General features: G+C 33.9%; 59 protein-coding genes, 2 tRNA genes and 1 pseudogene (1 of these 62 running past the window's edge). 31 read left to right on the forward strand and 31 right to left on the reverse strand.

Annotated features, from left to right (window positions below):
• Positions 1-173: 173 nt before the first annotated feature.
• Together ACY2RT_RS02590 and ACY2RT_RS02595 are read right to left on the reverse strand one after the other, a co-directional pair.
• Positions 174-659 carry a hypothetical protein gene (locus ACY2RT_RS02590; RefSeq protein WP_490154310.1) on the reverse strand — a complete coding sequence of 162 codons (486 nt, stop codon included), beginning with the start codon at positions 657-659 and terminating at the stop codon, positions 174-176.
• A gap of 33 nt (positions 660-692) precedes the next feature.
• The gene (locus ACY2RT_RS02595; RefSeq protein ID WP_490154311.1) at positions 693-2,477 is read right to left on the reverse strand and encodes a hypothetical protein; all 1,785 of its coding nucleotides are present in this window, start codon (positions 2,475-2,477) and stop codon (positions 693-695) included.
• A gap of 112 nt (positions 2,478-2,589) precedes the next feature.
• Here ACY2RT_RS02595 and ACY2RT_RS02600 point away from each other — a divergent pair, with 112 nt between their 5' ends.
• From ACY2RT_RS02600 to ACY2RT_RS02620, 5 genes are all read left to right on the forward strand, one after another.
• Positions 2,590-3,114, forward strand: a complete 525-nt coding sequence (locus tag ACY2RT_RS02600; protein WP_490154312.1) for an RNA polymerase sigma factor — start codon at positions 2,590-2,592, stop codon at positions 3,112-3,114.
• Between the two features lie 46 nt (positions 3,115-3,160).
• Complete coding sequence (locus tag ACY2RT_RS02605) at positions 3,161-4,066, forward strand: FecR family protein (protein WP_490154313.1); 906 nt, start codon at positions 3,161-3,163, stop codon at positions 4,064-4,066.
• Positions 4,056-6,569 carry a TonB-dependent receptor gene (locus tag ACY2RT_RS02610; protein WP_490154314.1) on the forward strand — a complete coding sequence of 838 codons (2,514 nt, stop codon included), beginning with the start codon at positions 4,056-4,058 and terminating at the stop codon, positions 6,567-6,569. The genes ACY2RT_RS02605 and ACY2RT_RS02610 overlap by 11 nt, the downstream gene beginning before the upstream one ends.
• Before the next feature lie 490 nt (positions 6,570-7,059).
• A complete protein-coding gene (locus ACY2RT_RS02615) occupies positions 7,060-8,496 on the forward strand; it encodes a zinc metalloprotease (RefSeq protein ID WP_490154315.1) in 1,437 nt (478 codons plus the stop codon).
• Between the two features lie 64 nt (positions 8,497-8,560).
• Positions 8,561-9,829, forward strand: coding sequence for a T9SS type A sorting domain-containing protein (locus ACY2RT_RS02620; RefSeq protein WP_490154316.1), 1,269 nt, complete (start codon positions 8,561-8,563; stop codon positions 9,827-9,829).
• Positions 9,830-9,963: 134 nt separating this feature from the next.
• Here ACY2RT_RS02620 and ACY2RT_RS02625 read toward each other — a convergent pair whose 3' ends face one another.
• From ACY2RT_RS02625 to ACY2RT_RS02635, 3 genes are all read right to left on the reverse strand, one after another.
• Complete coding sequence (locus tag ACY2RT_RS02625) at positions 9,964-10,161, reverse strand: hypothetical protein (protein ID WP_490154317.1); 198 nt, start codon at positions 10,159-10,161, stop codon at positions 9,964-9,966.
• Between the two features lie 123 nt (positions 10,162-10,284).
• Positions 10,285-11,085: a TIGR00266 family protein gene (locus ACY2RT_RS02630; RefSeq protein WP_490154318.1), complete on the reverse strand. Its 801-nt coding sequence runs from the start codon at positions 11,083-11,085 to the stop codon at positions 10,285-10,287.
• A 74-nt stretch (positions 11,086-11,159) separates the two neighbouring features.
• Entirely contained in the window at positions 11,160-11,633 is a 474-nt protein-coding gene (locus ACY2RT_RS02635; protein ID WP_490154319.1) for a DUF4442 domain-containing protein, read from the reverse strand.
• A 132-nt stretch (positions 11,634-11,765) separates the two neighbouring features.
• On the opposite strand from ACY2RT_RS02635, the gene ACY2RT_RS02640 reads away from it, so the two are divergent.
• The 7 genes from ACY2RT_RS02640 (at position 11,766) to ACY2RT_RS02670 (ending at position 16,471) form a co-directional block, all read left to right on the forward strand.
• Positions 11,766-12,266: a DUF4870 domain-containing protein gene (locus ACY2RT_RS02640; RefSeq protein ID WP_490154320.1), complete on the forward strand. Its 501-nt coding sequence runs from the start codon at positions 11,766-11,768 to the stop codon at positions 12,264-12,266.
• Positions 12,250-12,429, forward strand: coding sequence for a hypothetical protein (locus ACY2RT_RS02645; protein WP_490154321.1), 180 nt, complete (start codon positions 12,250-12,252; stop codon positions 12,427-12,429). The genes ACY2RT_RS02640 and ACY2RT_RS02645 overlap by 17 nt, the downstream gene beginning before the upstream one ends.
• A gap of 10 nt (positions 12,430-12,439) precedes the next feature.
• Positions 12,440-12,778 (forward strand): PadR family transcriptional regulator, encoded by a 339-nt coding sequence (locus ACY2RT_RS02650; protein WP_490154322.1) that lies wholly within the window; start codon positions 12,440-12,442, stop codon positions 12,776-12,778.
• Positions 12,775-14,526, forward strand: a complete 1,752-nt coding sequence (locus tag ACY2RT_RS02655; RefSeq protein ID WP_490154323.1) for a PspC domain-containing protein — start codon at positions 12,775-12,777, stop codon at positions 14,524-14,526. Before ACY2RT_RS02650 ends, ACY2RT_RS02655 begins: the two co-directional genes overlap by 4 nt.
• Before the next feature lie 11 nt (positions 14,527-14,537).
• Entirely contained in the window at positions 14,538-15,266 is a 729-nt protein-coding gene (locus ACY2RT_RS02660; RefSeq protein WP_490154324.1) for a head GIN domain-containing protein, read from the forward strand.
• A gap of 89 nt (positions 15,267-15,355) precedes the next feature.
• A complete protein-coding gene (locus ACY2RT_RS02665; RefSeq protein ID WP_490154325.1) occupies positions 15,356-15,847 on the forward strand; it encodes a nuclear transport factor 2 family protein in 492 nt (163 codons plus the stop codon).
• Positions 15,848-16,015: 168 nt separating this feature from the next.
• Complete coding sequence (locus ACY2RT_RS02670) at positions 16,016-16,471, forward strand: hypothetical protein (protein ID WP_490154326.1); 456 nt, start codon at positions 16,016-16,018, stop codon at positions 16,469-16,471.
• A 52-nt stretch (positions 16,472-16,523) separates the two neighbouring features.
• Here ACY2RT_RS02670 and trxB read toward each other — a convergent pair whose 3' ends face one another.
• Positions 16,524-17,486 carry a thioredoxin-disulfide reductase gene (gene trxB, locus ACY2RT_RS02675; protein WP_490154927.1) on the reverse strand — a complete coding sequence of 321 codons (963 nt, stop codon included), beginning with the start codon at positions 17,484-17,486 and terminating at the stop codon, positions 16,524-16,526.
• A 92-nt stretch (positions 17,487-17,578) separates the two neighbouring features.
• Positions 17,579-18,040: a methyltransferase family protein gene (locus tag ACY2RT_RS02680; protein WP_490154327.1), complete on the reverse strand. Its 462-nt coding sequence runs from the start codon at positions 18,038-18,040 to the stop codon at positions 17,579-17,581.
• A 396-nt stretch (positions 18,041-18,436) separates the two neighbouring features.
• On the opposite strand from ACY2RT_RS02680, the pseudogene ACY2RT_RS02685 reads away from it, so the two are divergent.
• The 3 genes and pseudogenes from ACY2RT_RS02685 to ACY2RT_RS02695 all read left to right on the forward strand — a co-directional run.
• A pseudogene (locus ACY2RT_RS02685) lies at positions 18,437-18,589 on the forward strand (tyrosine-type recombinase/integrase); the annotation flags it as partial.
• Between the two features lie 125 nt (positions 18,590-18,714).
• Positions 18,715-20,040 carry an AAA family ATPase gene (locus ACY2RT_RS02690; protein ID WP_490154328.1) on the forward strand — a complete coding sequence of 442 codons (1,326 nt, stop codon included), beginning with the start codon at positions 18,715-18,717 and terminating at the stop codon, positions 20,038-20,040.
• Positions 20,040-20,924, forward strand: coding sequence for a hypothetical protein (locus ACY2RT_RS02695; protein WP_490154329.1), 885 nt, complete (start codon positions 20,040-20,042; stop codon positions 20,922-20,924). The genes ACY2RT_RS02690 and ACY2RT_RS02695 overlap by 1 nt, the downstream gene beginning before the upstream one ends.
• A gap of 95 nt (positions 20,925-21,019) precedes the next feature.
• Here ACY2RT_RS02695 and ACY2RT_RS02700 read toward each other — a convergent pair whose 3' ends face one another.
• From ACY2RT_RS02700 to ACY2RT_RS02730, 7 genes are all read right to left on the reverse strand, one after another.
• The gene (locus ACY2RT_RS02700) at positions 21,020-21,244 is read right to left on the reverse strand and encodes a hypothetical protein (RefSeq protein ID WP_490154330.1); all 225 of its coding nucleotides are present in this window, start codon (positions 21,242-21,244) and stop codon (positions 21,020-21,022) included.
• Positions 21,245-21,246: 2 nt separating this feature from the next.
• On the reverse strand, positions 21,247-21,450 hold the full coding sequence (locus ACY2RT_RS02705; protein ID WP_490154331.1) for a hypothetical protein: 204 nt from the start codon (positions 21,448-21,450) through the stop codon (positions 21,247-21,249).
• Between the two features lie 18 nt (positions 21,451-21,468).
• The gene (locus tag ACY2RT_RS02710; RefSeq protein ID WP_490154332.1) at positions 21,469-21,726 is read right to left on the reverse strand and encodes a hypothetical protein; all 258 of its coding nucleotides are present in this window, start codon (positions 21,724-21,726) and stop codon (positions 21,469-21,471) included.
• An 882-nt stretch (positions 21,727-22,608) separates the two neighbouring features.
• Positions 22,609-23,238 carry a BfmA/BtgA family mobilization protein gene (locus tag ACY2RT_RS02715; RefSeq protein ID WP_490154333.1) on the reverse strand — a complete coding sequence of 210 codons (630 nt, stop codon included), beginning with the start codon at positions 23,236-23,238 and terminating at the stop codon, positions 22,609-22,611.
• Positions 23,239-23,482: 244 nt separating this feature from the next.
• Positions 23,483-24,757: a site-specific integrase gene (locus tag ACY2RT_RS02720; protein ID WP_490154334.1), complete on the reverse strand. Its 1,275-nt coding sequence runs from the start codon at positions 24,755-24,757 to the stop codon at positions 23,483-23,485.
• Between the two features lie 218 nt (positions 24,758-24,975).
• Positions 24,976-25,050 (reverse strand) — tRNA-Pro (locus tag ACY2RT_RS02725).
• A 203-nt stretch (positions 25,051-25,253) separates the two neighbouring features.
• Positions 25,254-25,700 carry a nuclear transport factor 2 family protein gene (locus ACY2RT_RS02730; RefSeq protein ID WP_490154335.1) on the reverse strand — a complete coding sequence of 149 codons (447 nt, stop codon included), beginning with the start codon at positions 25,698-25,700 and terminating at the stop codon, positions 25,254-25,256.
• 172 nt (positions 25,701-25,872) lie between these two features.
• Between ACY2RT_RS02730 and ACY2RT_RS02735 the strand changes: the two genes are divergently transcribed.
• The 4 genes from ACY2RT_RS02735 to ACY2RT_RS02750 all read left to right on the forward strand — a co-directional run bounded on the left by ACY2RT_RS02735 (position 25,873) and on the right by ACY2RT_RS02750 (position 29,323).
• Positions 25,873-26,415, forward strand: a complete 543-nt coding sequence (locus ACY2RT_RS02735; protein WP_490154336.1) for an RNA polymerase sigma factor — start codon at positions 25,873-25,875, stop codon at positions 26,413-26,415.
• A 2-nt stretch (positions 26,416-26,417) separates the two neighbouring features.
• Complete coding sequence (locus tag ACY2RT_RS02740) at positions 26,418-27,059, forward strand: HEAT repeat domain-containing protein (protein WP_490154337.1); 642 nt, start codon at positions 26,418-26,420, stop codon at positions 27,057-27,059.
• A gap of 6 nt (positions 27,060-27,065) precedes the next feature.
• A complete protein-coding gene (locus tag ACY2RT_RS02745) occupies positions 27,066-27,809 on the forward strand; it encodes a DUF4097 family beta strand repeat-containing protein (RefSeq protein ID WP_490154338.1) in 744 nt (247 codons plus the stop codon).
• Positions 27,810-27,880: 71 nt separating this feature from the next.
• Entirely contained in the window at positions 27,881-29,323 is a 1,443-nt protein-coding gene (locus ACY2RT_RS02750; RefSeq protein WP_490154339.1) for a serine hydrolase domain-containing protein, read from the forward strand.
• Between the two features lie 93 nt (positions 29,324-29,416).
• Here ACY2RT_RS02750 and ACY2RT_RS02755 read toward each other — a convergent pair whose 3' ends face one another.
• The 14 genes from ACY2RT_RS02755 to ACY2RT_RS02820 form a co-directional block, all read right to left on the reverse strand.
• Complete coding sequence (locus ACY2RT_RS02755) at positions 29,417-30,169, reverse strand: hypothetical protein (protein WP_490154340.1); 753 nt, start codon at positions 30,167-30,169, stop codon at positions 29,417-29,419.
• Between the two features lie 37 nt (positions 30,170-30,206).
• Positions 30,207-31,499: a retropepsin-like aspartic protease gene (locus ACY2RT_RS02760; protein ID WP_490154341.1), complete on the reverse strand. Its 1,293-nt coding sequence runs from the start codon at positions 31,497-31,499 to the stop codon at positions 30,207-30,209.
• 75 nt (positions 31,500-31,574) lie between these two features.
• Complete coding sequence (locus tag ACY2RT_RS02765) at positions 31,575-32,033, reverse strand: helix-turn-helix domain-containing protein (RefSeq protein WP_490154342.1); 459 nt, start codon at positions 32,031-32,033, stop codon at positions 31,575-31,577.
• A 976-nt stretch (positions 32,034-33,009) separates the two neighbouring features.
• The gene (locus ACY2RT_RS02770) at positions 33,010-33,450 is read right to left on the reverse strand and encodes a YybH family protein (RefSeq protein ID WP_490154343.1); all 441 of its coding nucleotides are present in this window, start codon (positions 33,448-33,450) and stop codon (positions 33,010-33,012) included.
• Between the two features lie 8 nt (positions 33,451-33,458).
• A complete protein-coding gene (locus tag ACY2RT_RS02775; RefSeq protein WP_490154344.1) occupies positions 33,459-35,447 on the reverse strand; it encodes a M13 family metallopeptidase in 1,989 nt (662 codons plus the stop codon).
• An 11-nt stretch (positions 35,448-35,458) separates the two neighbouring features.
• A complete protein-coding gene (locus ACY2RT_RS02780) occupies positions 35,459-36,964 on the reverse strand; it encodes a S8 family serine peptidase (RefSeq protein WP_490154345.1) in 1,506 nt (501 codons plus the stop codon).
• A 283-nt stretch (positions 36,965-37,247) separates the two neighbouring features.
• Positions 37,248-37,685, reverse strand: a complete 438-nt coding sequence (locus tag ACY2RT_RS02785) for a YybH family protein (protein WP_490154346.1) — start codon at positions 37,683-37,685, stop codon at positions 37,248-37,250.
• Positions 37,686-37,697: 12 nt separating this feature from the next.
• A complete protein-coding gene (locus ACY2RT_RS02790; protein ID WP_490154347.1) occupies positions 37,698-39,053 on the reverse strand; it encodes a hypothetical protein in 1,356 nt (451 codons plus the stop codon).
• Positions 39,054-39,374: 321 nt separating this feature from the next.
• Complete coding sequence (locus ACY2RT_RS02795) at positions 39,375-40,199, reverse strand: helix-turn-helix domain-containing protein (RefSeq protein ID WP_490154348.1); 825 nt, start codon at positions 40,197-40,199, stop codon at positions 39,375-39,377.
• A gap of 292 nt (positions 40,200-40,491) precedes the next feature.
• Positions 40,492-40,566 (reverse strand) — tRNA-Pro (locus tag ACY2RT_RS02800).
• Positions 40,557-40,793, reverse strand: a complete 237-nt coding sequence (locus ACY2RT_RS02805) for a GIY-YIG nuclease family protein (RefSeq protein ID WP_490154349.1) — start codon at positions 40,791-40,793, stop codon at positions 40,557-40,559. The genes ACY2RT_RS02800 and ACY2RT_RS02805 overlap by 10 nt, the downstream gene beginning before the upstream one ends.
• Positions 40,794-40,873: 80 nt before the next feature.
• Positions 40,874-41,128, reverse strand: coding sequence for a GIY-YIG nuclease family protein (locus ACY2RT_RS02810; RefSeq protein ID WP_490154350.1), 255 nt, complete (start codon positions 41,126-41,128; stop codon positions 40,874-40,876).
• Between the two features lie 161 nt (positions 41,129-41,289).
• Positions 41,290-42,477, reverse strand: coding sequence for a T9SS type A sorting domain-containing protein (locus ACY2RT_RS02815; protein WP_490154351.1), 1,188 nt, complete (start codon positions 42,475-42,477; stop codon positions 41,290-41,292).
• A gap of 116 nt (positions 42,478-42,593) precedes the next feature.
• Complete coding sequence (locus ACY2RT_RS02820; RefSeq protein WP_490154352.1) at positions 42,594-43,694, reverse strand: helix-turn-helix domain-containing protein; 1,101 nt, start codon at positions 43,692-43,694, stop codon at positions 42,594-42,596.
• 133 nt (positions 43,695-43,827) lie between these two features.
• On the opposite strand from ACY2RT_RS02820, the gene ACY2RT_RS02825 reads away from it, so the two are divergent.
• Positions 43,828-44,943, forward strand: a complete 1,116-nt coding sequence (locus ACY2RT_RS02825) for a PQQ-dependent sugar dehydrogenase (protein WP_490154353.1) — start codon at positions 43,828-43,830, stop codon at positions 44,941-44,943.
• A gap of 57 nt (positions 44,944-45,000) precedes the next feature.
• On the opposite strand, the gene ACY2RT_RS02830 is transcribed toward ACY2RT_RS02825, so the two are convergent.
• Positions 45,001-46,296: a hypothetical protein gene (locus ACY2RT_RS02830; RefSeq protein ID WP_490154354.1), complete on the reverse strand. Its 1,296-nt coding sequence runs from the start codon at positions 46,294-46,296 to the stop codon at positions 45,001-45,003.
• Complete coding sequence (locus tag ACY2RT_RS02835) at positions 46,293-46,922, reverse strand: YceI family protein (protein ID WP_490154355.1); 630 nt, start codon at positions 46,920-46,922, stop codon at positions 46,293-46,295. The genes ACY2RT_RS02830 and ACY2RT_RS02835 overlap by 4 nt, the downstream gene beginning before the upstream one ends.
• A gap of 390 nt (positions 46,923-47,312) precedes the next feature.
• On the opposite strand from ACY2RT_RS02835, the gene udk reads away from it, so the two are divergent.
• From udk to ACY2RT_RS02870, 7 genes are all read left to right on the forward strand, one after another.
• On the forward strand, positions 47,313-47,921 hold the full coding sequence (gene udk / locus ACY2RT_RS02840; protein ID WP_490154356.1) for a uridine kinase: 609 nt from the start codon (positions 47,313-47,315) through the stop codon (positions 47,919-47,921).
• A 7-nt stretch (positions 47,922-47,928) separates the two neighbouring features.
• Positions 47,929-48,264, forward strand: a complete 336-nt coding sequence (locus tag ACY2RT_RS02845; protein WP_490154357.1) for an FtsB family cell division protein — start codon at positions 47,929-47,931, stop codon at positions 48,262-48,264.
• Entirely contained in the window at positions 48,257-49,621 is a 1,365-nt protein-coding gene (locus ACY2RT_RS02850; RefSeq protein ID WP_490154358.1) for a methylmalonyl-CoA mutase subunit beta, read from the forward strand. Before ACY2RT_RS02845 ends, ACY2RT_RS02850 begins: the two co-directional genes overlap by 8 nt.
• Positions 49,614-50,219, forward strand: a complete 606-nt coding sequence (locus tag ACY2RT_RS02855) for a hypothetical protein (protein WP_490154359.1) — start codon at positions 49,614-49,616, stop codon at positions 50,217-50,219. The genes ACY2RT_RS02850 and ACY2RT_RS02855 overlap by 8 nt, the downstream gene beginning before the upstream one ends.
• The gene (scpA, locus tag ACY2RT_RS02860) at positions 50,212-52,353 is read left to right on the forward strand and encodes a methylmalonyl-CoA mutase (RefSeq protein ID WP_490154360.1); all 2,142 of its coding nucleotides are present in this window, start codon (positions 50,212-50,214) and stop codon (positions 52,351-52,353) included. The genes ACY2RT_RS02855 and scpA overlap by 8 nt, the downstream gene beginning before the upstream one ends.
• Positions 52,350-52,886, forward strand: a complete 537-nt coding sequence (locus ACY2RT_RS02865) for a GNAT family N-acetyltransferase (RefSeq protein ID WP_490154361.1) — start codon at positions 52,350-52,352, stop codon at positions 52,884-52,886. The genes scpA and ACY2RT_RS02865 overlap by 4 nt, the downstream gene beginning before the upstream one ends.
• Positions 52,887-52,959: 73 nt before the next feature.
• Complete coding sequence (locus tag ACY2RT_RS02870) at positions 52,960-53,844, forward strand: SDR family oxidoreductase (RefSeq protein ID WP_490154362.1); 885 nt, start codon at positions 52,960-52,962, stop codon at positions 53,842-53,844.
• Between the two features lie 8 nt (positions 53,845-53,852).
• On the opposite strand, the gene ACY2RT_RS02875 is transcribed toward ACY2RT_RS02870, so the two are convergent.
• Positions 53,853-55,013: a hypothetical protein gene (locus tag ACY2RT_RS02875; RefSeq protein ID WP_490154363.1), complete on the reverse strand. Its 1,161-nt coding sequence runs from the start codon at positions 55,011-55,013 to the stop codon at positions 53,853-53,855.
• 211 nt (positions 55,014-55,224) lie between these two features.
• Here ACY2RT_RS02875 and ACY2RT_RS02880 point away from each other — a divergent pair, with 211 nt between their 5' ends.
• The 4 genes in view from ACY2RT_RS02880 to dapB are tightly spaced (at most 5 nt apart) and all read left to right on the forward strand, a layout consistent with a single transcriptional unit that may run on beyond the window.
• A complete protein-coding gene (locus ACY2RT_RS02880; protein ID WP_490154364.1) occupies positions 55,225-55,989 on the forward strand; it encodes a ParA family protein in 765 nt (254 codons plus the stop codon).
• A gap of 5 nt (positions 55,990-55,994) precedes the next feature.
• Positions 55,995-56,894, forward strand: coding sequence for a ParB/RepB/Spo0J family partition protein (locus ACY2RT_RS02885; protein WP_490154365.1), 900 nt, complete (start codon positions 55,995-55,997; stop codon positions 56,892-56,894).
• Positions 56,884-57,462: a DUF5683 domain-containing protein gene (locus ACY2RT_RS02890; protein ID WP_490154366.1), complete on the forward strand. Its 579-nt coding sequence runs from the start codon at positions 56,884-56,886 to the stop codon at positions 57,460-57,462. The genes ACY2RT_RS02885 and ACY2RT_RS02890 overlap by 11 nt, the downstream gene beginning before the upstream one ends.
• Positions 57,459-57,671: the start of a 4-hydroxy-tetrahydrodipicolinate reductase gene (dapB, locus tag ACY2RT_RS02895; protein WP_490154367.1), read on the forward strand. Its footprint extends 489 nt past the window's final position; only the first 213 of its 702 coding nucleotides appear in the window; it begins with the start codon at positions 57,459-57,461; its stop codon lies off the right edge, out of view. Before ACY2RT_RS02890 ends, dapB begins: the two co-directional genes overlap by 4 nt.

Raw genomic sequence — 57,671 nt, forward strand, 5'->3', positions numbered from 1 at the left:
AAGAAAACTGCTTCAGTTTGGGCAATACTGAAGCAGTTAACATGTACACCAAAACATGCTGTCTGGCACGTAGAAAAACCAGTGGTTAAGTTCGAAATGGGAAAATGTTTCTTTTTAGTGACATCAATTATTCGATGATGTTTACTTTATGTTTCATTTTATAAATACTTATACTAATTCTTCTCGAATGTCAAAAAATCGGTTCCTCCATTTCCTCCGCTAACATCAATAAGTTCGATCTTGTTGGCTGTCACCGATATAATGTCCCAATCATCATTCAAGTCTTCAAAATCACTTGTATTCGGAACAGAAAAGAAAATATTAAAATCGTCGTCATCAGTTGAATTACCATCATCATCGGATGAATTTGAAGAGTCGTCTGTGACTGACCATGTACCTGTTACTGTAGTACTACCCTTTGTGGCCAAAAGGCTTCCGTCCGAGTTAAATGTGAAATCATATCCATTAAAATCACTTGTTTCGTCCTGATCCGTATCAAAAAAGTAAGTGATTTTCCAGGTCCCTGTTTGGGCAATACTCGTTACCTGATCTGCACTTGTCTGATTTACGTTGTTATTATTGGAATCATCTTCCGAACAAGAAACTAATAGTAATGTGCAAAAAGCGATCCCTGTTATTTTCTTAACTATATTTTTCATAATCATTTAATTTTTTAAAGAGGTTATTTATTTTTAAAGTTTTTGTAATACAAGAGTATCGGTTCCACCGCCACCGCCACTTACATCCTGTAAAGTTACCTGAGTCGCACTCGCTGATAATACATCCCAATCATCATTGAATTCATCAAATGGGAAATCAATTCCAAAATCCAACAACAGTTTATTGCCTGCACTCAACACTTCCCATGTACCATTATTGGTAGTACTACCATTAATTGCGGTGACAGTTCCGTTAGCTGCATCAAAATCTATATTATATCCGGCATAATCTCCTGTTTCATCATCACCATCGTCTAAATAAGAGGCAACTATCCACGTTCCATCATCTAAGAAGTCCTCAAGGTCTGTTCCGCCACCGCCAGAAAACGGATCACGACCAAAGGTGAGAAAGTCTGTAGAACCATTACCTCCGCTAACATCCTTAAGGCGGATGATCTCATTGGTTACTTCAAGAACATCCCAGTCTTCGGCTAATTCATCCAGAGGAATTGTTGTTCCAAAGTTTAGGTTCAACTCCAAATCAGTTTCATCTCCTGTAGATGTTGACCATATACCATCGACAGTACCATTATCATCTGTTGCTGTTGCAGTATTATCACTTGCAAAATTAAATAAGTAGTCTGCAAAATCAGCTGTTTCGTCTGTGTCATCAAAGTAATAATTTATGTACCAATTTCCATCTGTGAGAGCTGCAACAAGTACTGAATCATCGATTACATCACCGTCAGAAATACAGTCACTTTCAAATCTCAAGCGATCATCACCAATCCTCAGGTCCACTTTACTCTCCCCTGGTTGTTGCTCAATTTCATGAAGCATCCAGTCATCATTAAAATCAGGCAATCCCGGTATATCAATAGTAACTGTAATCTCATTTCCTCCACCGGTACTGGACCAGGTACCGTCTATGGTGTTTCCTGAGAAATCAACTGTAAGTGTACCAGCAGCATCAAAATTGAATAAGTATCCTACATAAATATCTTCAAGATCATTGTCATTTCGTTCCAGCTTATCCACCATCCAATCATCACACCCAGTTAGCAGGTCTTCCAGTTGTTGTGTGGTACATCCATCACAATCATCATCATTAGGATCATTATCATCATCTTCATCACAGGCATCGATTGCACTTAAAATTACACTCTCAAGCTCAGTAAAGTTGTCTATTTGCACAGTAGTTCCATCCCAAAGGATAACTGTTATCGGGAAATTAAAGGTTACAATTGTATTCTCATCAATATCTTCCAGAAACTCAAATAACTCTTCATCATTATTAATAACAACGGTTTCTATCAACTCGTTACTCTCGTTGAAAATAGAAGCTGTAATTGGGTACTGAATATCGATACATTCTATATCATCATCACCATCACTCTGGTCCGGGCATTGGAACGCAGCAGCATTCAACTCGGACTGATTATTAATTACTACTTCCGAATAGTCATCCAAAATAATAGTAATTGGAAAATTAATTTCCAAAGTATCTACATCATCGGTAAATTCGTCAAAGATATCTTCAACTAAATTAATATCATCTTCATTTTCAATAACTACTTCAATACCATTTGCAATTACGGTAACCGGTAGTTTAATATCAAAACAACTGGCTCCATCTAAAATATTGTCATAAGAACCATCATTGGCAGACGTTCGTATTAGTAAATTAGCAATTGTGGAGTTTACTCCTAATATCTCATTGTCCGGTGCTTCAATAATCTCCATATTTTCCTGTCTACAGGAAAGAAGAGATATGGAAAGCAACATAAGTAAGCCAAGTTTTTTAATAATAGATTTCATAGGGTGTTTTTTAAATTAATCTTGTTTACTACTAAAACACCTAACATTGATAAATCCCTGAAAATTTTATTTTTTTATTCCTTACTTTAGTAGAGAAAAATAGATATACTTATTGGAAAAACTTCATTCTAATATTTGTGATAAAAAGATATTCTCTAATGTGTATGAGAAGTATTCTCAGGATGTCCATGATTTTTTATATTATAAATATGGAGAAGCTTTGGGACCAAATGATAAGATGCAGGAAGCTTTCATTAAACTTTGGGAAAACTGTAAAAAGGTAAGCTCATTACAATCTGCTAAATCGTTCTTGTTCACGGTAGCCAATAATATGATGTTGAACGAAATTAAACACCAAAAGGTTGTGCTTAGGCACCGTAAAATTAAACCTAAGGATTATACCAATGAAGACCCGGAGTTTCTTCTTGAAAAAGAACAGTTTCTGGAACAATATCAAAAAGCGCTGGCTAGTTTAACCGAAGAACAGCGGATTGTGTTCACTTTAAGTAAAATTGAAGGAAAAAAGTATAAAGAAATAGCCGAAATGCTTAATATTTCTGTTAAAGCTGTGGAATATAGGGTTCTATCGGCTTTTAAAGCGCTAAAAAGCAAGTTAAAAGGATTTAAGATAAAATGATCAGGGGATTTACTTTCTGAATTGTTATATACATAAGAAGATACTTATGGACAAAGATTACTTGATACAAAAATGGCTGGCCAATGATTTAACTGAAAATGAACAAAAAGCATTTGAGTCATTGGAAGACCATGATTTACATATAAGGATTATTGAAGATGCACATTATTTTAAGGCATCTCATTTTTCTAAGGCAGATGATTTTAAAGCATTGGAAGAACGTTTGGATGACAAGACTCCAGTTAAAAGATTAAACTGGGTATACCCCTTAATGCGCATTGCAGGTGTCTTTATTATTGGTATAGGAATTTACTTTTTGTTCTTTTTCAACTCACTTACCCATATAGAGACTCTTGTCTCTGAGAAAACCACCATAGAACTTCCTGACGCTTCAAGTGTTACCTTAAATGCACTTTCTAAAATTAGTTATAGTGAAGGTGAATGGAATGAAAACCGTGAAGTACATTTAGAGGGAGAGGCTTTCTTTAAAGTAGCTAAAGGCCAAATTTTTGATGTTATTACTTCTCAAGGAACAGTTTCTGTGCTTGGCACACAATTCAACGTTCAGCAACGAAAAAATTATTTCGAAGTAATGTGTTATGAAGGAATTGTTCGGGTTAGCACTAATGATACCATTAAGGAATTGTTGGCCGGAGATACCTTTAGACTATACGATGGTATCCTCTCTTTCAGTAACACTTCCTATACTACACCTCAATGGACTTTAAATATGAGCACCTTTAAATCGGTTCCTTTTGTAGCGGTATTGAAGGAACTAGAGCGTCAATATAATATCAAAGTCCTGTACGATGGTGAGAAAACAAATCGTTTGTTTACCGGAGGATTTGTTCAGGACAATCTCGAAAACGCCCTGAATTCGATTTCAGAACCCTTAGAATTGACTTATGAAATAGAATCGAATCAAGTGCGTTTAGAGGACCGTGGGGATTAAGGCAAGCCACATACTATTTATACTATTATTCTCATGGAGCTTTGGCACCCTTTGGGCGCAGGATTTAAATGAAGAAAAATCACTGTATGAGATATTATCTACTCTGGAACAAAAACACAACTACAAATTCAACTATTTAGAAGAAACAATCTCTAATATAGATATAGTTCCACCAGATGATTCTTTGTCTATTGAGGAAGTAATTGATTATTTGCAGGATAAAACGAAATTGATTTTTAATTTTTTGGATAACAATTTTATTTCCATCAAAAAGAAAAATGAACTATTACTTTGTGGGTACCTCAAAGACAAGGACACACAACAGCCTCTTATATCTGCTACTATTCAAGGAGCAGGAAAATCAACAATAAGTGATGAGAACGGTTATTTTGAAATTCCGGCAACAACTGAGGACGAAATTATAGTCATCCGGTTTTTGGGATACAGAACCCTTACCAGACCCTTTAAATTCTTTAATACAAGCACTTGCATTCCAATTTATATGATCATCCAAGAAGAGACGTTGTCTCAGGTTATCCTTTCCAATTATTTAGTAGAAGGAATTAATAAACTCAATACCGGAGAACTTGAAGTTGATTTTGAGAAATTCAATATTCTCCCCGGGCTTATTGATACAGATGTATTGCATACCGTGCAGGCATTTCCAGGTATTCAAAGCGTTAATGAAACAGTGTCCAATATTAATATTCGTGGTGGAACCCATGATCAAAACCTAATCCTTTGGGACGATATTAAAATGTATCAATCCGGACATTTCTTTGGACTTATTTCAGTTTTTAATCCACAGATCACCAATAAGGTCTCTCTAAAGAAAAATGGCACCAGTGCCGATTATTCAGATGGTGTTTCCGGAACAATCGCTATGCATACGGACGAAAGTATAAGCTCCATGTTTAATGGGAATGTAAGTGTTAATCTTATAGATGCAGGTGCCTTTCTGGATACTCCAATAGGAAAAAAATCTTCTGTTGAAGTTGCTGCCCGTAAATCGCTTAATGGCCTGTTTGTGACACCTACATATGATGCATACTTTAGTAGAATTGCCCAGGATACCGAACTGGTGAACAATGAAATGGCTATTGCCAACACAGATCAGGAATTTGATTTCTATGATACTTCACTGCGATGGTTATATCGTCCCAGTGAAAAAGATTTTATCCGGCTTAATTTCATTAATATTAATAACAAACTGGTCTTCAATGAAAATGCCTTTGTTAATAATGAAGAAACATCTCGGGAAAGCAGTGTAAGTCAGAATAGTATTGCGGGGGGTATCTTTTATCAAAGAAACTGGACTGAAAAATTCCAAACAACGCTTCAGCTATATGAAACCGATTATAAGCTCAAGGCTATCAATGCTAACTTACTTCAATCACAGCGATTTTTACAAGAAAATATTGTTTCTGAAACCGGGGCCAAAGTAAAGTCAAGTTACAAGATAAATAACTTGTTTCTTTATCATCTTGGATATCAATTTCTTGAAACTGAAGTAACAAACCTGGATGATATTGATGTTCCGCTTATCCGAACTTTGATCTCTGAAGTGGTGAGATCTCATAGTGGTTTTACTCAAATTGATTATCGGTCAGTAGATAAAAATACATCGCTAAATGCCGGATTTCGATACAATTATCTGGATAAATTCAAGAAAAGTGTATTTGAACCACGTCTGAGCCTGCATCATCGATTTTTTGAACATTTTAGTATAGAACTTTCCGGAGAATTCAAACATCAGATCACCTCACAGGTGATTAACTTTCAGAATGACTTTTTGGGAGTGGAAAAAAGGCGGTGGCAGCTTTCCAATGATGAAGATATTCCTGTTATAACTAGCAAACAAGCCTCTATTGCTTTCAACTACAATCAAAAGGGGTTGTTACTAAGTGCAGAAGGATATTATAAAAATGTGGATGGAATTACAACACAAAGTCAGGGTTTTCAAAACCAGTATGAATTTATTAAAACAGATGGTGAATATCGGGTATTTGGTGCAGACTTTCTCCTTAGAAAAAGGTTTACGAACTTCAATGTATGGTTAAGTTACTCTTTTATGGATAATCAATATACTTTTGAAGATCTACCCGAACAGAATTTTCCAAGTAATTTGGACATTACTCAAACCGTTACCTTTGGTGCCACCTATCGTTACAAAGGATTTAAGTTTTCTTCGGGTTTTAACTGGCGTACCGGCAAACCCACGACAATGCCTGTTGAGAACAATGAAATTGTAAATAACGAGATAAACTATAACTCTGCAAACTCTTCTGTATTAGAGGATTATTTTAGAATAGATGCTTCTACACTATATGAATTTGAATTGGGAGGACTAGATGCCAATGTTGGTATTTCTGTCTTGAATATTACCGATCAGGAAAATGAAATAAGTAATTATTACAGAATTAACGAAGGAGGAGCTTCCGAAGAATTTGTCCAAAACGCTCTGGGGATAACTCTAAATGCATTAATGAGGCTATATTTTTAAGGTAAAAGCAACTTTGTGTTTTAAAAAAAGGTAATAATTAAAAAACCCGCTTTCGCGGGTTTTTTGTTATGGATTTAAATAAATTAAACATTGATTTAATTGGGGGTTCTGTTTAATAAGAGCAAACGCTCTGTACAATGTAATTCCCGGAGTAATAAAAAGGGCCATTGCTTTTCAGGATGTAAAAAATGTAAGTCCTACCAAATAACAAAAACCAACTTCTCTAAATGTAAATGCTGTGATGAAAAATTCATAGCTAATTATGGTTAATTTGTTAAAAAAGCAAGCATTTCATCGAAAAAAATGTTGAAATGTACTACCCTACCATATTCTATAAAATCCTTAAGAATTATTTTAGTTTCGATTTCAATTATCTCATAATACTCCCCACAGATTATGTTAAAAATTGAATATGCAAATTATTAGTCTGAATCAGCAGAACAAAGACTTTAAACAAGAAGTATGTACTAACAAACCAATTTAGAAAATTATGAAACTAAACTATTCACTCATTTTTTTATTGTTTTTAGGTTTTACCTATTCTCAAGCTCAAACAGGACAACCCCTAACTCTGGAGGAGCAGGATTGTCAACCTGTCAGGAACCCAGCAATACCTCATTGTGACAATCTACATAGTGGTTCCATTGATCAAGCCTACCTTGATACGTTTGAGCCAGTAGTGTTCAATATATACTTCTGGGCTATTAACAGATCTGATGGCTCTACACATAACGTTATGGTTGAAGATGATTTCTTATGGGCGGTGGCACAGCTTAATATTGAATATAATAAGTTCAATGTGTTCTTTAAATACAGAGGCTTCAACAATGAAGATTTTAACTCTGATATTATGTACGAAGACCAATTAATTACAGGGATTTATAATTATGCTACTCAGAATGGATATGTAGAACCTAATTCTTATAATGTATACTTACCCAAAACTCTTGCGGGTGGCGGTGGGCAAGCTCCAGTAGGTTATAGCACGTATTTTGGTGTTAGAAATGGCCCAAATTTTTATCAAAGTTCTACTAAAACATTAATCCATGAAATGGGGCATACGTTCTATTTACGCCATACTTATCTAGATTACAATGATCCTGATGATTGTGAGCATGTTATTAGAAACCCAGGAGATCCTAATTTTAATGCCCTAACCAATGGAGATTGTACCTTGGATACTGCTGCACAACCAGGGTTTGTATTTTCTGGGAATGATCAAAATATTGATTTATCCAGTTGTACATTTTTGCCAGGTTTTTATGATTGCCAAGGTAATGAATATGAAATAGAAGAAAGCGACATTACGTGGATGGCATATGGTACGGGTGATTGTGGTAATAAATTTACCATAGGCCAAAAAATACGAATGCGAGAGACTATACAGATAGACCAAAATGGAGTCTATGCTCAGGCAGAAACAACAGTAGCCTCCCTTTATGAACCTTATAAAGGAGAATATTATTATGCAGGCCCTACTCAATCAAATCACATTCCATTATTTCAACCCGGTTTTGATTATGAATTTGTTGAGTGCGATTGTTATTGCCCAGCACCAAGTGATTATGGCGATACTAGTTTTAATTATACAACAAATATCCTTCTTGATATAGATAAAGAAGAGGAAGATTACTCCAGTATTGTCCATCCCAATCATGCGGCTATCCGAATAGTGCACGATGACCCAATTTTTCTACCCCAACCAAGAAAATGTTATAATAATTGGAACAGAGCCCCAAATGGAGGAACGATAACAAAATTTGAAGATGGGGTTTTTAACACCAATGTTACTATAACTCCTCAAGACTCTACTACGATTAATAATCAGAATTTAATTAATGATTTGCAGCAAGGTCTCTATAAAATAGAGAAAAATTATGATGATGGTTCTATACAAGAAACCATTATAATTAAAGAAAATGAATAGCCTATAAATTAACACAAGTCCTTTGAAAGAATACTCAGAGGACTTGTATGTATAATAAATATCAATGAAACAAATACTTAAAAATACGGTATCCCTTTTTTTTCTATTCTTTTTTACAACTATTACAGGTCAAATTACACTTATCCCTGACTCTGATTTTGAAGAAGCATTAATTGATTTTGGAATAGATAGTGATGGAATTATTAACGGACAAATACTTACCAGTGATGTAGAGAATGTAACACACCTAGAGATAAGCGCAACCTATAGTGTAAAAACCCTTATTGGGATAGAGGATTTTGCAAACCTCACGCATTTTACTTTTTATGCTCGCTATCACCAAGGTTTATTAGATTTAAGCAATAATACCAGTCTTATAGAGGTATATATAGTCTGGGGAGATCTGCTTAATGAAATAGACATCTCTAACAGTCCCAACCTGAGATATTTAAACTTACAACAAAATTCATTAACAAGTTTAGATGTTACTAATAGCCCTAATTTAGAAGAATTATATGTAGGCAATCCTTCTTTTGACACACCACCATTTAACAATTTAAGTGTTATAGATGTATCACAAAACCCTAACCTTAAAATTCTTGATGTTGGTCTTAATTTTAATTTGAGTAACTTAGATGTAAGCCACAACCCTTTGCTTGAAAAATTATATGTTCCAAGCTGTAATTTATCTACTCTAGACCTTAGTCACAACCCAAACTTAGAAATAGTTTATTTGGGAATTCAATTTGATGAACTTATAGAGGATCCCTCCAATCCTTTGCTTACAGAAATAGACCTGAGTAATAATGTGCAACTAAGAGCACTTTTTATGGATTTAACAACCATTACACAACTTGATCTTTCCCAAAATAGGCACTTAGAATGGTTACAATGCCAAACAACCAGTTTGGAGTCTGTTAATTTAAAAAATGAAAATAATGAGATTTTAGATATTCATGTATATAATAGTCCAACATTACAATGCATCCAGGTAGATGATGCTGTAGCTGCTAATAATAATGAATATCCATATTCAGAATGGTATACAGAACATCCTGTTACATTTACTGAAGATTGTTTTTTAGGCACTGAAGACTTAGTGATGGACAGCTTTGTGTTTTATCCCAACCCTGTAGAAAATTACATACATATTGTCGGGAATGATTATCCAATAGAAGCCATAGAAGTTTATACCATAAACGGGGAAAAGATAGAAGTTCATATTTTAATAGAAAACAATCTATTAAATCTCTCTAAATTGCAAAATGGGGTATATTTTATAAAGGTTAGGACAAATAAAGGTGCTTTAATTAAAAAAATAATCAAAATATGAGAAATTTAAAATAGTAAAGGTTTTGATCAGGAAAGTTATTTACTCCTGCGGTAGTAAACTAGAAAATCCTTTAGTTAATCAATTGTAAAATAATATAGGGAGCTAATTAAAAAACCCGCTTTTGCGGGTTTTTGTTATGGATTTAAATAAATTAAACATTGATTTAATTGTGGGTTCTGCTTAATAAGAGCATCGATCCAGATTTTGAGCTCCTCTATTTCATAGGGAAGCAATCGTTTCATTGCCTTTTTCAACTCTTTACAGAACAAATTTACATCAAAGCTAACCTTTGCAAGTACAGCTTTGGTGTAATCAAACATTGCTCTAGCCATAGTTCAACTGAATTAAATGTTAGTTAGGTAATTTTAAACAATAGGCAGAAAATTTTATATTAAACTGTTCTAAATATAACAAAAAAAACGATTGAAAATTTCTTTGTTAATAAAAATATTGTGTTAAAATCTGTTATCTCCGTCCAGTAAATCTCCCAAACCACCTAAAATACTGCCTTCTCCTTTATCTTTTCCTCCTCCTTTTGGTGCAGAAGCCCAAACCCGTTTTGCTAATCTGCTAAAGGGTAATGATTGAACATATACAGTTCCCGGCCCCGTAAGTGTTGCAAAAAACAGTCCTTCACCTCCAAATAGGGTATTTTTGATCCCTCCCACAAATTCTATATCATAATTCACGGTATGGTCAAAACCAATAATACAGCCTGTATCAATTTTCAATTTTTCTCCGGGGGCCAGTTCTTTAACTGCTGTGGTTCCTCCGGCATGTACAAATGCCATTCCGTAGCCTTCCAGCTTTTGCATGATAAAACCTTCGCCTCCAAATAAACCACGTCCCAATTTGCGTGAGAATTCAATGCCAATGGAAACCCCTTTAGCAGCACAAAGGAACGCATCTTTCTGGCAGATAAATTTTCCATTGAACTTTTCCAGGTCAACAGCAATTATCTTTCCGGGATAAGGAGAAGCAAAACTTACTCTTCTTTTTCCAGGTACTGTATTATAAAAGGCAGTCATAAATAAGCTCTCTCCTGTCAGCAAACGCTTTCCTGCGCCAAATATCTTACCCACTACTCCCGTATCCTTTGCAGAACCGTCGCCAAAAATAGTTTCCATTTTAATCCCATCGTCCATCATCATAAAGCTTCCGGCTTCGGCAACAACGCCTTCATCGGGGTCCAACTCTACTTCAACATATTGCATTTCTTCTCCGTAGATCGTATAGTCTATTTCATGTGCTTTCATATTAAATTTTTTAAGTTCAATTAATGAGTTAATGAATCGTAGATTTTGTTACAATGTATTTTTAAAAATTTTATTCATTTCTGTGAAGAGGCATTACTTTTTAACTTAACTGTCCATTCAAATTCAAATCTGGAAACAATATCACCATTAGTATCTTTCCCTTCTGCTTTCATCCAACAGGTATATCCTTCTCCTGTAGAAATTGTTTTACCAATAGCATTTTTGATTAGTTCTCCATCATTACAGGTAAATGTGATCCTCCCCTTTGCTTTCTTTAAAAAAGCCCCTTTATTGTTTGCAACCAGCATCGAAATGTTTTGATGACTTTCCTTGATATAGGACATTACAATGGCTCCCGTACTTAACTCTGCAGCCATCCCTTGTACTGCCCAAAACATAGATCTAAATGGGTTTTGATTGATCCACCGGTGCTTTACGGTTGTTACACAACTCTTTTCATTAATAGATTTTAACCGTACACCGCAAAAATATGCGGAAGGCAACTTAAAGAACAGAAACATATTGATTTGCCTTGGTTTTAATAGCATTTTAAAGATTTTAGGCTAAGATATTACAATTATTTTATAGATTTAAAATGTTAAAATATTGTTAAATTTTAGTACTATGCGTAACATAATACCTTCTTTTAGACATATATTTGCATAAGAAATTAATAAACAATGGACACTACCGTATCAGAAAATCAAAAAAACTTAGGTGCTTTCATTCACCTTTCTACATTTTTAAAGTATTTCTTTCCTTTTGCAAACTTTTTTGCTCCACTACTATTATGGACCCTTAATAAGGAAAAGGAATTTATTGATGACCATGGTAAGCAGGCGATTAATTTTCAGTTAAGTATACTATTATATACTTTAATTGTAGGGTTGATCTGTTTGCCCTTTTTTATCATATTCGCTGCAGACTTTGTATCTCTTGTAGATGCTATTGAACATACCACACATAATATTAGATATTCAGAAATTAAGAACCTTAGTGGGTATGTAGTACTATTTTGCTTAGCTGCACTCTTGCTATTCGGAATATTTGTATTAGAACTCTATGCTGTTGTATCAGCAACCGTAAGGGCGGCAAAAGGAGAATTATACAATTACCCTTTGAGTATCCCTTTTATAAAAACAACCATTCAAAATCAATCAGAAGATGAGCACACTAGTTAGTATCTTATTGGCGGTAGTAATGAATACACTATCCGGAGGAAATATCGAGAATAAATCAAAAGATATTTCAAAAATAGAGATCCACCACTGTAAGGAGGATAGTTTACAAACTTTTGACTCTTATTACATCATCAAAAACGAACAGTTATTTCACAAAAAGTAAAAAGAACCAAATGAAAATCGAAAACACAAAAGCGCAAATGCGAAAAGGGGTTCTGGAATATTGTATCCTTTCCATTCTAAAGGATGGTGAAGCATATACAAGTGATATTCTGGATACCTTAAAAGACGCAAAAATGCTTGTAGTGGAAGGAACAATCTATCCGTTGTTAACCAGGCTTAAGAATGCGGGGTTACTAACTTATCGCTGGGAAGAATCAACCAGTGGACCACCACGTAAGTATTATGATCTTACCGAAACCGGTAAAATATTTTTAAAAGAATTAAACACTACCTGGAGCGAACTGCAACGGGCCGTTAATAAAGTAACTAGCGAAAAAACTAAAAAATGAACAAGACAGTAAATATAAATTTAGCAGGCACATTTTTCCACATAGATGAAAATGCTTTTGGAAAATTACAACGCTATTTTGAAGCGATAAAAAAATCCCTATCTGATCCTCAAGGAAGTGATGAGATATTGCGAGATATTGAAGCTCGCGTTGCTGAACTTTTCACTGAAAAAATTGAAAGTAGTTCGCATGTGGTAACATTGAAGGAAGTAGATGAGGTCATTACAGTAATGGGACAACCTGAAGATTATATGGTAGATGAAGAGATCTTTGAAGATGCTCCTCTCAGGCCAAAAGCCAGAACATCTTCACACAAACAACTTTTTAGAGATATAGATAATAAATTCATTGCCGGTGTATCTTCGGGATTAGGACATTATCTGGGTCTTGACGCTATATGGGTTCGTTTGCTTTGGATTTTACTCACCGTATTTTCAAGTGGTATCTTTATAGTATTTTACATCATCTTTTGGATTTTGGTACCGGCAGCTGAAAGTACATCAGACAAACTAAAAATGTCCGGTGAAGCTGTCAATATATCTAATATCGAAAAAAAACTGAAAGAACAACTTGAAAATGCCACAGAGAAAGTAAAAAATGTTGACTATGACAAGTACGGAAAAAAGGTAAAAAAAGGAACTTCGGGTTTTTTTGACACTATTGGAAGTATTATTCTTACTATCCTTAAAATATTTGTGAAATTCTTTGGGATCATTTTAATTATTGTATCACTTTCAACCTTAATAGGACTGGTAGTAGGACTATTTACTTTTGGTTCGATAGACCTCTGGGGTACGGGAGAAGTAATGGATTATATCTCATTGGTAGATACAAGTAATGCTCCTCTTTGGCTTGTTTCATTACTAACTTTATTTGCAGTAGGAATTCCATTTTTTGTTCTTTTCATCTTAGGTTTAAAATTGTTAATAGATAACCTAAAATCTATTGGAACTCCCGCTAAGATAACTTTACTGGTCCTATGGTTCTTATCTATTGTAGGCTTGGGCATCTTGGGACTAAGACAAGCCACAGAACAGGCTTATAACGGTGAAGAGGTCCAGGAAACTGCTCTTCCAGTAAGAGTTGGAGATACTCTGCGTATCGCTATGGTTGCCAATGATCAATATGAATATAATGTAAGAAGAAATGGTGGCGTAGAGATTAAGTATGATGAAAATGACGAGAAAATTATCTATTCCAATGATATCCGTTTAATTGTACGTTCCACACGCGACTCTGTTGGGAAAATAGTTGTTGAAAAAACTGCCGAAGGGAAAAGCCTTTTGGAGGCAAAAAAACGCGCTGAGGCTATTGATTATAATTTTTCAATAGACAGGAACGCCCTCTTGCTTGATGGTTATTTTTTAACAGAAATGGAAAACAAATACAGAAACCAGGAAGTAGAAATTGTAGTGTATCTTCCAGTAGGGACTATTCTATATGCTGAAGAGAACACTTATTCATTTCACAGAAGCTATTCTCATTACAGAGACATATTGGATAATGGAGACGAGTCTCATTACCTTAGAATTCTTGAAAATAAAACCGAATGCCTGGATTGTCCGTATGAAAAAAGTGAATCGTGGGAGTCAAACTCCAATAGCGAAAGTGACAACTGGGAAGAGGAATTGAAAAAAGAATTCACAGACGAAATCAATGATGATGTCATTATTATTGATGAAAACGGTAATAAAATTGTCAATGAAGCGGAAAAAGAAGATACTTTAAAAATAAAAAATAATCTATAAAAACTATTAAAATGAAATCAATCAAAGTTTTAATTGCATTAGTCGTAGCTACTACAATCACATCCTGCCATTTTGATATTAACTTTGGTCAGGTTGATGGAAACGGAAATGTAGTAACTGAAGAAAGATATGTATCAAACGGTTTCGACCAGGTAAAAGGAAGCGCAGGTATCGATGTGTTTTTAACCCAGGGAACTGAAGAAAAGGTAGTTGTAGAAGCAGATGAAAACCTGATGGATATCATTGAAACCGAAATAGTCAATGGCAGACTAACTATTGGCACTTCAAATAACAAAAGCATAGGAAGATGCAAAGCCAGAAAAGTACATGTTACCTACGTAAGCTTGAACAGTATTGCTGCAAGCAGTGGCGCAGATGTTATAGCAAACTCTGTAGTAAAAAATGAAACAATTACACTGGACGCAAGTAGTGGTGCCGATTTAGAAGTAGAAGTTTTAGCCAAAGAAGTGTATGTAGAAACCAGTAGTGGTGCCGATATTAAAGTCTCCGGAAAAGCATCAAAATTAATAGCGGATGCTTCCAGCGGAAGTGATCTTAATGCAAAAAATCTTACGGTAATAACATGTAATGCTGAAGCTTCCAGCGGTGCCGATGTTACCGTAAATGTAAAAGAGAGTCTTAAAGCCAGCGCATCTAGTGGTGGCGATATAAACTACTATGGGGATCCTGCAGCGGTTACCAATAACGGAAGCCGATCAGGAAGTGTACGCAAAATGTAATCATCATTTATTTGCATAGCCAACCCTTAAAACTCCAAAGTTTTTCCATGGCTTTGGAGTTTTTTTATACTAACCAATCATTTAAGATTATGAAAAAGATAACACTGTTATTCCTATTCTTTTGCTGTGCATTATTTGCACAAGTAGCTGAAGATTCGGAATTATATAAAACTCTTAAAGCAAAAGACAGTTTGCTTTTTAAAGTAAGCTTTAATACTTGTGATCTGTCCCCACTTGAAGTGTTACTGGCAGATGATCTTGAGTTCTATCATGATATATCCGGTATAACAAATTCTAAAGACCAATTTATAGACGTTATGAAGAACGGTCTATGTAAATCTGATGAATTTGTTTCCAGAAGAGTATTGATAGATGGGAGCCTGAAAGTATTTCCTCTTTACAACAACGGAAAACTATACGGAGCTGTTCAAAACGGAGTGCATCAGTTTTTTGAAAAACCAAAAGGGAAACCTGAAAATACTGGAAGTATTGCAAAATTTACACATTTATGGCTTTTAATAGACGGCGAATGGAAAATTTCAAAGGTACTAAGCTACGACCATAGGCTGCCAAGTCATTAAAAAGGGTTACTTTTTTTACAAATTTCTTGATACTGAATATCGTAGACTTTTCAATTTCTAAAAATAAACACTTACCGCCAATTGATTCTCTAAAATTTTAGTTATAAATCTGAATAAGTAAAAAATATAGTTTCTTTTAACACGTTACTAATAAACAAAAACTCCTCAATGAAAAATGCACTGATAGTACTTACTGTGCTATTTTTAATTGCCTGTAATTCTTTTGACACGAATACTAATTCAGCTAGCCCTAATGCAAATATTTTAACAGACCTACCAAAAGGAAGCTGGAAAACTTCTTACTTTTTTAAAGATAGTGCAGACAGAACCAATACCTATTCAGGTTTTACTTTCAATTTTGGTCATAATGGGACTATTACTGTTTCCGGCAATGGTATTAATGAATCCGGGACCTGGGCCTATAAAGACGGTATTGTAAATTCTTCGGGTAAGGATTCTATTGAACATAACGAAGAACTTGTATTGATTTTTTCGGAGGCAAGCTTTTTCCGTGAGCTTTCAGATAATTGGCAGATCACTTTGGTTAGTCCTACTAAAACTGAACTTTTCAACCAAAACAATGGAAATGATCACATGCAATTTTTAACTTTCAGTAAAGAATAATAAAAAATCCGAAGCTTCAAACTTCGGATTTTTATATTGGAATATCGTTGTATTAAGCTGTTATTTCAGACTCAACAGTAGCCAAGTATCTTTCAGCATCTAAAGCTGCCATACAACCTGTACCGGCGGCTGTTACTGCTTGGCGATATTCTTTATCCTGTACATCTCCACTCGCGAAAACTCCTGGTTTGTTAGTCTTTGTACTCTTGCCTTCGGTAATTAAATACCCCGTATCGTCCATTTCCAGTTGTCCTTTGAAGATATCTGTGTTTGGTTTGTGACCAATAGCTATAAACAATCCGGTAATGGCAATTTCTTCTTTTTCTCCTGTAATATTATTTTTCATCCTGAGCCCTTCAACCACCATATCACCTAAAACTTCATCGATCTCGGTATTATACCGAAGGTCTATGTTTTCAGTAGATGTAACCCTGTGTTGCATTGCTTTAGATGCTTTCATGTGGTCCTTTCTTACTAACATTGTTACTTTATTACAAATATTGGCAAGATAAGTAGCCTCCTCGGCTGCAGTATCACCACCTCCAACTATAGCGACATCCTGTCCTTTATAGAAAAAACCATCGCATACCGCGCAAGCAGATACACCACCACCTCGTAAGCGCTGCTCACTTGGCAAACCTAAATATTTAGCTGTAGCACCAGTAGAGATAATAACGGTTTCAGCTTCGATTTGGGTAGTGTTATCTACAGTAATTTTATGGATTCCTCCTCTTTCATTACTAAAATCTACGGCTGTCACCATCCCAATACGTACTTCCGTACCAAACCGTTCGGCTTGTTGTTGAAGTTGAACCATCATAGTTGGGCCGTCAACTCCCTCAGGATACCCAGGGAAATTATCGACTTCTGTTGTAGTTGTTAATTGTCCGCCAGGCTCCATTCCAGTATACATCACAGGTTTTAGATCTGCTCTTGCAGCATAAATAGCTGCTGTATACCCTGCTGGGCCCGAACCAATAATTAGGCATTTTATTCTTTCAATAGTATTAGACATAATAATTTTCTTCAAAATATTTTCAGAATGTAAAAGTAGTAACTTTAGTAAGAAACTTACACTAAAAGTTATTAAGAATATTTATTTGTTTATTAAGATTTGCGATTGTACTTTTTTGGAAAAAAGCGGCCTGTAGTTTCTTTGTAGTTTTTGTAGTCTGAAAAATTCTTTATCAAAAACTTTTCTTCATAATTGGTTTTAAAATACAATGCGACTACTAATACAATTGAAATTAAAAGTTTTATAATAGATAATATGTAAAAAGAGTACGAAAACATTGCTATAATAATCCCCAGATAAATAGGATGGCGCACATATCCATATATACCATTGGAAATTAAACCAGCTTTCTGTTTTGGGTTAGAAAAAGGAGCAATATTTTCATTAATATTTAAAATGCCTAAAAGAATTATAAGGAATCCTATTACTACCAAACCTAATAATATATAACGTATCCATTGAGAAAGTATAAGGTCAATCTTATCTTCCCAGGCTATAAAAAACATCGCAAAAAGCAGGAACTGTATAAGTAGGTATAGAATGTCTTTCTTCACGGCAAGCAAATCTAATATTCTGTAAAAAATTCTGGGGAGACCCCAAATTTAAATCAAATTATACTTATACAAAAAATAATTACGATTTTAACAATAGGAGTATTTATAGGGGTTATTTTATCTAAAATCAAAAAGTGATTTGCAATGCAAATCACTTTTTGGTTAAGTCGGGATGACAGGAAGAACCTTGTCACCGTAAGAAGTTATATATCAGTGTTTTACACTGTTATTTCAAATTTGCACACCTCTTTGCACTCAAAATGCAAGTAAGATGAAATAAATGATATTCTTTCAAAGTAAATATACGAATTTTGTCTCACTTTGAATTCAAATGATCGGTTAGATTGGATAATAAATGTTTCAATATAGCACCGATAAAGTAATTCAAGCCCTTATAATGAAAACGGAACCGATATTGGATATATACAGGAACTTTTGGGGCATAATAGCCCTAAAACGACCATGATATACACCCATGTTAGCAGTACAAGTTTAGATAGAATAAAACCTCATTTGATGATTTTTAACTTTAAAATAAAAAATGCCTGAAAAGATAATTCCAGCAAAATATCGTCAAGTTTAAAAAATTGAACGATATTTAAAGGTGAGCAGCCGAAAAACAGGCACTGTTTTATAGCCGAGAACCGTTAGCTGTCATTTAAACAAATGAACAAATGAAAATAAATAAAATTGGTGTCAACAACCTTTTCGGTGTATTTCAACACTCAATTAAAATAAATAATGACATTGGAATAACTATAATTATTGGAGAAAATGGATTAGGAAAAACCGTTATGCTTGAAATGATTGAAGCATTTTTTAAAGGTCATTATCTCTATTTCACGAATGTAACATTCGATGAAATGATATTTGAATTTGAAGATAAAATCACTTGGGTACTTACTAAAGAGGACAAAAATGAGGAGCTTCCAATGTTAAGCCTTACTCAAATAAATAAGAATGGTACAGAATTTAATCCGATTAAATTATTTGAATTCGGCAAAGACCATTTAGAGATGTTAGCCCGAAGGATAAGTAGAAATTCTCCTTATTTAAGAAGAGTACATCCAAAATATTGGGAAGACAGAAGAACAGGAGAAAGAGTTCATATTGAAGAGTTAATATATAAGTATGGAGATAGACACCAATTAGAATTAAACTATAATGATGAAGAAAAACCAAAATGGTTTCTTGATAAATACGAAAAAATTAATGTTAGTCTGATTGAGACTCAAAGATTAATTTCTACAGAAAAACGCGAAGAAAAAAATCAAGAAAAGACTGTAGAAAAATATGCTAAAGAATTAAGCAGAATCATTAAGAACTATCTTACTGAATCTACGGAACTATCTTCCAAGTTAGATAGAACTTATCCAAATAGATTAATTGATCGTCTTAAAAATTCAACAAATATTTCAAAGGAGTTTTTAAATGAAGAATTGAAGAGGTTGGAGGAAAAAAGAGAAACTCTTGATGTTGCAGGCTTAATTGAGATTGAAAAGGATTCAAACCTTTTAGATATAGAAAACCCTGGAAATGAAATTATTGACGTATTAATGTTGTACGTTGAGGATAGCTTTGAAAAAATAAAAATATTTGATACAGTTTCAAAAAAAATAGAAATTCTTTTAGATATTATTAATAAACGATTTAAGCATAAAAAATTAATAATAGACAAAGAAGAAGGGTTTCTATTCAAATCAACAATAATAATAGATAACGATAATAATTTCCAAACTATTAATGTAAATCAATTATCGTCTGGTGAACAAAATGAATTAGTTCTTTTCTACTCTTTATTATTTAAAACTAAAAAAGATTCGCTAATCTTAATAGATGAACCTGAAGTTTCTCTTCATATATCTTGGCAAAATTCTTTCATTCAAGATTTAAAGGAAATTACTAAATTAAATAATCTTGACGTCCTTATTGCTACACATTCCCCTGATATTATTTCAAATAACTGGGATTTAAAAGTGGAATTAAAAGGTTTAGAATAATGGAAGAGCACATTACACCTGAAAGAACTGCTAATGCCATTATGCAAGACAAAAATTTCAAAGGACACTATTTGTTAGTAGAAGGCAATAAAGATGTGAAATTGTATGGGAAGTTTGTCAATAATCAGAATTTTAGAATCAAACCAGCTTTTGGAAATGAAAAAGTTAAGTCTATTTTATCAATTTTAGAAGAAAGGGGTTTTGATAGAAGAATCGGAATTATTGATTCTGATTTTAATAAAATATTAGACACTCAAATAGAAATTGACGGCTTATTTATAACTGATGATCACGATATTGAAGTTATGATTATCAAAACAAGGGCTTTAGAAAATGTAATAAGAATTTTTTGTAGTAATTCGAAAATCAAAAAATTCGAAAAAGATAATAATACTACAATTCGAGATTCCCTAATGAATATCGGAAAGGAAATAGGTTATTTGAAATTAGCAAATAAAATTCACGACTTGGGATTAGTATTCAAACCAAAAAGCGTCGAAGGAAATACTATAAAATATGCAAATTTCACTTGTGATAAAACATTAAAATTTTTAGGAGACGATAAATTGATAGATACAATCATGAATTATTCTAGACAAAAAAGCTCTTCAATGAAGAATAAAAATAACATTGTGATGACATACAATGAAATTAAAGGTGATGATTTTGATTTAAATCAGCTTGTAAACGGTCACGATTTATCTAATTTATTGTATTTATTAATGAAAAAAGCGTTGAAAAGCAGAAATAAAATGTTGGTTAATAATAATAGTGTTGAGGATAGTTTAATCTTGTCATATGAATATGATTATTTCAAAGAGACTGAGATATACTCTAGCTTGAAAGAATGGGCTGATGAAAAAAATATAGAATTATTTAACTAATCAAAAACGCCAGCTAATCGAGTGGACGGGTCTCCCATAAATGAGGGACACTGTCCCGCAAAGTGTATAAGTTAAAAATAGTAGAGGTTTGAATTTTATTTCCCTTTCCTTAAGGTATCGGTAATTACCCTTATGGAAAAAACAACGTCCTGTATATCCTTTCTGGAGAAAGTATGTTCCTCTATATAGAACAACATCTCGATGCCCAGATCCAAATGTCGTGCCAGTTCCTCCGGGGAACCATAGGTATCGGTGATCGATTCGGACAGATATTCCGTTTGCTCCTTGTTCAACATCCGGTCATGGATAAGTACTATCAAATCTATTTAACGGGATCCTTGGCGTGTCCATGGTTTTCCGTTACGTTGTTGGTAAGTACGGCCAGCATAAGCAATAGTATATCGCGCCTTTCCGAACAGGGTAGTTTTTGTACCGTTTTGTAGATCAATTCTATATCATTAAGTGTTTTGGCTAACATGGTATCTGTTTTTTTCTTGGTTTCCCCGCTAAAATTTGTTTCTTTCATGTCTCTTTTTTTTAATCGTTATTTGGCCGATCTGCCTATATTGGACAGGAGCAAAAGAAAATCGGCGGCACCGATATCGAACGGAAATTCCCCGATTCCCCAGATTTTTTTGAACAGCTTTTTTGTTTTTTCCTCCCCGTGTTCCTTAAGGAATAGTTCAAGACGGTTCAGACAGATGTCCGATGGCCTTTCTATTTTTTCCATGATGCCGGAAAGCACGTTTATTTGCAGCATTACCGCCTCCGGCGTTACAGGATGTTCGTTTTGACCTTGCATAGCTATTAAAGTTTGGGTTCGTCCGGTATTTATATGGCATGCCCTTCCGTCCCCTCAAAGTGGGGCGGTATTGTAAGCAGAGTATACCTAATGTACGGATACAGGTAGGCGTGTAACTCAACTTACCGCATTAGAGGTACTGGTATACCCACCACGAATAAGAGAGCCCACGCCTAGGTCGTGAGCCAATCTACTTATCCTCTCGTGGTTTTGAAAATTACCAGTTTTCTAATGCGAGATTCAAAGCAATTGCTTCAATACTTTCTATACGAAGAATTGCAAATATATATTATCGGTTACAAATATATGAAAAATTTCAAAGTGCGAGCTACAAACCGCACTTTTTTCCATTTCATTGCGGTTTTTTGTTCGGTGATGAATTACAACAAAGCCATATATGACTACATAACTTATCTTTGGGAAGAATCCAGTCTCTCAAAAAGAAAATTTGCCATTAACCACAATATAGAAGAGAGTACTTTGAGAGATATAATTAATGGTAAAGATTACCAAATTTCTCTGCCTACTATTTATAAGATATGTGAATCAAGGTCAATTTCCCTTTTTAATTTTTTTGAAGAAATTGAAACGTGGAATAAGTCCAATAAAAGATAAAAAGCTTTACTTAATAGTATTGACTTTGACATCTTTTAAGGAATAATCTGCCTGTTTATTAGGTTCCGCTAGCAGATAATTCAAGATGTGTCTTTGTTGCCACAAAGACATCTTGTTTTGCTCCCGATGGTTGCAAGGAAAAAAATTCCTTTGTCCGTTATCCGAACCAACACGGATATGAAAAAGCGAGCGAAACGAAAGTTTCGTGCTGCAAGCCCAAATCCTTACCAGTTCTTTATCCTTTCTTTTTGCGAGGCGGACATTTTATTATCGATCATCAAGTTTCCTTTTAAGCGAAGCCAGTCCGGTTGCGTTTATTTCAATTTTATAGTAGGGCTTTCCAAACCTCGGTTCCACTCTTTCGATCCTCTCCAAGGTTTCCCGAAATTTTTTAAGATTACTAAGATGCCTCTGCCTCAATTTATTGTATTCGCCCTTGGGAACGGTATTCTCCTTCTCGTTCCATTCTTCTTTGGTAAGCTTTACAAACTTCTTTTCGATCCGTAGGGGTTCTTGCTCTTCTTCCAACTTCTCCCCAAAAAGGGATAGCAACATTGCGGTGGTAGGTTTTGTCTGGTTCTTCTCTATGTCCTTGATAATGGCAATTACGGCATCGATACGCTTACGGGTCTTTTCTTCCTCTTTTCCTATTTGGGACGCAAACCGGCTAAAGGGGGAAATGCCGTGCCATTCAAAAAAATCCATGATGGTTTCCATAGTCTCGGAATAGGATCCGGTGATTTTCCTTGAAAACCTCCTATACCTTTTTATGGTTCTTCGGTGTAGCCGTATGGTTCCAAATCCGTCCATTTTGTCCTCTTTTGTTGCCTGATTGTTACAATTTAAGTCCCTGTTTACAGGGGTTGTGAGATCGATTGTTACAATTTGGGCGATCATCGTTATTCTTGATATGTTCGTAACATATTGATTATCAATATTTTAATCCGATAATTTAATACGTAGCGTCGCCTTGGCGCGCTACCCTCTTGCTTTACAAATCTTATCCGCTACGCTACTAAAATTTGTAAACCTAAAAAAGGGATGCAAATTCACAAAACATAAGTATTGCACCCTATCCGATTTTTGCTTGACGTTTATCTACCGGAACACTACAAAAACCGGACAGGAACCATGTGCAAGGTCAGCTATGGTATGATTTGGGGAGCGAACTTTGCTCTGCTCCGCTCGACTCTTGTTCCCTTTGCTGGTAATGGTCTATTAAAAGGTTCATGTCCTCCCCTACTTTCTTTTGCAGTACCCTTGCATAGATCTGGGTGGTGGACAATTTGGTATGTCCCAATAGTTTGGATACCGTTTCTATAGGCACCCCATTGGATAGGGTTACTGTAGTGGCAAAGGTGTGCCTTGCGGAATGAAATGTAATATGTTTATGGATACCGCAAACCTTTATTATTTCCTTTAGGTATTTATTGGTCTTTTGGTTGCTGAGCACCGGAAGTAGTTTTTCGGAAACTTTACTTTCTTGTCCGTACTTCTCCACGATCTCTTTTGCTTTCGGAAGCAAAGGTATTTTTACCGTTTCATTGGTCTTTTCCCTTTTGGTATGGAGCCAATGGTTGCCATCTATACCGATCAACAATTGGGTAGGCACCAATTCTTTTACATCGATATAGGATAGTCCTGTATAACAGCTAAAAAGAAATACGTCCTTTACCCGTTCGTAGGTTTCGCTTGTAAAGGTGGTATCGGTAATCAGATCCAATTCCCTTTGTGTTAGATAATTTCGTTCGTTTTTTACAAAATTGAGTTTATAGTTCCGAAAGGGGTCTTTGTCCAACCATTCCAATTTTACGGCTAGATTGGTCATTTTCATCAACCGTTCCAAATGTTTCATCGTCCCGTTGTTGGAACAGGTTCTTCTGGCCTTCTTGGGTCTGTAGGTTCTGATGTATTGTTCATAATCTACAATAAATCTATAGTTCAATTGCTTTAGGAAAATATCGTTCACTTTCTTTTTATCTTTTAAAAACTGTTTCAGGTAGTTTTCTGTGGAATAATAGTTTTTCATCGTTCCCTGCTTTAAGGTAGTATGCATATTGGTATTATGATAGGCTACCAGTTCCATAAGGGTCTTATGCTGTTCGTCCTCGCCCAGATAACGTAGTTTGATGGCGTTGGCGGTAATCATCTTACGTTCCAAGTGCAATTGCTTGTAGGAGTTGAATATCCCCCCGTAAACTTGTTCCAGATAACTATTGAGTCTTTCGATGCCGGGAGTGTTTCCTTTGGCCCTTCCCCTTAAAACATCCCAATTGCACACCGGAATATCCCGTTTTAGACTAATTTCCGCTCGTTGTTGGTCGGCCGTGATCCGGATATAGATATCCAGTTTTTTAGGATCGTTCCGTTTTTTTCGGGTAAAGAAGATTACCGCTAATGTACTGTCTGTCCGCATGTTGTACGTCTTTTTTGTTAAACAATGAATACTTGTAAAGACTACATTTAGATCGCCTCATTGCTACTTAAAAGTACAACAAACACCATACCGGATTGCACACCTGATTGCACACCTAAAAGATGGTATTATTTGATATCGTATGATTACAGAAAAAATGAAAAGCACTGATAATCATAAGATTAACAGTGCTTTGATATCCACTATATAGTGGTTCGTCGGGATGACAGGATTTGAACCTGCGACCACACGGCCCCCAGCCGTGTACGCTAACCGGACTGCGCCACATCCCGAAATTAGAATTGCAAAAATAATCAAATTTAAAAGGATACAAACAAGTTTTGATTTATTATTCTAATGCTAGAGAAGTAAAATCAATTAAAGGATGACATATTTCAATTAGTTTAGAAAAAGATATTGATTTAAACAGCTTGCCAAAAAAATAATAGCATTAATAGAAACCGTTTTTCCTAAAGCAAAATTGTATCTATTGACATTAATGTTTTTTGTCTTCTCTTTCTTTGAACTCCCAAAACACATTAATAATTTTCCAATTCCCTTCTTGTTTTAAAAGATGAATATATTCGGTCCATCTAACTTTTGGATATCCAGTCCTCAGGCTTGCACTGGCCATATTACCATAGACAGTAATATTTTCTACAACATTATATTGATGTTCTACTTCAAATTTTTGTTTCGTTAGCATAAGTTTTTTTAATTTCTCAGGAGGAAAATCATCACTTAACGTACCATCTGGATTTAATCCTCTTTTAGCAAGTCTTGGATGTAATGATTCATTCATTATATCAAAGTTGTTTTCAAAGAAATTTTCTATGTAGTTTAAAATAGTTTTTTCTATTGCAGCGTCTTCTATTGTTTTCAACTGAGCGTGAGAAGTAACTGCAGAAAATAATGCGATAATAATGATAAATACTTTTTTCATTGATGTTATATTTTGTAGTTATTTAATAATGCTTACACTATTATAACTTAGACTGAGAGTTATTGTCGCATTAATTAGTTACTTTATTTATATTTAATAAAAAAGATTTTTTTTGAGACAAATTAACATTCTCTAAGTTATAGTTATAGAGGTTAATACGAACATCATTTTTTTGCAAGAAATAGATTTAATTATAGGATGTCAACAAAACAGCTATATAGCTCAAATGCAAGTTTATGAGCAATATAAGGATATGTTATATAATACTAGTTGGAGAATTTTAAAGGATGATTATAATGCTCAAGATGCAGTTCATGATACATTTATAAAGGGCTTTAAAAATATTGACCAGCTAAAAGGAGATAAAAACTTAGGAGCTTGGTTAAAGCGTATTGTAATTAATCGATCCTTAGATATTATTAAAAGAGAGAATAGAATTATTAGAATAGATGACGTTGATAATAGTTTTAGAGAAGAGCAAGTTGAACCAGCTAGCATAGAAGTAAGTAAACCTATAACAGCAATAGAAATTATTAAGTATTTAGATAAGCTCAAAGAAAAATATCGAATAGTATTGACGTTATATTTAATTGAAAATTATACACATAAAGAAATTGCAGATTTTTTGAACATAAATGAAAGTACGGTTAGAAATCAATATGCAAGAGGGAAAGAACAATTGCAGAAAATAATTAAAGCAGACGTAACATTATGAAATTGGAAGATATTATAAATGAAAATAGAAATGATTTTGATTATAAAAAATTATCAGATACTAGTAGAAATGATTTTGAGAAAGTTTTGAAAAAGGAATTACATACTAAATCAAAGACAATTAAAAATATTCCAAATACCATAAAAATAGCTGCTAGTATAATATTGCTAGTTGGGGCTTATACTTTTGGAAGATATCACAATAGTATTAATTTTTCAAATGATATGGTTGAAATTGAAACAGAGAACCTTAAAACAAAAAAAATTGCAATGTTGTCTTTAATAAGCAGTAGTTCACCACATAATAGAATTGAAGGAATAAATTATGCAAATGAACTGTCAATCCCCGATAAAACCATATTAAATGCGCTTATAGAACGTTTATTTTATGATCAAAACACAAATGTTCGTTTTGCAGCATTACGTGGATTAGAAAATCATGTAACTATAGATTTAGTAAAAGAAGCATTAATAAAATCCTTAAGCATAGAGGAAGATTCTAGAATTCAAGTGACTATAATTAATCTTCTAGTAAATATTAATGAAAAAAGAATAATTAAACCAATTCAAAATATTTTAGAAAACGAAAATGTAGACCCAAGTGTAAAAGAGCATATTAAAGACATATTACAGCAATTAATATAATAGAAAATGAAATTTCACAAAATCACAATAATATTTATGCTCTTATCCCATTCCTTAGTAGCACAAACAGAGAAATCTATAGAAGACCTTGTTAAATCTATGGAAGGTTATGAATGGGTGATAATTGAATCTTATGAAACAATTATATTAGAGGCTAACAAATCGTATAATTTAATTATCCCTGGTTATAATGAATTGGAAGAAGACCTAAAGTTTACTGAAAATACAAGTATTAATAGCCAAGGTTATTATGTCTATAAAAAAGGAAATAATCTTATAGTTAAAGATTATAGAAAAAGAGGGAGAAATACAAAGATCTTTTTACCAAAAAATCAAAAGATTAAAGTAAAGAGTTTAGGGCTACAAAATATTAGCCTAACCAATTTCAATGGAAATATTGAAGCTGAAGCCTTAAATTCAGGGGATATAACCTTAATAGATTGTACTGGATCAAATATTATAAATGCAAACAAAGGAAATATTAGAATCTACTTTGAAAATGTTAAACAAAAATCCCCAATATCAGCTATATGTTATTCTGGAGATATTACCATTACGCTTCCCAAAGATGCGTTTGCAAATATTGACTTAGAAACTGGAACAAAAAAAATACAAACAGAATTTAAAATAACAGGGAAACATGTAAATATTATTGGGGAAAAAATAATAGGTATCATAAATAAAGGTGGCCCTAAAATTTCGCTTAACACAACTTTTGGGAATATTATACTAAAAGCATCAGAAAAATAAACATCTTTTTTAGTACATATGTTTCAAAGAGTTTAAGTTTTTGTAACAATGAATAATATTAAGAAAAGCTTATGAAAATCCGAATTCAAATTTTACTGGTATTTTGCCTCTGTTCTTTAAATATATATGCGCAATCTAAAGGAGAAAAGATAAGCTCTCTGTTAAAGATGTATCATACATACAACCAATTTAGCGGTACTGTAATTGTTGCAAATGATAAAGAGATAATATATGAAGATGCCATAGGCTTGGCAAATAGAGAATGGAATATCCCTCATAAATTAGAGAGTAAATTTGTTATTGGATCTTTATCAAAACAATTTATTGCTGCTTTAGCATTAGTCTATAATCAAGAAGGTAAGATAGATTTAAATATTCCCATAATTAAATATATTCCTGAATTACCAAATAGTGATATTTTAAAAAGTGTCACCATTCATCATTTGCTTTCAAGCACATCTGGTATACCTCATTACAATGCTTGGGATGATTTTTTAGGAAATAAAGATCGGTTAATTTACTCTAAAAAAGATCTTTTGGAAATGTTTAAAGATGTAGAGCTGGAATTTGAACCTGGGTCCAGGCATAGATATAGTAGTCTAGGATATTTGATTTTAGGTTATATTTTAGAAAATGTTGGAGGAAATGATTTAACTACTTTATTATCTAATAAAATTTTCACTCCTTGTAAAATGTCAAGCACGTTGTTGCCAAAAAGCAACGAAATTATACCTTTAAGAGTCAATTCATATAGATATAATTATAGTACAGCTCGTTATGATAATGCAAATTACAGAGATCCAAGTACTACATTTTCAGCAGGAGGCATTATATCAACAGCATCAGATTTATTAACCTGGGATAGGGTTTTAAATGGAAACACAATTCTTTCTGATGCTTCAAAACAACTATTGTTTAATCCAGTTGATAGAAACTATGCGTATGGGTGGAGAACACTACTAAGAGGAAGCAATCAAGATATGCAGGTTCAGTGGCATGCAGGAATGTCAACCGGCTATAAATCTATAATGGTTAGATTACCAGAAACGGGATATAGTATAATCCTTTTAAGCAATATTAGAGATATGCCACATATGGAGATTACTAATCAGATAATCAATATATTATTTGATAGAGAAGTTACATATCCTAAAAAATCATTACTAAAAAAATTACTTAAAGAAATTGTAAGCTCAGATATTTATAAAGCAATTGATTTGTATCACAATACAAAAGAAAATCATTTTAACGAATACTCTTTTTCTGAAACAGAATTATTAATCTTAGGAATGGAACTGAATTCTGAGAAAATGTTTAATGAAGCCATTGAAATTTTAAAATTAAACCTGAAAGAAAATACAGGTTATAGAATAAATAACTTTCTTCTTTTAGGACAAAACTATGAAGCTGTTGGTAAATCCAAAGAAGCTATTTTAAATTATGAAGAAGCATTAAAAATTGATGCAACAAATAGTCAAGCTAATGAGAGGCTGAAAGTTTTAAGACAGAATTAATTTTTAGTTAGAAAACAAAAAAACCTATAATAATTTAGCAGAAGAGATTATTGTTTAGATATTATATCTTTTTTCTAATGGGTTATATTAAAATCAACTCTTAGGCATTGTAAAAACTGAATCGTCTATAATAGGGTTCCATTCAACTGCTGTCGTTTCCAATATTTGAAATGTGTCTTTTCCGTATTTCATTGTTACGGTAAATGGATATGAATAACCATCAACAGTTTTATAATTTGTCATATAAGATGACATCGTTTTCCCTTTATCGGGTCCAGAAATAACTTCTGATTCAGTAAAAACAGGTAAATACTTTTCGACATCTATATAGAGATACAAGATGTTTTCGACCTCCTTACCTTCATTCCATTGAGGGCGTTTCGTTAGTTTTATTTTGTAAGTATCTATTTCATTGATCTTCTCTATACCTACATAATCTACATTAAACCCATTTTCTTTCCAATTATGTCCAGGATATGGAAAATCATACATTAGTAATTTTGTGTTTTTAGATGTATCCGGATCCTTTTCTTCAGGTTCCATTTGTTGATTTGAACCCCAAGCTATATTGCCGTCAAAGGCAATTGAGACGTAATTCATGCCACTAACTTGAAGTGAGGTAATCTGTTTTCCATCTTTTTTCATAATTCTTTCAAAAGGAAGTTCCATTCCGCCTTGAGATATCAATTTGGCAGTACCTGTTATTTTAAAGGATTCTATTTCATCCCATTCTTTTTGTCCTCCACTGAGTTCTGTGTATTTAGCCATTATGGTTTCAGCATTTTGAGCTATTATAAAATTTATACTTAAAAAAAGTAATGCGCTAAAAGCAATTGTTCTTTTCATACTATTATTTTTTTGTTTATTATTTATTTCCAATATTTTAATTTTCAAAATGAATAAACATTTTATCAAAATTTAGTATCATTTTATCAAATTTTGATATTAGATCCTGGCCAATATTTCCAAAAGAATATTGATCTGAATCCTTAATTAATTTTGGTATGAGGCTTACAGAATCTAGAACAACCCGATTGCCATTAATCATGGGTTCGAAAACAACACTATACCCTTCAACTTCTATATTTCCCCCGGCACCACCAAATCTTATTTTAGTTTTGGGATACGTACTTAAAATTTCATCCTTCTTTAAATCATAATATGATTTGTAAAGCATTGTATTATCTGCTCCGGTATCAAACGTAAAGTACATCTCATTATCATATTTGTCCTTCAAATTCACTATAGGTGTTAGGTATTCTATCGCTAGGTTTACTTCTTTTTCGAGTTTACTTTCCTTAGGAACATAAATACTATCCTCTTTTAAAAAGTGTACTTCTCTCATAGCGGAAATTACAGGATAACCTAATATGCCTTTTATTTGATAGTCAATTTGGGGTATATATAATGCTTCGTCTGGAAATATTAGAAAAACTACATTTTCAAAAAACATGTTTTCGATTGTAAGGTTTGCAGCTACTCCAATTTTAGATTTAACGCGCGCTCCTGTTATTGTATTTACACTAACTTCCACTTCTATAATATCCAAACTCATTTTTTTGGCCTGTGATTCAATAATTGTGGAAATATTTGCCCCGGTATCAAAAATAAAAGGGTACTCTTGATCGTTGGATTTTACATTAAGATTTTTTAGCCCAGCCTTGTCTTTTACTAATTTAATAAAGGAATCGTCCTTAAATTCTATAATTTGTTTTGGGTAATTAGCTATCGCTTTCCAAATTATTCCATTATTTTTTGTGCTTTGCAGTTCATCATGGGTAATAACATCTTTGTACTTAGTGATAAGTATATTGGTAACTTCATTAGCATTCTTATAATCGAATAATTTTACAGAATTAGACAGTTTTATATTTAGCAGATCTTTTTTCTCCGTTTGGGTCAAACTGTCTTCATATTTATTGAAAAGAATATCTATTGCTTCGTTAGAATCTTTTAGTTTATTAAAAAGATTATCTACTGTAGCTTTTATTCTTAAATACTGAAAGTCATTAAACTGTTCTTTATGAGTATTAAAAATGTGTTTAGATTTAAAGTAAGACTTAACAGTAATAAGAGAATCTATTCTTTTTATAATTTTATCTTGAGATCCAGATGATTGAGATTGACATCCTGTAAGAAACAGAGCAAAGATTACAATACATATTATTTTTTTCATCACTGAATGTTTTCAGCAATAATATCAAGTTTATGAATTGTAAATGTTATTCTGCTTGAAGTCGAACAAAATATTTTAATCTTTTGGGAAATTTCGCTCACGATATTGTTTTGCAGTAATTCCGGTATTCTTTTTAAAAGCTGTATTGAATGATGACCTTGAATTAAAACCGACCTCATACATAATCTCATAAATCTTATAGTCCTTATACTCTATATTTGCCAGCATTTTTTTGGCATCCTCAATCCTATAAGTATTAATAAATTCGAAAAAGTTTTTATCAAAGTTTTCATTTATGATCTGTGACAAGCTTTTTGGATGTGTTTTTAATTCTACCGAGAGAGAATTCAAAGTAATGGACTCCTCCAAATAAAGTTTTTTGACATACATTAGGTCTTTTAATTTATCTGCTAAAAGCCTGCTGTCACTTTTGCTTAAAACTGAATCTCTATATTTTTCAATCTTACGAATATCACTTTGCTTTTTATAAATGTAGTATGCTTTTAAAATTTTTAAAAAAAGGCTTCGTGTCATTAGAAATAGACAACCTAACAATATTGCAATAAATGAAAACCTAAATTGCATTTTAGGTGTTGTAAAAAACATTTCAATTAATACTGTAATAAAGACAAACAATATAACTAGTAGAAAACTAAATTTGTTCAACCATTTCTCTGATATATTGTTTTTAGTATTTCTATTCCTTAGAACTATTATTTTTTTTGAAGCCAAAACATTAATTGATTTAAATAAATAAATACCAAAATGCGCCAATACAAAACATATTAAATAATAGAAAAAAAAATTATTAAAAACATTTAATAAGATCAAGACCATTACTGCTAAACCAGGAGCTAAATGATAAAAGTGTTCTCTCAAAAAAAGACTCTTACTTTTGATAGTGCCGGTTATAAAAAAAAATAGAAAAGGTCCAAAAACGAGGCCGGTTGCAGGAATCAGATTAGGAAATGAAATACTTGAGAATATTAGTAAATAACTATTTAAGATCACAAAAATAGATAACGAAATTAGAACGAGAATATATTTATTTTTATAAGCTAGCCATCTAAAAAAAAACAAATAAAAAAAGCCTAAGAGAATTAACAAAAACATTGAAATTTTTACAAGATCAAATTCTCCATTAAATTCATAAGTTTCCATAAATCACTAAATACTTAATTAGTTGTGTACAATCCTAAGCCAAATAGGTAGATTACTGTAAATTTAAAATAGTCTTTTTTCCTCAATCTGTTAATTGTAAGTAAATATTTGTACATCAAAGCTAAATGTTTTGAATGTTGTAGTTGTAGTCTTTCAAGAAGTTAAACAAAGTCATTGAATTTAAATGTATAAAGCATTTAATGAGGTAAGCAGATCAGCATAAGGGATTTATCAAACCATGTTTTATGATGACCAAAAAATGCAAAACCTTGTAAATCATATAGTTTACAAGGTTTTAAACAACGATAATAAAAAAACTTACTGAATATTTATATCTTTTTTATCGATTTTAACTTGAATGATCAGTTATAATGTACCAGCCATTTTCATCTTTCTTCATAATGACTGAAAACCACCCACTATTAATACTCTCTCTATTTGAAAATTTTAAGTTAAATCTTCCTGTTACAAAGTATAATTTACCTGAAAGTTTTCTAAAATTGAAATTATCAAAAGTAAGAGTTCCCATTTTACCTTTAGGAAAATACTTTTTATAATTGGAAAGGATTTTATCATAACCAAATGTTACACCTCCTTTAGACACTGTTTGAATAGGCTCTGTTTTGGAATAAGCCTGCATATAACACTCTATATCATTATTATTCCAGCATTCTTCTTGCATCTTGAAATTTTCAAGTATACTTTTTTTATCTAATTTATCTAAATCACTTTGTGCGGTTATATTTACACCTAACAAACTCACAAATACTAATAATAGGCTTTTCTTCATTTTTTAATTTACCAGATTGTTATTATTTCTTCTCTGCGCATATTACTTCCTTTTGGAATATTAAACGCCTTAATAAATTCTTCAAAATTGGATAGTGCTCCATTTGCTCTATAAAACCCTGGTGAATGCGTATCAGTTTTTATTCGGTTTTCCAGTGTCTCGTCTCTAAATTTAATTCGCCACATTTTTGCATAGGCTATAAAAAAGCGTTGTTCATCTGAAAGTCCATTAATTACTTTTCTACCATTCTTTGCTTGGTTCATTTTCATAGCCTCAAAAGCAATAGCTAATCCTCCTAAATCTCCAATATTTTCGCCTAATGTTAGTTTTCCATTTATTGGAATTGAATCCAAAACTTTATATTCATTATACTGTTCTTCTATTTTTTTAGCTTTAGCTTCAAACTTTTTCCTATCCTCTTTGGTCCACCATGATTTTAAATTTCCGTCAGCATCGTAAAGACTTCCATTATCATCAAAGCCGTGAGAGATCTCATGCCCTATTACTACTCCTATAGAGCCATAGTTTGTAGCGTCATCTGTATTATAATCAAAGAAAGGCGGATTTAGTATTCCTGCAGGAAAGACAATTTCATTTCTAGTTGGAGAGTAGTAAGCATTAACTGTAGGTGGAGTCATACTCCAATCGTTAGGATCAATTTCTTTACCTATTTTATTAATCTCTCTTAAAAAATCGAATTCAGTTAATCGAACAACATTTCCAAAATAATCATTAGGTAAAATATCTACTGTAGAATAGTCCAGCCACTTGTCTGGATAACCAATTTTCACACCCATTTTATCTAACTTGTAGCTGGCTTGTTTTTTTGTTTCTTCAGACATCCAATCATATCGTCTTATGCGTTCGTGCAAAGCTTTCTTGAGATTATTTATTAACCCAATCATTTTTTCCTTATTTTTTTTTGGAAAATATTCTTTCACAAACAGCTTGCCTAAAGGTTGCCCTAAATTACTGTTTACTGAATTTTGTGCTATTTGCCACCGTGGGAGCTGTTCTTGTGTGCCTTGCAATGTTTTTCCATAAAAGTCAAAACTTCTATCTCGCATATCTTTACTAAGCAATCCCGTGAATGCTCTTATAACTTTCCATTGCATGTAGGCTTTCCAATCTTCAATCGAAAAATCGTTAAGCATCCTATCAAACATAGCCAAAAATTCAGGTTGAGAGACTAAAGTATAATTTACTGATTTTTTTATGCCTACATTTTCAAAGTATGACTCCCAATCAATGTTAAATGTTAGTTTATTTAATTCTTCAAGGCTTTTTTTGTTATAGCTCCTTTCTGAATCTCTACCCTGAACAGGTGTTCTTTGGATTCGAGCCATTAACGTTTCCATTTCAAAGATTTTTTCGGCTATTGCCCTTTCATTTCCAGTATATAGTTTTGAAAGCTTAAACGAGTCTTCAATAAAATCAATATACTTAGCACGAAACTCTATATATTGCTTTTTGTCTTCTAAATAATAGGCTCTATTTCCTAAACTCAATCCAGATTGATTTATTCTTAAAGCATAAACCGTACTATTTTTAGCATCTACTGAAGCATAAATACTTATTGGAGCCTGAACACCTTTAGTATATAATTGCGCAGTTAGCTTTAAGTAATCTTCAATAGTGCTTATTTTATTTATGTCATCAAAATAAGACTGCAATGGATTTAAACTTTTTGCTTCAATAGTAAGAGAATCCATGCAACTTGTATACAGATCGGCTACTAATTGCTCTGTAGTCCCCTTTGTATAACTCTTTTTATTTTTTGAGAGTTTTTCAAAAATCCCTTTTATACGGTCTTGATTTTCAAAATACACTTCGTGAAAGCTTCCCCAAGAGCCATAGGCAGCAGGTATTTCTGTGTCTTGCATCCACTTACTGTTTACATATGAATAAAAATCATTATAAATAAGGGCTTTATCCTGTGAGAAAATTGACAGCGACAATAATCCTAATAGAAAGGAAAAAAATATTTGTTTTTTCATAATAGATTATATTAATTTTTAAATGCAAGCCGAACTGCTTCCGCAGCATTTAAAACCGCTCCAGTTTTACTTAATGAACTAAAGGGAACCGATTTCCCATCAGATGGTCTTGACACATCCAAATTGATTCTTGTAGCCGAATTAAGGATAATATTTTTTACCTCGTTTGCTGATAATTTCGGAAAATAGCTGCGTATTAAAGCTGCAACACCAGACACTAACGGTGTTGCCATGCTTGTGCCATTGTACCTTGAATAGTTGTTGTTTGGTGTTGTAGAATATATTTGGTATCCAGGAGCAAAAATATCTATGTGTTCCTTACTGAAATTTGAAAAATATGCCACAAATTGTTCATTGTATGTATTAGTAACAGCTCCTACTTCAATCATGTTTTTTACCTTCTTGGAAGAAAATAATCCTGGGTTTTCAATTATTTTATTTGGAAAGTTATTGGTTGAATTTACCTCTTTAGCATCATTCCCTGCTGAATGTATTAATAATACATCTTTCTTTTGTGCATATTTTATGGCATCGTCTACCACTTTTTTGTTCCATGAAAACGATTTGCCAAAACTCATATTAACAACCTTTGCTCCATTATCTACAGCATAGCGTATTGCATTGGCAACATCTTTATCTCTCTCATCTCCATTAGGTACAGTTCTTATTGGCATAATTCTAACGGTATTAACAACTCCATTCATTCCTTTACCATTATCCCTTTTCGCAGCAATTATTCCAGCTACATGAGTACCATGAGATGGATCTGGTCCCAGTACGTCATTACAACCGTAGTACTGTTCTTTTTGATTATTGTAGTTATCCTTTATAATTTGTCTGGCATCAAGCTCTGGGTTATAATAAGAGTCTAATTGAGATTTATAATACTCTATGCGTTGTTTAAAGGATTCATTTAACGCAGTCAAATTTCCATTTTGATTTGCTTTAAAATAGTTGACTATAAGGTCTTTTGAATTCTTCAACCCTTCACGTACAAAATAGTTTTCAATTGTTTTTAAATCAATTGTTTTTCCATCTAAATCACCTTCTATTTCTAATACCCCTTGATATTCTAATTTGCTTCGAAAGTAACTTCTTAAGACTCTTTCTCTTCCTTCAGAATAAGCTTTCAACGCATTTGTTAACGTATTTCTATCACCATCAAACTTATTAGGGTTAGCAAAAATCCTAGTTTCTTCAAGTGTTTCTCTATTTACATTATTTCCTTCCTTACTACACAAAAAACTCCAACCATTGATATCATCTATATAACCATTATTATCATCATCAATATTGTTATTAGGAATTTCATCTTCATTGATCCATATAATATCATTCAGATCTTCATGGTTTATATCAATACCACTATCTATAACTGCCACAATTATTGTTTGGGGTGTTTTTCCTTTTAGCAAATTATAAGCTTCTTGAGTAGAAATGCCTTTTATAGGACTATTGGTGCTTTCGTGCTGCCAATCTATTGGTATTTCTTGGCCAAAGCACTTAAATAAGCTCAATAAAGTCAAAATCAATAGTGTGTATCGTTTTATATCCATAAAAGTTAGTATCCTTAAGTAAAGGACTAAACTACACTATACATTATTTTGAAAATTGTAAAAATGAGACATCTATAAAGCTTTATGATAATTTTAACGGATTGTTTTCCTTCGGAAATTTTTAAAAAAATCCACTTTGTCAATTTGAGCAAGACAAAGTCCCGTTTGGATAAATAAAGACAAGATTGGAATTACTGAAAGGTCGAAGTTTTTGATTGGGTATTTTTCCAAAGAGTATTTTATGTTAATCCCAAACAAACTTCCAAGAGCCATCTTCTTGTCGTTTCCAAACAGAATGAAATATACCTTTACTATCAGCCGTATTTCCTATGGAATCTAAATAGGTAAATGTGTAATACCCATAAGTGTAACCTAAATCACCAGATTTAGAGACATCTACAAAATCTGGTTTCCAAGCTAAGCCTTTTGAGGTTTGTAGTTTCATAAATTTAGCTATGTTTTCTTTTCCCTTAATTAATTGATTCCCTCGCATTAAAACGGCACTATCATCAGCATAGGCTAAAAAGGCTTTGTTCATACCTTGTTCTTTTGCCATTTTAGCAAAAGCGGTTTCAGTATCTACTATTTCCTGTTTCCATTTATCAATGGTATTATTATCTTTTTCGTTTGTGCAAGAAAATAATAGTGTTGCAAGTAATATATAGTACGTAAATAACCTCATTATTTTTAAATTTTAGTGATTAGGGTTCCATTGTGGTTTGATTTCGTTTCCTTTTTCATCAAAGGAAATGACACTTTTCAGCTCTGTTCTGTTTTTATATTGGTATTCAAAGCGTGCTATACCAATCTGTTCATTATTAACCAGTTCTTCATTTTGGTCTAAATACTTTCGTTCTATGATTCTTCCTTGCTCATCAAAAAACACTTCTTCTATGGCATAACCGTTCCAGTTATTAGCTATTTTACCTTTTAAATTGTAAAAAGACGAACGTACGGGTCGGTTTTCGTTATCAAATTCTACTCGTAACTCATGAACTTGATTTACGCCAAAACCAATAGGCTTTCCTTCTTTATCAAAATAGGTGCTCGATTTTAAGTATTTACCATCAGAAGTGTACGATGATTTTAAAACCCCCAAACCACTTCGCGAATTTGTTGGTTGGTTTAGGATATCTCTTAAAACCCTTTCTATCTCATTTCCATACGAATCGAATTTGTATATAATTTTATGTACTCCCCAATTTGAGTTTTGAGGCTTGTTGTTTTCATCAATAAAAATGGCTTCTTCTTCCAAAAAATACTGTGAAGGCTTGTATATAATTTTAGCGAGGTTTGTCATTCCTTTTATAGGGTTGCCATCTATATCAAAGTTTGCCCATTCTATAAATCTGCCATCAGTATCATAATTAATTCGAGTACTTACAACTCCTGAATCGTCTGCAGTAGGTTGTTTTCCATCCAAACTAAGGTTGGTCATTTCTGTGAGCATGTTGTTTTCCTCAAAAGTAAACTTTGTAATCATGTATTGAAATTCTGGACGATTTCTCACCAATTCACCTTTTAGATTATACCTTGATTCTATAACAATTCCATTTGGTTCTTTCGACCAGTTATACGTTGCTATTCCAAAATCATTTTCTATTGGTTCTCCATTTAATCCATAAAAAGTTAAAGTTGTTCTTTCACCTTTATCATTATGGACAATTCTAGTTTCATAAACATCTCCTGAAACCAACGTTCGATTTCCAAATTCGTTAAAAAATGTGCGAACTTCGAGACTGTCTTTATAATCAATCTTAATTCTTGGAGCCCTTACAAAACGATCATTAAATGCTATTAACTCATTATTAAGCACATATCTAAATTCAATTAATTGCCCTAATTCATCATAATTGAACTCGAAATGTTTTAGATTATTAGTTTCTTCTTTGGAAACATAACTAGCTCCCTTTATGTCTGAATAAGGTGTTTCCCTAAATATAATACTCATAGAATATTTAGTACTCATACTATCCTTCACTTCATTATGGCAAGATGATAGGATAATATTCATTATAATTATTAAAAAAAGCTGTAGCCTCAATTTCATATTATATTAGTTTTTAAATTCTTCTAAATTGAATTTAGTTACATATAGATCCAATCCACCATCAAACTCCTGTGGATTAGGTGAATTCCGTGTAGAAGTAAAAAATTGATATAAAGGTCTGTAACACCAAAACCATTTGGATCATCTTTTCTTGCAAAAATCATAAACGACTCATCTGATGATACCCAAGCATCAGATTCCAATAAATTTGAATTGTGTATTGTTATTAAAGAATACTTTTAGAATCTTTATTAAACTCTAAAAGTAAATTGTCCATAAATAAAAGAATAGTAAAAAAGAGACAGTAACCGTTAAAGTATGTTAAGACAAAAAAATATTTGTTTGTATGGTCCTATCCAGACCAAAATAATCTTTAGGTATCATTCCTGTAAACTGTTTAACTTCTTTTATAAAATGTGCTTGATCATAAAAGCCGTTATCTATAGCAACAGAAGACAGTTTAAAAGCTATAGGATTTTTAGGAATTTTTAGAGCGTGAAAGATTCTCACTATTCTACAATATTTCTTTGGTGTTAAGCCTAGTTTACTTAAAAACTTTCTCTCTATTGTTTTTTTTGAAATATTTATAGACTCAGACAATTGTTCAATATTGATGTTTCCTTTATGAGCTATTATTTTTGCAATAAAAAAATCAAACACTTTATCTTTGTCTTTATTTAACTGAACCAATTTATCGTTAAAAAAACTTTCAATAAGTTTTATTTGTAAGTTTACTTCTTTGCAGTTAAAAAGGGATTCTTCTAGATATAAAATTTCTTTTCCAAAAATATCCTCGGGTATTAAAGATTCATCAATCGTTTCATTAAGATCAATATTAGTAAACGGATACAGACTGTACGGCTTAAACCTAACAGATAGTAAGACATCTCCATTTAATCCAACTAGTTGAGGTTTAGTTTTAAGCCCACATAAATGTGATTTGACAGTACAAATAGCTTTATTATTTTGTTTAGCTTTTCTTTCAATTAAATTTGATGTAAAAACTAATTCAACAGTATTATCTGGAACAACTAAAAAGTCACTTTTACCCTCATTTACAAACGAGCTGTGGCTATCTTTCCAAACACAGTCTATAAAAGAATCTAAACCATTATAAATCTTAAACTCCTTATATGAGTTACTCATATTGTCAATTTCTTAAAAACTGAAGTGTAAGACAAATCAGGCATTCTATTGTTACTTAATTTTATGTTAAATATTAATTGTAAAAAATTAAATAACGACTACGATAGACTGTTTGTGCTTTTTTACGATCTTTTTTGAAGTAAATGGATGCATTTTAGTTTGTCTTGATAGAAAATCTGATTTATTTATACTGCCAAATAAAACAAATACCTTCTAGAACATCAATAAAACCACAAACCCTTGTAAATCGTATGATTTACAAGGGTTTAGTTTTCTATGGTATTCATTTTAGTCGGGGTGGCAGGATTCGAACCTGCGACCTCCTGCTCCCAAAGCAGGCGCGATAACCGGGCTACGCTACACCCCGTATTCATTTAAAAACCGAGAGGCTCCTCTTTTTTTAATCTTTCTCTCTAACTTCATTGCCTCAGATCGATCTTTAGTATTAAAAGACCATATCAAACTCCATGGACTTCCCTTTTTTGTAAATTTTTCTCTTCCTGAATTATGTCTAACTAACCTATCTTCTATACTCTGGGTATGTCCTACATAATACTTTTTTAAAGAACTACTATACAAAATATATACATACATTCCGTTCAGCTATATTTTGTCTGCGACCTTCCCGCCATGGCGGGACGCGATAACCGGACTACGCTACACCCCGTATTCATTTAAAAACCGAGAGGCTCCTCTTTTTTAATCTTTCTCTCTAACTTCATTGCGTCAGATCGATCTTTAGTATTAAAAGACCATATCAAACTCCATGGACTTCCCTTTTTTGTAAATTTTTCTCTTCCTGAATTATGTCGAACTAACCTATCTTCTATACTTTGGGTATGTCCTACATAATGCTTTTTTAAAGAACTACTATATAAAATATATACGTACATCCATTTAGCATATTTTGTCAGCGACCTTCCCGCCATGGCGGGACACGATAACCGGGCTACGCTACACCCCGAAATGGCTATCAATAACAGACGGCAAAAGTAAACAAATTAGCCGTTTCAACAAGTCACAATCGTATTATTTAAACAAAAAAACACCCTATTAAAAAAATAGGGTGCCAAGTCCAACAAAAACCAAACTACTTCTTGATAATTCTTCCACCGAATAACTTTTTATTTTCATTATATAACGAATAAAAATAGTTTCCGCTTGTAAAAGTTGAAACATCTATATCCGTCTTCAGATGCAAGTTCGAAGTACTTATACCAGAGATTTCCACAACAATTTTACCATTCACATCCCGAATAATGATATCTAAATCTGAATAACTGTCACTAAGGTCAGCCTCTATCCAAAATTTTTCCTCCACCGGGTTCGGATAGGTTTTCACATTATATAGGTTCTGGTTATTTTCATCTACCGAGAATAAGTTATTCAATCCGCTTATCAATCGAATAATCTGAGGATTGATGAGGGTACCGCTCAATGGAACTGCACAATTTACATAAAGAGCATTCCCGTCATCTGTAACAGCAATTCCATTGGGTGTAGAAAATGTGGCTGATGTGGCATCACCATCATCGTTCCCACGAATCCCGGTCCCTGCTAAAACCTTCATCTCCAGATCATTTAAATTTAAATAATAAATCTGCTGACCCGCATAACTGGCAATATATAAGTTCCTGGTATTGGGGTCGTAATCAATATGGCCATTCCCCGAATTCGTATTCCCGATAACCGATGGATTTCCTGCAGGATCAATTTTAACTATATTGGTATTTGAAAAATTGGACACATATAAATTGTCATTTTCATCTACGGTTATTCCGTTTGGACAGGCAAACATGTTACCGGAAGCAAATAGTGTCGAAACACCCCCGGGTGTGACTTTTCTAATAGTACCATCTCCACAATTACAAACATAGAAGTTATCGCTACTATCAAAAACAATTCCCACAGGCGATACTATTCCGGTGTCGGTGACAAAAGTTCGTACACCACCAACAATCTTAAAAATCGCATTGTCTCTAATATCAGATTGAAACAAAATACCATTACTGTCAAAATCATTTCCGGAGGCACCAATAAAACCCGTTGAAAACTGTGTCAAAACTAAACCTGTATCTAATTTCATTACATGGTTTGGAAGGCCATCGGGGTCTGCAATTCCCAGAAAATCTCCAAAATCTCCAATGTAAAGATTTCCGTTATCGTCCAATGATAATCCTCCACTACCTTTGAAATCAGAGGTAATGGTACTAACCGTCACCTGAGCATATAGAGAAGCACTAAGAACAAATAGAATAATAAATAGTAGTTTTTTCATAGCTATTGATAGTTTTAAAGTTTATCATGCTAAGAAAATTTAATAAATACTACACCTTGTTATTCCTTATAGAGGTTTACATACAAATTGGTAAGTTATCATCGGAAGACGAAACTTTACTCAACCGGATCTCCCTTAGATTTATATTCGGTAGGAGTGACTCCTGTGTGCTTTTTGAAGGTTTTGTAAAAAGAAACCCTATTGTTAAAACCACTGGAATATATCACATCTGTAATATTTAATTCTTTATCGTTATTCAATAGATTTTTTGATTCTTCTATTCTATAAGTATTTATGAAGTCGAAAAAATTAGTATCAAAATGCTCGTTAATTATTTGGGAAGTATGATGTCTTGATAGATTTAATTTCTCTGCTAAGTCATCCAGTCTTAGTTCGCTATTTAAATATGGTTTCTCGGAATTCATAACATGAACTAGTCTGGTTTTTAATTCAAGAGAATGATCCGGAGTGAGACCCGTATTGCGGTATTTTCGAAATTTCAACACATCTTCCATAGGTAAGCCATCAAACACATCCGGTTGCACAAATCCAAAATAAGATACCATCCCAATAAAGAAAATCAAGGTGTACGTAATGAAGTAATCATGACCTGTCGAAATGAGTCCTAACCGAGAAAGTACAAAGTAAGAAGTCATGGCGATTACATAACAGGAAAAAGCCCCGAGTAACCATTTTAACCATTTCGCTTTATTGTGACCTAACCGCCCATTAGTAAAAGTAACATAAGTAAGTATGGTATAAAAAAACAAAATTAATATAACTCCAATAAAATGATAATTAATATATAGAACATATTCGCTTAAAGCACCATTTCCTAGTATTTTGAGTTTTTCCGAAGGGCTTAAAATAAAAAACGGGGTAAACAGGCCAATTGCAATGCCTATTGGTATTAAATGAACCAGATCTTTTAACCCAAACTTCTTACGTCCCACTACCCTTCTTGTATATAGGTAAATAAGCGGAGGATATGATAACCATAACAATAACAGTAATCCAAATAAATTCACATACTTTAAGGTGAACAACAGTTTGGACCAATACAAAACATTATATCCAATATTAAAGGAAAACAACAAAAGATAGACTCCCAAAATTGCATTGGCGGTCTTGTCTCCTTTCTTTTTTAAAAAGAAGAAAAAGGCGAGTATGAATGCCTGAAAAGCAAAAAACAAAAAAATTATTTCCCAAAAATTCACGGAGCAATTTTAACAAAGTCGTCACTAAATATAGAACAATCTGTTAAATTTTGACAGTTCGCAACGTCAATTATTTATAAGTCTCCCTTTATTTCTGTTCAATTTTGTACCTTTTTCTGAAAATGTTATTGTTATGAAAAACCTCTTAGCCCTGCTTTGTATTTTTTCAACCATTATTGGTTGTGCGCAAAAGAAAAAAGATGATATAGCTATAAAAACTGAAGTAAGGCCTTATACTATTAAAATGGTAGTCGATGACCTTTCCAATCCGTGGGGTATGACATGGCTACCCGATGGAAGTATGCTTATCACCGAAAAAAAAGGAGAACTAATTCATTTTAAGAATGGAAACAAGATCAAGATCCAAAATCTACCCAAGATCTATCAACGTGGACAGGGCGGATTATTGGATATTGAATTGCACCCAGATTATATGGAAAATGGATGGATCTATATTACCTATTCATCTTCAGAAGGAGAAGGAAGTGGTGGAAACACTACCCTAATTAGATGCAAACTGAAAGGAAATACATTGACAAATATTGAAAAGCTTTACAAAGCTAATCCCAATACCAGCCGGGGGCAGCATTTTGGTTCCCGAATTGAATTTGACAACAACGGGTATGTATATTTCTCTATTGGAGATAGAGGTGATCGCGACGTAAATCCACAAGATATTACCCGTGACGGAGGTAAGATATATAGATTAAACGATGATGGGAGTATTCCAGAAGATAATCCCTTTGTGAACGATCCAAAAGCAAAACAAGCGATCTTTACCTATGGAAACAGAAATCCACAAGGAATGGTAAAACATCCTGAAACAGGAAAAATATGGATTCATGAGCATGGCCCAAAAGGCGGGGATGAAATCAATATTGTTAAGAAAGGAGCTAATTATGGTTGGCCGGTTGTCTCTTACGGTGTTAACTATAGTGGTACAAAATTTACCGAAGAAACATCTCGACCGGGGATGGAACATCCCGTTTATTATTGGACACCATCTATAGCTCCATGTGGAATGGCTTTTGTCACCGGTGACAAATACCCGGATTGGAAAGGGCATCTACTTGTAGGTTCCCTGAAGTTTAACTATGTAGAACTTGTAAAACTAAATGGTGAAAAAGTTATTGATCGTGAAAAAATTGCTGAAGATGTAGGCCGTGTCCGCAATGTAAAAATGGGTCCTGACGGCTACATTTACATAGCAGTTGAAGGACAAGGTATCGTCAAAGTTATTCCTAAATAAGATAAAAAAAGACCGCTAAAAAATAGCGGCCTCTTCAAGGGTATTAATCAAAACTACTTAGAAACTAATGACGGATTCAAAAACGATTCCATCAAATTTACCCTCATTAAAAATGTTTCCAACATCAAAACCGTCATATGTTTGACTAACATATTCAAGTTTAGCCAATACATTTTTGGTTAAAAAGTAACCTGCACCAACATTAAATCTGTCAATAGTAACATCATTACCGGTTCCTCTTTCTTCACCACTGGCATTATTATATCGACCACCTAAGTAAAAATTCTCTTTACTTCCAAATCTGTAAAGTACCTCGACTAAATATTGCGTCCAATCGCGAGCATCAATTTCTCCGGCACTTTTACCGGTAGACATCTCATACATTCCAAAAACTTCCAATCCTTGATATTTAATAAATGGGTTGATCATGATTGCATTAAGTTCATATTCGAATCCCGGATTATATCTACCAGATTTGAAATTAGACTTTGCTGAAGCTTCTTCATCTTCTAATACCAAATAGTATCTGGACCCTGCTCTATCACCATCATAAAGATAGGTGCCTTTAGCTTGTGCTGTATTATAAACAGAACCTGTTATCCTTACTCTCAAATCTTCATTTACCTGTTTATCATATCCTAATTTAGCAACAAAGGAAGGTGATGTTGTATCCGGATTGGTAACTGCTTGATTGAGCTTACCATTTGTCATCCCAACCATACCTAACCATCCATTGGTTTGTACATAAACTTCTAATCCAACTTCAGTAGTAAATGCATCTATAATCGTATTACCTACAAATGGATTGTAAATAGCCTGAGAGTTATCAGATCTTCTAAAGTGAGTGTCTCCGTAATTGATTTCCATATGACCAATTTTCACTGTAGCAACCTTCATTATATCACTTAGTAATCCTTCTTCGATAAAATTTAAATTATCTACCTGAAAATACCCTCCCTTTACATAAGGTTCCGGGTGGTGTCTTGAAGAAAGATAGGTACGTAAATGCATTCGTAAACCGTCTCCTAAAGCAACATCCAAATCTAAGTTTGCAGTAGCTAAGTTGAAATTATTACCAATTTCAATTAGTGGTAGCTCTTCCTTATTATTATCCGGGTTATAACCGTTAGAGTGATCTAAGGCTTGAAACTGTAATGTAGAAGAACCTCCAATACGAACTTTTATACCTTCAAAAGCTTTGATTACAGCAGTGTCTTTTGGTGCCTCAAAGACATTAATACCTTCTTTACTTGGTTCCCTAAAATTGTTTAAGCTCCGTTTATTTTGGCCGTAAGATGTTAATACTCCCAATAATAAACTCAATACGAGTATTTTTTTTAATAAATGTTTCATAGTTGTAAATAGTTTAAATTAAATTCGATTGTTATATCATTTCCTGTTTTTATTGTTCCTAATAGTGCTACTGGTGGCTCTACATCGAAATCTGACATTTTTAGTGCTTTTTCACCTTTAATACTAATTTTATCACCCTTTACAATTATAGCTACTAATATGTCAACCCGCTTAGTTTTTCCTGCTATGTCCAATGTTCCATTCAGTTTGGCAGTATAGGTACTGGCAGTAGTACTGCGTTTTATTTCTCTCAACTCATTAAACTGATAATAGATATCTGGATTTTCTTCAAATTTTAGTGCTTTGTAACATTTTTTATTCATTATTCTATTACCGCTTTCAAAGCTTTCTACTCTTATTTTTAAATGTATTTTCTTTACATCCGGATTTTCATTGTTTGTGTTATCAATTACTAAATCACCATCAAAAGTGTCAGAAATCATTTCCCAATCATGTAAAGAAGAAGTTCCTTTAATTATGAACTTAGAGTTACTTTTATCTAAATTATAATCAGATAAAGAAAAGTTTGCTTTTGAATTATTTAAGTCTAAATCTGATTGTTGAGAAAATGAATCAATAGAGTTAAATACTATAAAGAAGCAGAAGAATGCACAAAGAATTTTCATAATTACAGTTTATAGTTTATGTAACTTTTACTACAAAGTTATTGCTGAAAATTATTTTTAACTATGATAAGAATCATAGAAAAAAAATTGATTTTATGACGCTTGTCATTGTTTAAATCATCCCAATTAAGTAGCTCTTTTTCAAATATTTAAATGGGGAACAAAAAACAAATATTAATAGGAAGAACTCTTTTATATTTATACTATTATAAGCCTAATATTTCTAATTTCTCAAGAAATTACACAGGCATAAAATAACGCTATCTATTATTGAAGAAATATCAAAATAAAATAACCTATAATGAAGAAGTTGTAACAATAACGAAAAAATAGCTAGCCATAAACCTCAAAATGGGAAATCTCACTACATTTGTCAAAACCTTAATATCTATGCTTATAATTGGTATCGCAGGAGGAACCGGAAGTGGAAAAACCACCGTAGTTCAGCAGATCATCGAAGAACTTCCTAAAGGTGAAGTATGTGTTATCTCACAAGATTCCTACTACAAAGACACTAGTCATTTATCTTTTGAAGACCGTGTAAAGATCAATTTCGACCATCCCCAAGCTATCGATTTTCATTTGTTGGTAGAACATTTAGAAGAACTTCGCAAAGGAAATTCTTTTGAGCAACCGGTATATTCTTTTGTAGATCATAACCGTACCAAAGAAACCATAACTATTTACCCAAAAAAGGTAATTATTGTAGAAGGGATTTTAATCCTTACCAATCCCGAAATCCGGGAAATGTTCAATATAAAAGTATACGTTCATGCAGATAGTGATGAACGACTCATAAGAAGACTGAAGAGGGATATCGCAGAACGTGGCAGAGATCTGGAAGAAGTATTGAATCGTTATCAGACAACTCTAAAACCAATGCATCAGCAATTTATAGAACCCACAAAAGAATTTGCAGACATTATCATACCAACTAATAGATATAATACGGTTGCCGTGGATCTAATAAGAACTATAATTCATCAAAAATTAGGATAGAAACATCGTGTCATTTTCAGAAATCATAAAGAATAAATGGGTTAAAAGACTAGGGACAACTTACGTTGTTATTCTAGCGCTATTTATAATCTGGATGTTTTTTTTTGACACAAATTCATTCTTAATTCATAAAGAGCTGAATGATGATATAAAAGCTTTAGAAGAAAACAAAGAATTCTACGAAGAAGAAATAAAAAAAGACAAAGCTTTTATTGAAAAAATGAAAGATAGCAATGAAGTAGAGAAGTTTGCCCGGGAAAAATATTTCCTCAAAAAGGAAAATGAAGATATTTTTATCATAGAACACGAAGACAGCCTGAAAAAAAAGAAAAAGGATGAGTGAGTTTTTATTTGATGAATTCAATACTGTTTCCGCCAAGCAATGGAAGCAAAAAATACAGGTAGATCTAAAAGGAGCTGATTATAATGACTCTTTGATCTGGCAAAGTAACGAAGGCATCCATGTAAAGCCATTTTATCATTTAGACAATTTTAAAGATGAATTCCCTCCTGTTCCGGGACATCCCGATTCATGGTGTATAAACCAATCTGTTTTTGTGGATGATGAGAACATTGCTAATATGCTCGCCATAGATGCAATAGCACGTGGTGCCGAAACCATTACCTTCATTGCTGAAAAGGAATTCAGTATTGACACTCTTTTTAAAGACTTTCCCTTTTCGGCAACTATAATTTACTTTAACTTTAAATTTCTTTCCGAAGATTTTATTGTAAAACTGAAACAACTTTTAGCTTCTAAAAGTGCTTTGGTATTTTACAATATAGATCTGATAGGTAATCTGGCACGAACCGGAAATTGGTTTCAGAACCGGAAACAGGATCATGAGGTTCTGGAGAATATCATTCTGAAAAATACTGACGAAAATTGGCTAAGCATAGATGCCACCCTATACCAAAACGCGGGAGCTAATATCGTTCAACAACTCGCCTATGCTTTGGCACATGTTAATGAATATTTAAACCATTTTCAGAAACAAAAAGACCTGAAGATAACATTTCATCTGTCAATAGGTTCTAATTATTTTTTTGAAATTTCAAAAATCAGAGCCTTGCGTAAATTATATGCAGTGCTGGCAAAAGAATACAATTTTTCGGAAAATTGTCACATTGTAGCAACACCTTCAAAACGTAACAAAACGCTTTATGATTATAATGTGAATATGCTACGAACTACTACTGAATGTATGAGTGCAATATTGGGAGGAGCCAATACCGTTAGCAATCTACCTTATGATGCCATATACCATAAAAGCAATGAATTTGGAGAACGAGTTTCTCGCAACCAGTTACTAATTCTGAAAGCAGAAAGTTACTTTGATGCAACGGGAAATCCTGCAGACGGGACTTATTATATAGAAAACCTTACAGCTGAATTAGCTGATAAAGCACTCCAGATTTTCAAAGAAATAGAAACCGGAGGAGGGTTTCTTCAGCAATTAAAAGAAGGAACCATTCAACGTAAAATAGCAGAGAGTGCCCAAAAAGAGCAACAGCAATTTGACAATGGAGAATTGATTTTAGTAGGGACAAATAAATACACAAATGCGGATAACCGTATGAAAGAAAATCTCGAATTATTTCCCTTCCTGAAAACAAAAAACAGAAAAACAATCATACAACCTGTTATCGAAAGAAGACTTTCCGAAAAGCCTGAACAAGAACGTTTAAACAATGAATAAAATTAAGAAACTTATTTCGATCTTATTTATAGTTTTGTTTACTATTAGTTGTAGTGAAACAATAGAATATAAGTACCAGAAAAAAGAACAAGTAGTAGATTGTCCGGGAGTTGACAGCAAACTTATACATGAAGCTCTGTACAGCTTTGAAAACGATATAGGATCATTCTACAATAATGAAAACTATAGCCCAAACAGTATCATATTTCTTGAATACGGGTATGCAAACTTCATTTTTCCGGGAGCCATGGGTAATGCCGATTACAAAAATATTGTTTCACCACATACCATAAAATTAATAGAAGAATTAAAGAAAGAAAGTCAGTTATGGGATAAAAATTCAGGAGAAAGCAATCTTAACTATAATAGCGAATTTGTGCAGTGCCTGATCTCAAAAATAGAAGATGGAGACATAAAGATCAAATTAGAGAATTTGTCTAATGTAAATTCCCTCTCTCCAAAAATAATGGCAGAAATATACCGTGTAAACAGTCGTAATACACTACAAGACAAGCATTTTGCCATGTTTATTACCTTGGATACTTATTACCAATACCTATTGGATATAGATTTTCCGAAACCAGCAGAAAATGAGTAGAAAAAATATACAACATATGTCTTTGCCAGCATCGGATAACCTTTTGAGGAAAAACTCGGGGGACTCCCAAACATTTTCAACAGCTGAAGATATTGATGTAAAGAAAAAGTATGCTGCAAAAGATATTGAAACCCTAAAGCATCTCAACTTTGCTGCCGGTATTGCACCTTATCTACGCGGACCCTATTCTACCATGTATGTTCGGAGACCTTGGACAATTAGACAATATGCCGGGTTTTCTACTGCCGAGGATAGCAATGCCTTCTATCGCAGAAATCTTGCCGGAGGACAAAAAGGGTTGTCAGTAGCCTTTGATCTTGCAACACATCGTGGGTATGATAGTGACCACGAACGTGTGGTAGGCGATGTAGGAAAAGCCGGAGTAGCGATTGATAGTGTAGAGGACATGAAGATCTTGTTCGATCAGATTCCACTAGACAAAATGAGTGTATCAATGACCATGAATGGTGCGGTGTTGCCCATTATGGCTTTCTATATTGCTGCAGCCGAAGAGCAAGACATTTCACCCGAAGCATTAGCAGGAACTATCCAAAATGATATTTTAAAGGAGTTCATGGTACGAAATACGTATATCTACCCCCCCACTCCTTCCATGAAGATCATCAGTGATATTTTTGAATTTACTTCCAAGAACATGCCTAAGTTCAATTCTATTTCAATTTCCGGGTACCATATGCAGGAAGCCGGTGCTACCTGTGATATTGAATTAGCATACACACTTGCCGATGGATTGGAATACATACGTACCGGAATTGCTACAGGAATGGATATTGATACTTTCGCCCCTCGCCTTTCCTTCTTTTGGGCAATAGGAATGAATCACTTTATGGAAATTGCCAAAATGAGAGCTGCAAGAATGTTATGGGCTAAATTGGTAAAACAATTCAATCCTAAAAACCAAAAATCACTTGCACTACGAACACATTCTCAAACAAGTGGCTGGAGTTTAACAGAACAAGACCCGTTCAATAATGTGGCTCGAACATGTATCGAAGCTGCTGCTGCAGTCTTTGGAGGTACTCAATCCCTGCATACCAATGCTCTGGACGAAGCTATTGCCTTACCAACAGATTTTTCTGCACGTATTGCCAGAAATACACAGCTCTATCTTCAGGAAGAAACAAGAATTACAAAAACAGTAGACCCATGGGCAGGAAGTTATTATGTTGAAAATCTAACGAACGATATTGCAGAAAAAGCTTGGAAACTTATTCAGGAAGTAGAAGAACTGGGGGGTATGACCAAAGCTATTGAAGCGGGAATACCCAAGCTGCGTATTGAAGAAGCTGCAGCGCGAAAACAAGCACGTATTGATAGCGGTCAGGATATTATTGTTGGTGTGAACAAATATCGCCTGGAACAGGAAGACCCACTTCAAATTCTGGATGTTGACAATCAAAAAGTACGTTTGGCACAAATTGAACGCTTAAACCAAATCAAAGCAACACGTGATACTCTAAAAGTTAAGGAAGCACTTTCAAAATTAACGCAATGTGCCAAGACAGGTAAAGGAAATTTATTAGCTTTAGCTATTGAAGCGGCAAGGGAAAGAACAACTCTGGGCGAGATTAGTGATGCTCTTGAAGTAGAATTTGGACGTTATAAAGCACAAATAAAATCATTTAGCGGCGTGTATAGTAAAGAAATTAAAAAGGATCCCTCGTTCGAAAAAGCGAGACAAATGGCAGATCAATTTGCGGAACTGGAAGGGCGCCGTCCGCGTATTATGATCGCAAAAATGGGGCAAGATGGTCATGATCGTGGTGCAAAAGTAGTAGCTACCGGATATGCCGATGTTGGATTTGATGTAGATATCGGACCCCTGTTCCAGACACCTGCGGAAGCAGCCAAGCAAGCAATTGAAAATGATGTCCATGTCTTGGGAGTTTCTTCTCTGGCAGCTGGACACAAAACATTGGTTCCACAAGTTATTGAAGAATTAAAAAATTACGGCCGGGAAGATATCATGGTAATTGTAGGAGGTGTGATTCCCACACAAGATTATGACTTCTTATTTGATGCCGGAGCAGTTGCTGTTTATGGCCCGGGGACTAAAATAAGTGAAGCAGCAATTGAAATGCTTCAGATTTTGATAGATTCTGTCGCCGAATGATAGATTATATTATTACTTCCGAAAGACTGGGCCTGCGAAACTGGCAGCCTTCAGATATTGCTCCGTTTATTGAAATGGGAAAAGATGAAGCGGTCATGCAACACTTTCCGAAGTTATTATCTGAAGAAGAGTCCAAAAACCTCATCAAAAGGTTACAACTTCATTTTGAAAAATATGGTTATTGCTATTTTGCTGTTGATCTCCTGGAAACTTCAGAATTTATAGGTTTTACAGGACTTGCAAACCAGACATGGGAAAGTGAATATACACCTGCCGTTGATATAGGCTGGCGATTAAAGCGATCTGCCTGGGGTAAAGGATACGCCACAGAGGCTGCTAAAGCTTCTCTGGATGCTGCTTTTTCCAGATTTGGATTAAAGGAAGTAGTCGCTTTTGCAACCAATACAAATCTGGCTTCAGAAAATGTGATGAAAAAAATAGGAATGAAATTTATAGGTACCGTACAGCATCCGTCAATCATTAATGATACCCGATTTAAGCACTGCATGGTATACCGAACAATGAATTCTTAAAAAAATACTGTGCATGCATAATAATTAATTGAGTTTCGTTACTTTTATAACTCCAATTTAATAAAGACGTATAATGAATTATTCAGAAAAAATGTTGCGCGATGATGCGTTAAAAGGAAAGACCATTGTTGTGACAGGCGGTGGCAGTGGATTAGGAAAGTCTATGAGCACTTACTTTCTGGAGTTGGGTGCCAATGTAGTTATTACTTCCAGAAATATAGAAAAACTACAAACTGTTAAAGTAGAATTGGAGGCTCAGACCGGAGGAAAAATACTTCCGGTACAATGTGATGTACGTCATTATGACCAGGTAGAAGCTATGGTGGAATCATCCATTAAAGAATTTGGGAGTGTAGATGTATTACTCAATAATGCAGCGGGAAATTTTATCTCCCCTACCGAAAGACTTTCAGCAAACGCTTTCGATACTATCATAGATATTGTTTTAAAAGGTACTAAAAACTGCACATTGGCCTATGGAAAATACTGGATCGATAAAAAAGAAACCAATAAAGTAGTATTAAATATAGTAACAACCTACGCCTGGACGGGTTCTGCTTATGTAGTGCCAAGTGCTACAGCAAAAGCCGGAGTATTGGCAATGACACGTTCTTTGGCTGTAGAATGGGCAAAATACGGTATGCGTTTTAATGCTATTGCACCCGGCCCCTTCCCTACTAAAGGTGCTTGGGACAGGTTATTGCCGGGAGACCTAAAAGAAAAGTTTGATCTGGCCAAAAAGGTTCCGTTAAAACGAGTGGGTGATCATCAGGAATTGGCAAATCTCGCCGCATATTTGGTGTCCGATTTTTCTTCTTATCTTAATGGTGAAGTAGTTACAATTGATGGCGGTGAGTGGTTAAAAGGTGCCGGGCAAATGAATCTTCTCGAAGATGTCCCGGAAGAAATGTGGGACATGCTGGAAATGATGATCCGGTCTAAAAAAAATAAATCCTAGGACAGTTTCTAATAAGTTGCGCTTTCATTTTTTCTTTTTTGCAAATGCTCATCCATTTCACGATCGTAAATATAAACGAATAGCACAGCCATCATATCCCTAAAACCATCTGAAGGATTATCTGTCACTAAAATAAGTTTGTATTGATGATCTGCTTTTAGCGGTATTCCCTTAGTACTGGAATAGACAGGCACATGTTTTAAGCCTATCTTATCTTCATAATTTTCACAATTAAAAGTATAAACAGGCTCTCCTTTTGTTACATCGAACAATGTAAAAGCTTGAGCATGGGGATGTAAATGTGCTGCCATTGCGTGGATAGTTGTGTCTTCTTTCAAGTTAAATTGATAAGTAACATCAAACTCATAATGATGGTTACCTTCCGGTAACACCCAGTGGGCAGCAAGCCAAGTGCCGTCTTCGTCAACATATGAATGGTTTTTTAGATCGATAGGCGTGCAAAGGTTAGGATCCTTCTTTTCATTGGGGTCATAAGGATTGTCCCTGTCATAATCCTGTAGCAATACCAAAGCCTTTGGGACTAGCGGTTTCAAGTGTTTATCACCTTCTTCCAATTTAAACTCAATGAGATGTTTTACCTTGAAAAAGGCATCTTCGATATTGTGGTTGAGCGTTCTTGAGGCGACTATAAACTTATCCCCTGCTGCTATGGGAAATCCAAAACCTTCAGGGAAATTCAGTTCGTTAATACCATTCGATAAAGTCCCAAGCCTGGGATACTGCTTATTGATTCTCTTTGGCATATTCAGATTTTTATAATGAATTGGATCAAAAAAATCAATATTGGTATGACATAAAAAATCATTGTTATGCTTGTTGGTACCTTCTCTAAAAACTTCGGCTTTAAATCCGGTGATCCATTTGCTTTTTGAAGAATCTGGATTCACATTGATATTAAGAATAGCCTGTGGGCCGTCCATTGACTGGTAAATGTTATCCACTAAAAGATCCGGAGATTCCAGCTTAAGCGTCTCCTCGTTTCTGAAAATTTCCCAACTGTGGTCTATAATACGGAAACCATGGAGTAACCTGGTTTTAACAATAGCCTTATGCCTGTTGGACAAATTATAATACCAGATGGAACCGACTGCTATTCCTATAAAAAATAACAATACCAACGTCCTTAACTTAACTATTTTTTTAAACATCACGGTTTTATGATTCATCGCTAAGATACAAATTGCAACTTGTTCTTTTTAAGATTTATGTCCTGAACGTGGGTTTATACCTGAAAATCCTTAGCAGTTCTTCAAATTGGATATTCTCCACAAGTAGAAAATGTTTACTTCCTGTTAACAAAATTCATTTTCTATCCGCATAATTAGTTGTATTTTTATGGCTAAAATTTGTAAGAATTTGATGGGTAAAATAATTGCTATTGCAAACCAAAAGGGAGGTGTGGGTAAAACCACAACTTCAGTAAATTTAGCGGCTTCCTTAGGCGTTTTAGAAAAAAAAATACTTTTGATTGATGCAGACCCCCAGGCCAATGCAACTTCAGGCTTAGGCATTGATGTAGAAAGTGTTGAAAAAGGAACCTATCAGCTTTTGGAACATACGGTATCTGCAAAAGAAACCATCGTACCTACAAATTCACCTAATCTGGACCTCATCCCATCCCATATAGACCTGGTAGCTATCGAGATAGAATTGGTAGATAAGGAGAATCGTGAATATATGCTTAAAAGTGCAATTGAAAGCCTTAGAGCTAACTACGATTTTATATTGATAGACTGTGCACCATCACTTGGTTTGTTAACATTAAATGCCCTTACAGCAGCAGATAGCGTCATGATTCCCATTCAATGTGAATACTTTGCCCTGGAAGGCCTTGGAAAACTACTAAATACTATTAAAAGTGTTCAGAAGATACATAACGAAAACCTTGATATTGAAGGTTTATTGCTAACCATGTACGATTCGCGTTTACGCCTTTCAAATCAGGTAGTTGAAGAAGTAAAAAAACACTTTGACGAAATGGTTTTTAAAACAATCATTCAGCGAAATGTACGTTTAAGTGAAGCGCCCAGTTATGGGGAAAGCATTATTAGTTACGATGCAGGTAGTAAAGGTGCCAATAATTACTTAAGTTTAGCACAGGAATTAATTGAGAAAAACCGGTAATCCTAATGGCAAAAGCAACAAAAAAACAAGCATTGGGAAGAGGTCTTTCCGCTTTATTGAAAGATCCTTCTAACGATATTACATCTGCAAATGATAAGAATGCGGACAAAGTGGTGGGGAATATTGTTGAATTGGAGCTTAACGCTATTGAAGTAAATCCTTTTCAACCCCGAACCAGTTTCAATGAAGAATCTTTACGTGAATTAGCTTCGTCTATCAAAGAACTGGGGGTGATCCAGCCCATTACCGTACGCAAATTAGATTTCAATAAATATCAATTAGTAAGTGGGGAACGTCGTTTCCGTGCTTCAAAATTAATTGGTTTAGAAACGATCCCTGCATACATTCGTATTGCCAACGATCAGGAGTCATTGGAAATGGCACTGGTTGAAAATATTCAGCGTCAGGATTTAGATCCAATTGAAATTGCACTTTCATACCAACGGCTTATTGAAGAAATTGAAGTTACCCAGGAAGAATTAAGTGACCGGGTAGGTAAAAATCGGTCAACCATTGCCAATTACCTGCGTTTACTGAAGTTAGATCCCATCATTCAAACGGGAATGCGTGATGGTTTTATAACTATGGGGCATGGCAGGGCTTTAATAAATATTGAAGATACTAATGAACAGTTGAATATTTATGAAAAGATCCTAACCCAAAAACTTTCGGTACGGGACACCGAAGCCTTGGTTCGAAAACTCAAATCTCCAACTAATAGTCAAGCACCCAAAAAAAGGGCTTTACCCTCTTTTGCAACTGATGCTAAAAAAGAGCTTGCCAGCTTATTTGACAGCAAAGTAGATGTAAAAGTTTCAAATTCCGGGAAAGGACAATTGGTAGTACCCTTTAAGAACAAGGAAGACTTACAACGTATCCTGAAGCTCATAAAAAGTGAAAAGTAGGCTTTTATATATCTTAATTTTAATTCCGGCACTCTCTTTATTTGCCCAAACCACAGATTCACTTTCCGTTAAAAACGACCGCGTATTAGTAGTGAAAGATAGTCTTTCGGCAAAAGAAGCCTATAATCCTCTGGCTCCTTCTACAGCCGCCTTTTACTCCGCCGTATTACCCGGTCTCGGGCAGGCTTACAATAAAAAATACTGGAAGATACCTATCATTTATGCAGGGATGACCACAGGAGTCTACTTTTATTTAGAAAACGATAAAGATTATGACCGTTTTCGGGATGCTTATAAACGACGCCTGGCCGGATTTGATGACGATGAATTTCAAGGCATTTCCACAGATCGTTTGATCGATGCCCAAAAAAGCGCTCAGAAAAATAAAGATATAAGCATTATAGTCGCTCTGGCATTTTATTTGGTAAATATCGTTGACGCGAATGTAGATGCACATTTAAGGCAATTCAATGTTAGTGATGACCTTTCATTGCAGCCCAATTTTGATATGAATCCTATTAACGCACAAGCTAATTATGGTTTGTCACTCAAGTACAATCTAAAATGAAACTAGCTCTTTTGGGATACGGAAAAATGGGTAAGACCATAGAACGTCTTGCTATTGAAAAAGGGCATAGTATTGTGTTTAAAAGTACGGCGAGTACCACGAAAGGAGATCTTGAAGATGCAGATGCTGCTATAGAATTTTCAACTCCCGAAGCTGCCGTAAAGAATATTTCCAACTGTTTGGACAAAGGGATTCCGGTTGTATCAGGG

This window comes from Ulvibacter sp. 2210JD10-4 (assembly GCF_058148525.1).

Excerpts from the sequence above, each read along its gene's own strand:
- ACY2RT_RS02590 (WP_490154310.1), bottom strand. The coding sequence starts at position 659 with ATGAAAAATATAGTTAAGAAAATAACAGGGATCGCTTTTTGCACATTA.
- ACY2RT_RS02595 (WP_490154311.1), bottom strand. The coding sequence starts at position 2,477 with ATGAAATCTATTATTAAAAAACTTGGCTTACTTATGTTGCTTTCCATA.
- ACY2RT_RS02605 (WP_490154313.1), top strand. The coding sequence starts at position 3,161 with ATGGACAAAGATTACTTGATACAAAAATGGCTGGCCAATGATTTAACT.
- ACY2RT_RS02615 (WP_490154315.1), top strand. The coding sequence starts at position 7,060 with ATGAAACTAAACTATTCACTCATTTTTTTATTGTTTTTAGGTTTTACC.
- ACY2RT_RS02620 (WP_490154316.1), top strand. The coding sequence starts at position 8,561 with ATGAAACAAATACTTAAAAATACGGTATCCCTTTTTTTTCTATTCTTT.
- ACY2RT_RS02625 (WP_490154317.1), bottom strand. The coding sequence starts at position 10,161 with ATGGCTAGAGCAATGTTTGATTACACCAAAGCTGTACTTGCAAAGGTT.
- ACY2RT_RS02630 (WP_490154318.1), bottom strand. The coding sequence starts at position 11,085 with ATGAAAGCACATGAAATAGACTATACGATCTACGGAGAAGAAATGCAA.
- ACY2RT_RS02635 (WP_490154319.1), bottom strand. The coding sequence starts at position 11,633 with ATGCTATTAAAACCAAGGCAAATCAATATGTTTCTGTTCTTTAAGTTG.
- ACY2RT_RS02640 (WP_490154320.1), top strand. The coding sequence starts at position 11,766 with ATGGACACTACCGTATCAGAAAATCAAAAAAACTTAGGTGCTTTCATT.
- ACY2RT_RS02645 (WP_490154321.1), top strand. The coding sequence starts at position 12,250 with ATGAGCACACTAGTTAGTATCTTATTGGCGGTAGTAATGAATACACTA.
- ACY2RT_RS02650 (WP_490154322.1), top strand. The coding sequence starts at position 12,440 with ATGAAAATCGAAAACACAAAAGCGCAAATGCGAAAAGGGGTTCTGGAA.
- ACY2RT_RS02655 (WP_490154323.1), top strand. The coding sequence starts at position 12,775 with ATGAACAAGACAGTAAATATAAATTTAGCAGGCACATTTTTCCACATA.
- ACY2RT_RS02660 (WP_490154324.1), top strand. The coding sequence starts at position 14,538 with ATGAAATCAATCAAAGTTTTAATTGCATTAGTCGTAGCTACTACAATC.
- ACY2RT_RS02665 (WP_490154325.1), top strand. The coding sequence starts at position 15,356 with ATGAAAAAGATAACACTGTTATTCCTATTCTTTTGCTGTGCATTATTT.
- ACY2RT_RS02670 (WP_490154326.1), top strand. The coding sequence starts at position 16,016 with ATGAAAAATGCACTGATAGTACTTACTGTGCTATTTTTAATTGCCTGT.
- trxB (WP_490154927.1), bottom strand. The coding sequence starts at position 17,486 with ATGTCTAATACTATTGAAAGAATAAAATGCCTAATTATTGGTTCGGGC.
- ACY2RT_RS02690 (WP_490154328.1), top strand. The coding sequence starts at position 18,715 with ATGAAAATAAATAAAATTGGTGTCAACAACCTTTTCGGTGTATTTCAA.
- ACY2RT_RS02695 (WP_490154329.1), top strand. The coding sequence starts at position 20,040 with ATGGAAGAGCACATTACACCTGAAAGAACTGCTAATGCCATTATGCAA.
- ACY2RT_RS02705 (WP_490154331.1), bottom strand. The coding sequence starts at position 21,450 with ATGAAAGAAACAAATTTTAGCGGGGAAACCAAGAAAAAAACAGATACC.
- ACY2RT_RS02710 (WP_490154332.1), bottom strand. The coding sequence starts at position 21,726 with ATGCAAGGTCAAAACGAACATCCTGTAACGCCGGAGGCGGTAATGCTG.
- ACY2RT_RS02715 (WP_490154333.1), bottom strand. The coding sequence starts at position 23,238 with ATGATCGCCCAAATTGTAACAATCGATCTCACAACCCCTGTAAACAGG.
- ACY2RT_RS02720 (WP_490154334.1), bottom strand. The coding sequence starts at position 24,757 with ATGCGGACAGACAGTACATTAGCGGTAATCTTCTTTACCCGAAAAAAA.
- ACY2RT_RS02730 (WP_490154335.1), bottom strand. The coding sequence starts at position 25,700 with ATGAAAAAAGTATTTATCATTATTATCGCATTATTTTCTGCAGTTACT.
- ACY2RT_RS02745 (WP_490154338.1), top strand. The coding sequence starts at position 27,066 with ATGAAATTTCACAAAATCACAATAATATTTATGCTCTTATCCCATTCC.
- ACY2RT_RS02750 (WP_490154339.1), top strand. The coding sequence starts at position 27,881 with ATGAAAATCCGAATTCAAATTTTACTGGTATTTTGCCTCTGTTCTTTA.
- ACY2RT_RS02755 (WP_490154340.1), bottom strand. The coding sequence starts at position 30,169 with ATGAAAAGAACAATTGCTTTTAGCGCATTACTTTTTTTAAGTATAAAT.
- ACY2RT_RS02760 (WP_490154341.1), bottom strand. The coding sequence starts at position 31,499 with ATGAAAAAAATAATATGTATTGTAATCTTTGCTCTGTTTCTTACAGGA.
- ACY2RT_RS02765 (WP_490154342.1), bottom strand. The coding sequence starts at position 32,033 with ATGACACGAAGCCTTTTTTTAAAAATTTTAAAAGCATACTACATTTAT.
- ACY2RT_RS02770 (WP_490154343.1), bottom strand. The coding sequence starts at position 33,450 with ATGAAGAAAAGCCTATTATTAGTATTTGTGAGTTTGTTAGGTGTAAAT.
- ACY2RT_RS02775 (WP_490154344.1), bottom strand. The coding sequence starts at position 35,447 with ATGAAAAAACAAATATTTTTTTCCTTTCTATTAGGATTATTGTCGCTG.
- ACY2RT_RS02785 (WP_490154346.1), bottom strand. The coding sequence starts at position 37,685 with ATGAGGTTATTTACGTACTATATATTACTTGCAACACTATTATTTTCT.
- ACY2RT_RS02790 (WP_490154347.1), bottom strand. The coding sequence starts at position 39,053 with ATGAAATTGAGGCTACAGCTTTTTTTAATAATTATAATGAATATTATC.
- ACY2RT_RS02795 (WP_490154348.1), bottom strand. The coding sequence starts at position 40,199 with ATGAGTAACTCATATAAGGAGTTTAAGATTTATAATGGTTTAGATTCT.
- ACY2RT_RS02805 (WP_490154349.1), bottom strand. The coding sequence starts at position 40,793 with ATGTATGTATATATTTTGTATAGTAGTTCTTTAAAAAAGTATTATGTA.
- ACY2RT_RS02810 (WP_490154350.1), bottom strand. The coding sequence starts at position 41,128 with ATGGCGGGAAGGTCGCTGACAAAATATGCTAAATGGATGTACGTATAT.
- ACY2RT_RS02815 (WP_490154351.1), bottom strand. The coding sequence starts at position 42,477 with ATGAAAAAACTACTATTTATTATTCTATTTGTTCTTAGTGCTTCTCTA.
- ACY2RT_RS02825 (WP_490154353.1), top strand. The coding sequence starts at position 43,828 with ATGAAAAACCTCTTAGCCCTGCTTTGTATTTTTTCAACCATTATTGGT.
- ACY2RT_RS02830 (WP_490154354.1), bottom strand. The coding sequence starts at position 46,296 with ATGAAACATTTATTAAAAAAAATACTCGTATTGAGTTTATTATTGGGA.
- ACY2RT_RS02835 (WP_490154355.1), bottom strand. The coding sequence starts at position 46,922 with ATGAAAATTCTTTGTGCATTCTTCTGCTTCTTTATAGTATTTAACTCT.
- udk (WP_490154356.1), top strand. The coding sequence starts at position 47,313 with ATGCTTATAATTGGTATCGCAGGAGGAACCGGAAGTGGAAAAACCACC.
- ACY2RT_RS02850 (WP_490154358.1), top strand. The coding sequence starts at position 48,257 with ATGAGTGAGTTTTTATTTGATGAATTCAATACTGTTTCCGCCAAGCAA.
- ACY2RT_RS02855 (WP_490154359.1), top strand. The coding sequence starts at position 49,614 with ATGAATAAAATTAAGAAACTTATTTCGATCTTATTTATAGTTTTGTTT.
- scpA (WP_490154360.1), top strand. The coding sequence starts at position 50,212 with ATGAGTAGAAAAAATATACAACATATGTCTTTGCCAGCATCGGATAAC.
- ACY2RT_RS02865 (WP_490154361.1), top strand. The coding sequence starts at position 52,350 with ATGATAGATTATATTATTACTTCCGAAAGACTGGGCCTGCGAAACTGG.
- ACY2RT_RS02870 (WP_490154362.1), top strand. The coding sequence starts at position 52,960 with ATGAATTATTCAGAAAAAATGTTGCGCGATGATGCGTTAAAAGGAAAG.
- ACY2RT_RS02875 (WP_490154363.1), bottom strand. The coding sequence starts at position 55,013 with ATGTTTAAAAAAATAGTTAAGTTAAGGACGTTGGTATTGTTATTTTTT.
- ACY2RT_RS02880 (WP_490154364.1), top strand. The coding sequence starts at position 55,225 with ATGGGTAAAATAATTGCTATTGCAAACCAAAAGGGAGGTGTGGGTAAA.
- ACY2RT_RS02885 (WP_490154365.1), top strand. The coding sequence starts at position 55,995 with ATGGCAAAAGCAACAAAAAAACAAGCATTGGGAAGAGGTCTTTCCGCT.